At 68.9% G+C, this 56540-nt stretch carries 51 protein-coding genes (2 of these 51 cut by a window edge); 30 read left to right on the plus strand and 21 right to left on the minus strand.

Translation table 11 applies throughout. The annotated features are described in order from the left end of the window. On the plus strand, positions 1-1070 hold the 3' portion of the coding sequence (locus tag V5F63_RS01290; protein ID WP_394101340.1) for a CobW family GTP-binding protein. It extends 100 nt beyond the left edge of the window; the window shows 1070 of its 1170 coding nt (coding positions 101-1170); the start codon falls outside the window, past its left edge; the stop codon is at positions 1068-1070. Further along, entirely contained in the window at positions 1067-1624 is a 558-nt protein-coding gene (locus tag V5F63_RS01295) for a DUF924 family protein (protein ID WP_394101341.1), read from the plus strand. Before V5F63_RS01290 ends, V5F63_RS01295 begins: the two co-directional genes overlap by 4 nt. Here the strand turns inward: V5F63_RS01295 and V5F63_RS01300 are convergent. Further along, a complete protein-coding gene (locus V5F63_RS01300) occupies positions 1614-2837 on the minus strand; it encodes a TIGR03862 family flavoprotein (protein ID WP_394101342.1) in 1224 nt (407 codons plus the stop codon). The genes V5F63_RS01295 and V5F63_RS01300 overlap by 11 nt on opposite strands. Before the next feature lie 180 nt (positions 2838-3017). On the opposite strand from V5F63_RS01300, the gene V5F63_RS01305 reads away from it, so the two are divergent. Together V5F63_RS01305 and V5F63_RS01310 are read left to right on the plus strand one after the other, a co-directional pair. Further along, positions 3018-4892, plus strand: a complete 1875-nt coding sequence (locus V5F63_RS01305; protein WP_394101414.1) for a DNA polymerase III subunit gamma/tau — start codon at positions 3018-3020, stop codon at positions 4890-4892. A 101-nt stretch (positions 4893-4993) separates the two neighbouring features. Then, positions 4994-5314, plus strand: a complete 321-nt coding sequence (locus V5F63_RS01310) for a YbaB/EbfC family nucleoid-associated protein (RefSeq protein ID WP_209487370.1) — start codon at positions 4994-4996, stop codon at positions 5312-5314. A gap of 110 nt (positions 5315-5424) precedes the next feature. Here V5F63_RS01310 and V5F63_RS01315 read toward each other — a convergent pair whose 3' ends face one another. The 5 genes from V5F63_RS01315 to V5F63_RS01335 form a co-directional block, all read right to left on the minus strand. Next, positions 5425-5901: a ferritin-like domain-containing protein gene (locus V5F63_RS01315; RefSeq protein WP_394101343.1), complete on the minus strand. Its 477-nt coding sequence runs from the start codon at positions 5899-5901 to the stop codon at positions 5425-5427. A gap of 71 nt (positions 5902-5972) precedes the next feature. Continuing rightward, positions 5973-6338 carry a 2Fe-2S iron-sulfur cluster-binding protein gene (locus V5F63_RS01320; RefSeq protein ID WP_394101344.1) on the minus strand — a complete coding sequence of 122 codons (366 nt, stop codon included), beginning with the start codon at positions 6336-6338 and terminating at the stop codon, positions 5973-5975. Between the two features lie 311 nt (positions 6339-6649). Then, on the minus strand, positions 6650-8830 hold the full coding sequence (gene pnp / locus V5F63_RS01325) for a polyribonucleotide nucleotidyltransferase (protein WP_209487371.1): 2181 nt from the start codon (positions 8828-8830) through the stop codon (positions 6650-6652). Positions 8831-9063: 233 nt separating this feature from the next. Then, entirely contained in the window at positions 9064-9333 is a 270-nt protein-coding gene (gene rpsO / locus V5F63_RS01330) for a 30S ribosomal protein S15 (protein ID WP_024281319.1), read from the minus strand. Between the two features lie 326 nt (positions 9334-9659). Continuing rightward, the gene (locus V5F63_RS01335; protein ID WP_209487372.1) at positions 9660-10097 is read right to left on the minus strand and encodes a GlcG/HbpS family heme-binding protein; all 438 of its coding nucleotides are present in this window, start codon (positions 10095-10097) and stop codon (positions 9660-9662) included. A 181-nt stretch (positions 10098-10278) separates the two neighbouring features. Here V5F63_RS01335 and V5F63_RS01340 point away from each other — a divergent pair, with 181 nt between their 5' ends. From V5F63_RS01340 to V5F63_RS01375, 8 genes are all read left to right on the plus strand, one after another. Further along, complete coding sequence (locus V5F63_RS01340) at positions 10279-10776, plus strand: universal stress protein (RefSeq protein ID WP_209487373.1); 498 nt, start codon at positions 10279-10281, stop codon at positions 10774-10776. A gap of 605 nt (positions 10777-11381) precedes the next feature. Next, positions 11382-12254, plus strand: coding sequence for a ribosome maturation factor RimP (gene rimP, locus V5F63_RS01345; protein WP_394101345.1), 873 nt, complete (start codon positions 11382-11384; stop codon positions 12252-12254). Continuing rightward, positions 12254-13846, plus strand: a complete 1593-nt coding sequence (gene nusA / locus V5F63_RS01350; RefSeq protein WP_209487375.1) for a transcription termination factor NusA — start codon at positions 12254-12256, stop codon at positions 13844-13846. The genes rimP and nusA overlap by 1 nt, the downstream gene beginning before the upstream one ends. A 19-nt stretch (positions 13847-13865) precedes the next feature. Then, complete coding sequence (locus V5F63_RS01355) at positions 13866-14630, plus strand: RNA-binding protein (protein ID WP_394101346.1); 765 nt, start codon at positions 13866-13868, stop codon at positions 14628-14630. Further along, positions 14627-17830 carry a translation initiation factor IF-2 gene (infB, locus tag V5F63_RS01360; RefSeq protein ID WP_394101347.1) on the plus strand — a complete coding sequence of 1068 codons (3204 nt, stop codon included), beginning with the start codon at positions 14627-14629 and terminating at the stop codon, positions 17828-17830. Before V5F63_RS01355 ends, infB begins: the two co-directional genes overlap by 4 nt. Before the next feature lie 171 nt (positions 17831-18001). Beyond that, entirely contained in the window at positions 18002-18457 is a 456-nt protein-coding gene (gene rbfA, locus V5F63_RS01365) for a 30S ribosome-binding factor RbfA (RefSeq protein ID WP_209487377.1), read from the plus strand. Then, a complete protein-coding gene (truB, locus tag V5F63_RS01370; RefSeq protein WP_394101348.1) occupies positions 18454-19560 on the plus strand; it encodes a tRNA pseudouridine(55) synthase TruB in 1107 nt (368 codons plus the stop codon). Before rbfA ends, truB begins: the two co-directional genes overlap by 4 nt. 78 nt (positions 19561-19638) lie before the next feature. Next, positions 19639-21246 carry an ABC transporter substrate-binding protein gene (locus V5F63_RS01375; RefSeq protein WP_394101349.1) on the plus strand — a complete coding sequence of 536 codons (1608 nt, stop codon included), beginning with the start codon at positions 19639-19641 and terminating at the stop codon, positions 21244-21246. Between the two features lie 62 nt (positions 21247-21308). On the opposite strand, the gene V5F63_RS01380 is transcribed toward V5F63_RS01375, so the two are convergent. After that, on the minus strand, positions 21309-21911 hold the full coding sequence (locus V5F63_RS01380; protein ID WP_209487380.1) for a malonic semialdehyde reductase: 603 nt from the start codon (positions 21909-21911) through the stop codon (positions 21309-21311). A 271-nt stretch (positions 21912-22182) separates the two neighbouring features. On the opposite strand from V5F63_RS01380, the gene V5F63_RS01385 reads away from it, so the two are divergent. From V5F63_RS01385 to V5F63_RS01395, 3 genes are all read left to right on the plus strand, one after another. Then, a complete protein-coding gene (locus V5F63_RS01385) occupies positions 22183-23418 on the plus strand; it encodes a pyridoxal phosphate-dependent aminotransferase (protein WP_394101350.1) in 1236 nt (411 codons plus the stop codon). Between the two features lie 17 nt (positions 23419-23435). Continuing rightward, entirely contained in the window at positions 23436-24488 is a 1053-nt protein-coding gene (locus tag V5F63_RS01390) for an AbrB family protein (RefSeq protein WP_394101351.1), read from the plus strand. A 99-nt stretch (positions 24489-24587) separates the two neighbouring features. Then, the gene (locus V5F63_RS01395; RefSeq protein ID WP_209487382.1) at positions 24588-24998 is read left to right on the plus strand and encodes a DoxX family protein; all 411 of its coding nucleotides are present in this window, start codon (positions 24588-24590) and stop codon (positions 24996-24998) included. Between the two features lie 27 nt (positions 24999-25025). On the opposite strand, the gene V5F63_RS01400 is transcribed toward V5F63_RS01395, so the two are convergent. Together V5F63_RS01400 and V5F63_RS01405 are read right to left on the minus strand one after the other, a co-directional pair. Further along, positions 25026-25793, minus strand: coding sequence for a M48 family metallopeptidase (locus V5F63_RS01400; RefSeq protein ID WP_394028322.1), 768 nt, complete (start codon positions 25791-25793; stop codon positions 25026-25028). Between the two features lie 61 nt (positions 25794-25854). Continuing rightward, entirely contained in the window at positions 25855-27279 is a 1425-nt protein-coding gene (locus V5F63_RS01405) for a polyhydroxyalkanoate depolymerase (RefSeq protein WP_209487384.1), read from the minus strand. Positions 27280-27467: 188 nt separating this feature from the next. Here V5F63_RS01405 and V5F63_RS01410 point away from each other — a divergent pair, with 188 nt between their 5' ends. Together V5F63_RS01410 and V5F63_RS01415 are read left to right on the plus strand one after the other, a co-directional pair. Further along, the gene (locus V5F63_RS01410; RefSeq protein WP_209487385.1) at positions 27468-28808 is read left to right on the plus strand and encodes an ActS/PrrB/RegB family redox-sensitive histidine kinase; all 1341 of its coding nucleotides are present in this window, start codon (positions 27468-27470) and stop codon (positions 28806-28808) included. Between the two features lie 82 nt (positions 28809-28890). Next, the gene (locus V5F63_RS01415; RefSeq protein ID WP_281066338.1) at positions 28891-29439 is read left to right on the plus strand and encodes an ActR/PrrA/RegA family redox response regulator transcription factor; all 549 of its coding nucleotides are present in this window, start codon (positions 28891-28893) and stop codon (positions 29437-29439) included. A gap of 102 nt (positions 29440-29541) precedes the next feature. Here V5F63_RS01415 and V5F63_RS01420 read toward each other — a convergent pair whose 3' ends face one another. Together V5F63_RS01420 and V5F63_RS01425 are read right to left on the minus strand one after the other, a co-directional pair. Continuing rightward, complete coding sequence (locus tag V5F63_RS01420; protein ID WP_209487386.1) at positions 29542-30018, minus strand: MmcB family DNA repair protein; 477 nt, start codon at positions 30016-30018, stop codon at positions 29542-29544. Positions 30019-30025: 7 nt separating this feature from the next. After that, the gene (locus tag V5F63_RS01425) at positions 30026-30898 is read right to left on the minus strand and encodes a YihY/virulence factor BrkB family protein (RefSeq protein ID WP_209487387.1); all 873 of its coding nucleotides are present in this window, start codon (positions 30896-30898) and stop codon (positions 30026-30028) included. A gap of 298 nt (positions 30899-31196) precedes the next feature. Between V5F63_RS01425 and V5F63_RS01430 the strand changes: the two genes are divergently transcribed. Beyond that, positions 31197-32270 (plus strand): FUSC family protein, encoded by a 1074-nt coding sequence (locus V5F63_RS01430; protein ID WP_394101352.1) that lies wholly within the window; start codon positions 31197-31199, stop codon positions 32268-32270. Positions 32271-32474: 204 nt separating this feature from the next. Continuing rightward, positions 32475-34166: an acyl-CoA dehydrogenase family protein gene (locus V5F63_RS01435; RefSeq protein WP_394101353.1), complete on the plus strand. Its 1692-nt coding sequence runs from the start codon at positions 32475-32477 to the stop codon at positions 34164-34166. Between the two features lie 116 nt (positions 34167-34282). Here V5F63_RS01435 and V5F63_RS01440 read toward each other — a convergent pair whose 3' ends face one another. Beyond that, the gene (locus V5F63_RS01440; RefSeq protein ID WP_394101354.1) at positions 34283-35119 is read right to left on the minus strand and encodes an SDR family oxidoreductase; all 837 of its coding nucleotides are present in this window, start codon (positions 35117-35119) and stop codon (positions 34283-34285) included. A 160-nt stretch (positions 35120-35279) separates the two neighbouring features. Here V5F63_RS01440 and V5F63_RS01445 point away from each other — a divergent pair, with 160 nt between their 5' ends. After that, positions 35280-35684 carry a winged helix-turn-helix transcriptional regulator gene (locus V5F63_RS01445; protein WP_394028317.1) on the plus strand — a complete coding sequence of 135 codons (405 nt, stop codon included), beginning with the start codon at positions 35280-35282 and terminating at the stop codon, positions 35682-35684. Here the strand turns inward: V5F63_RS01445 and V5F63_RS01450 are convergent. Both V5F63_RS01450 and V5F63_RS01455 read right to left on the minus strand, forming a co-directional pair. After that, positions 35681-35917 (minus strand): helix-turn-helix domain-containing protein, encoded by a 237-nt coding sequence (locus V5F63_RS01450; protein ID WP_394101355.1) that lies wholly within the window; start codon positions 35915-35917, stop codon positions 35681-35683. The genes V5F63_RS01445 and V5F63_RS01450 overlap by 4 nt on opposite strands. A gap of 22 nt (positions 35918-35939) precedes the next feature. Further along, a complete protein-coding gene (locus V5F63_RS01455; RefSeq protein WP_209487393.1) occupies positions 35940-36494 on the minus strand; it encodes a DUF2975 domain-containing protein in 555 nt (184 codons plus the stop codon). A 72-nt stretch (positions 36495-36566) separates the two neighbouring features. On the opposite strand from V5F63_RS01455, the gene V5F63_RS01460 reads away from it, so the two are divergent. Beyond that, positions 36567-37193 (plus strand): hypothetical protein, encoded by a 627-nt coding sequence (locus tag V5F63_RS01460; protein WP_394101356.1) that lies wholly within the window; start codon positions 36567-36569, stop codon positions 37191-37193. Between the two features lie 41 nt (positions 37194-37234). On the opposite strand, the gene V5F63_RS01465 is transcribed toward V5F63_RS01460, so the two are convergent. From V5F63_RS01465 to V5F63_RS01475, 3 genes are all read right to left on the minus strand, one after another. After that, complete coding sequence (locus tag V5F63_RS01465) at positions 37235-37762, minus strand: prolyl-tRNA synthetase associated domain-containing protein (protein WP_394101357.1); 528 nt, start codon at positions 37760-37762, stop codon at positions 37235-37237. 127 nt (positions 37763-37889) lie between these two features. Beyond that, positions 37890-38162: a hypothetical protein gene (locus tag V5F63_RS01470; protein ID WP_209487396.1), complete on the minus strand. Its 273-nt coding sequence runs from the start codon at positions 38160-38162 to the stop codon at positions 37890-37892. A 37-nt stretch (positions 38163-38199) separates the two neighbouring features. Beyond that, entirely contained in the window at positions 38200-38544 is a 345-nt protein-coding gene (locus V5F63_RS01475; RefSeq protein ID WP_245327308.1) for a hypothetical protein, read from the minus strand. Between the two features lie 162 nt (positions 38545-38706). Here V5F63_RS01475 and V5F63_RS01480 point away from each other — a divergent pair, with 162 nt between their 5' ends. The 3 genes from V5F63_RS01480 to otnK all read left to right on the plus strand — a co-directional run bounded on the left by V5F63_RS01480 (position 38707) and on the right by otnK (position 43972). Continuing rightward, positions 38707-39597, plus strand: a complete 891-nt coding sequence (locus tag V5F63_RS01480) for a hypothetical protein (RefSeq protein ID WP_209487397.1) — start codon at positions 38707-38709, stop codon at positions 39595-39597. 102 nt (positions 39598-39699) lie between these two features. After that, positions 39700-42477, plus strand: a complete 2778-nt coding sequence (gene ppc / locus V5F63_RS01485; protein ID WP_394101358.1) for a phosphoenolpyruvate carboxylase — start codon at positions 39700-39702, stop codon at positions 42475-42477. Between the two features lie 202 nt (positions 42478-42679). Then, positions 42680-43972 carry a 3-oxo-tetronate kinase gene (gene otnK / locus V5F63_RS01490; protein WP_394101359.1) on the plus strand — a complete coding sequence of 431 codons (1293 nt, stop codon included), beginning with the start codon at positions 42680-42682 and terminating at the stop codon, positions 43970-43972. Between the two features lie 176 nt (positions 43973-44148). Here the strand turns inward: otnK and V5F63_RS01495 are convergent, their stop codons facing one another. The 3 genes from V5F63_RS01495 to V5F63_RS01505 all read right to left on the minus strand — a co-directional run bounded on the left by V5F63_RS01495 (position 44149) and on the right by V5F63_RS01505 (position 49755). Further along, positions 44149-47349 carry an efflux RND transporter permease subunit gene (locus V5F63_RS01495; RefSeq protein ID WP_394101360.1) on the minus strand — a complete coding sequence of 1067 codons (3201 nt, stop codon included), beginning with the start codon at positions 47347-47349 and terminating at the stop codon, positions 44149-44151. Positions 47350-47606: 257 nt separating this feature from the next. Beyond that, positions 47607-48884 carry an efflux RND transporter periplasmic adaptor subunit gene (locus V5F63_RS01500; RefSeq protein ID WP_394101361.1) on the minus strand — a complete coding sequence of 426 codons (1278 nt, stop codon included), beginning with the start codon at positions 48882-48884 and terminating at the stop codon, positions 47607-47609. 28 nt (positions 48885-48912) lie between these two features. Then, positions 48913-49755: an alpha/beta hydrolase fold domain-containing protein gene (locus tag V5F63_RS01505; RefSeq protein ID WP_394101362.1), complete on the minus strand. Its 843-nt coding sequence runs from the start codon at positions 49753-49755 to the stop codon at positions 48913-48915. A gap of 151 nt (positions 49756-49906) precedes the next feature. On the opposite strand from V5F63_RS01505, the gene V5F63_RS01510 reads away from it, so the two are divergent. Continuing rightward, positions 49907-50827, plus strand: a complete 921-nt coding sequence (locus V5F63_RS01510; RefSeq protein WP_209487403.1) for a LysR family transcriptional regulator — start codon at positions 49907-49909, stop codon at positions 50825-50827. 187 nt (positions 50828-51014) lie between these two features. Here V5F63_RS01510 and V5F63_RS01515 read toward each other — a convergent pair whose 3' ends face one another. Next, positions 51015-51677, minus strand: coding sequence for a sulfite oxidase-like oxidoreductase (locus V5F63_RS01515; protein WP_394101363.1), 663 nt, complete (start codon positions 51675-51677; stop codon positions 51015-51017). Between the two features lie 120 nt (positions 51678-51797). Here V5F63_RS01515 and murB point away from each other — a divergent pair, with 120 nt between their 5' ends. From murB to ftsZ, 5 genes are all read left to right on the plus strand, one after another. Beyond that, positions 51798-52757 carry a UDP-N-acetylmuramate dehydrogenase gene (gene murB / locus V5F63_RS01520; RefSeq protein WP_394101364.1) on the plus strand — a complete coding sequence of 320 codons (960 nt, stop codon included), beginning with the start codon at positions 51798-51800 and terminating at the stop codon, positions 52755-52757. Positions 52758-52854: 97 nt separating this feature from the next. Further along, positions 52855-53784 carry a D-alanine--D-alanine ligase gene (locus tag V5F63_RS01525; RefSeq protein ID WP_209490122.1) on the plus strand — a complete coding sequence of 310 codons (930 nt, stop codon included), beginning with the start codon at positions 52855-52857 and terminating at the stop codon, positions 53782-53784. Between the two features lie 188 nt (positions 53785-53972). Beyond that, a complete protein-coding gene (locus V5F63_RS01530) occupies positions 53973-54791 on the plus strand; it encodes a cell division protein FtsQ/DivIB (RefSeq protein WP_245327310.1) in 819 nt (272 codons plus the stop codon). Next, entirely contained in the window at positions 54788-56113 is a 1326-nt protein-coding gene (gene ftsA / locus V5F63_RS01535) for a cell division protein FtsA (RefSeq protein WP_394028307.1), read from the plus strand. The genes V5F63_RS01530 and ftsA overlap by 4 nt, the downstream gene beginning before the upstream one ends. A gap of 85 nt (positions 56114-56198) precedes the next feature. After that, positions 56199-56540: the start of a cell division protein FtsZ gene (gene ftsZ / locus V5F63_RS01540; protein ID WP_394101365.1), read on the plus strand. It continues 1461 nt past the right edge of the window; the window shows 342 of its 1803 coding nt (coding positions 1-342); the start codon lies at positions 56199-56201; its stop codon lies beyond the right edge, outside the window.

Consider the following 56540-nt stretch of genomic DNA (forward strand, 5'->3'; position numbering starts at 1 on the left):
TCACCGGCTTTCTCGGCGCCGGCAAGACCACCCTGCTCAACGCCCTCCTGGCCGATCCCGCGCTGGCCGACACCGCCGTCCTCATCAACGAGTTCGGCGAGGTGGGGCTAGACCATCTGTTCGTGCGGTCGGTGGAGGAGGGCATCGTGATGCTGTCCTCCGGCTGCCTGTGCTGCACCGTGCGGGGCGATCTCGTCGCCGCGCTGGAGGATCTGCTGCGCGGCCGCGACAACGATCGCCTGCCGCCCTTCTCCCGCGTCGTCATCGAAACCACCGGCCTTGCCGATCCGGCGCCGGTGATCCACACGCTGATGACCCATCCCTATCTCGGCCTGCGCTACCGGCTCGACGGCATCGTCTGCGTGGTCGACGCGGTGAACGGCGACGCTACCCTCGACGCCCATGCCGAGGCGGTGAAGCAGGCGGCGGTGGCCGACCGCATCGTCCTCACCAAGACCGATCTCGTCACGGACACCGAAGCCCTCGACGCGCTGAGGACGCGGCTCCATCGGCTCGCCCCGGGGGCGAAGATCGTCGATGCGGCGGCGGGGGAAGCGACGGCGGCCGCGTTGCTCGGCGCCGGCCTGTTCGATGCGCAGACGCGGATCCCGGATGTCGCCCGCTGGCTCGCCGCCGAGGACGTGGCGGCGGCGCAGGCCGAGGTCGATCCCTCGGGTCTCGACCCCAACCGGCACGACAGCCGCATCCGCGCCTTCACCCTTGCCACCGACGCCGCCATTCCGGCCGCGACGCTGGACCTGTTCCTCGAATTGCTGCGGGCGACCCATGGCGCCAGCCTGCTGCGCATGAAGGGCATCGTGAAGCTTGCCGAGGAACCGGAGACGCCCGTGGTGCTTCATGCCGTGCAGCATGTGATGCACCCGCCCGCCCGCCTTCCCGGCTGGCCCGACGACGACCACAGGAGCCGCCTCGTGATGATCGTGCGCGACCTCGACCCGCAGGTGATCGCCCGCCTGTTCAACGCCTTCCTTGGTATCCCGCAGGTGGACATGCCGGATCGTGCCGCGCTCACCGACAACCCGCTGGCGCCTCCGGGGATGGCCCGATGAGCGCCCGCGTCCCCACATCCGAAGCGGTGCTCTCCTTCTGGCAGGCCGCCGGCCGCGAGAAGTGGTTCGGCGGCGGCCCGGCCTTCGACGCCGAGGTCCGCGACGCCCTGCTGCCAGCCCATGAGGCGGCGGCGGCAAGCGCTCTCGACGGCTGGCAGGGCACTGCGCCCGGCGCGCTCGCCCGCATCATCCTGCTGGATCAGGTGCCGCGGAACGTTTTCCGGGGCACGCCGCAGGCCTTCGCCACGGATGCCATGGCGCTGGCGGCGGCTCAGAAGGCGCTGGATCGGGGGTTCGACAAGGACCCGTCCATTCCCGATGCGCTGCGCAGCTTCTTCTATCTGCCCTTCATGCATGCCGAGGACCGGGCGGCGCAGGCGAGATGCGTCGCGCTCTACCAAGGGCTGGGGCAGGAGGACGGGCTGCGTTATGCGCTCATCCACCAGGAGTGCATCGACCGGTTCGGCCGCTTCCCCCATCGCAATGTCATCCTCGGCCGCGCGACCACGCCGGAAGAGGCAGACTATCTCGCGAACGGCGGCTTCAGCGGCTGAGGCGCGCCAGTGTGCCGGCACCGGCGGCCCGGCCCGTGGCGATGACGGCCTGAAGGAGATACCCGCCCGTGGGCGCTTCCCAATCCAGCATCTCGCCGGCAACAAACACCGGCGGCAGATGGGGCGGCAGTCCGAGCAGCGAAAAGTCCGGGCCGATGCAATCCCAGGCGATGCCGCCGGCGGACGAGATGGCCCGCTCCAGCCCGGCATGCCCGATGACGGTCAGCGGCAGCGCCTTGATGAGGCGGGCCAGCATTGCCGGATCAGGCCGCGCGGGGCCGGTCGCCTCGCGGATGAGACCTACCGCCACCGGCGCGAGCCCCGCCGCCTTGCGCAGGAAGGTGGAGAGCGAGGCGCTGCCCGGCCCGCCGCCGAGCCGCTTCGCCAGCTCTGCGCCGTCGAGGTCGGGCCGTAGATCCACGTGCAGGATCACGGGGCCGTCCGCCAACGCCCGCCGGAGCGGCGCAGAGAGGGCGTAGACGGCCCCGCCTTCCAGCCCGGACGCGCTCACCATGGCCTCGCCCTTCACCGTCACGCCGTTGAAGGTGAGGGCGATGCGCTTCAGCGGCGTGCCGGCGAACTTCTGCCGGAAGACCTCGGACCATGGGACGAGAACGCCCATATTGGCCGGCACGAAATCCTTCACCGCCACGCCGAGGGTGCGCAGCGCCGGAACGAACCCGCCATCCGATCCCAGCCGCGGCCAGGAGGCGCCGCCGAGGGCGAGGATGACGGCATCCGCCTTCACCTCGGCCAGGCCGTCCGGCGTCTCGAACAGCAGGGCACCGGCGGCGTCGAAGCCCCGCCAGTCATGGCGGGGATGGAAGGTGACGCCGTTTGCCGCCAGCCGGCCCAGCCAGGCGCGCAGCAAAGGTGAGGCCTTGAAACTCTTGGGGAAGACGCGGCCGCTGGAGCCGACGAACGTCTCCTCGCCCAGCCCGGCCGCCCAGTCTCGCAGGGCCTGCGGCGGGAACGCGGCCAGCGCGGGGGCGAGGCGTTCCGCCGCCGTGCCGTAGCGGGCGAGGAAGGCGTCGGCCGGCTCGGAATGGGTGAGGTTGAGCCCGCCGCGCCCCGCCATCAGGAATTTCCGCGCGGCGGATGGCATGCGGTCGTAGAGCGCCACCCGCATCCCCGCCGCTGACAACACCTCCGCGGCCGCGAGCCCGGCGGGGCCGGCGCCGACGATGGCGATGTAGGGGGAAGGCTGGGTCACGATCTGGTCCAAGGTTTGGGGGCGACCGGGTGTAAGCACGGCCGGGCTCCGGACGCCAGCATTCTCGGCTCTGCGGCCTGCAAAGCCGTGGACGGCGGGGATTTGGCGCAGCGGCCATCGACGTGCGGGCGCGCGATGCTATGTATGGGACAGGCCAGCGACGGCCCCGAAGGCAGCCAGATGAGCGACGAGCAGCAGATCGACGACCAGCAGGACGGACCGGGCTTCGACCTCGGCCTGCCCGAGGCTGCGCCGACGCCTGCCGCCCCAGCGCCCGCCCAGACCGCACCCACCGAGGCTTCCCCCGGCGCCTACCGGGTGCTGGCGCGCAAATACCGCCCGCAGAATTTCGCGGACCTCATCGGCCAGGAGGCCATGGTCCGCACCCTACGCAATGCCTTCTCCTCGGGGCGGATCGCGCAGGCCTATATCCTCACCGGCGTGCGCGGCGTGGGCAAGACCACCACCGCCCGCATCCTTGCCCGCGCTTTGAACTACGAGCCGGCGGACGGCGCCGCCGGCGGGCCGAGCCTCGATCTGGCGGTGATGGGCAAGCACTGCCGCGATATCATCGAATCCCGCCATGTGGACGTGATGGAGATGGACGCCGCGTCCAACACCTCCATCAACGACATCCGCGAGATCATCGAGAGCGCGCGCTACCGCCCGGTAATGGCGCGCTACAAGGTCTACATCATCGACGAAGTGCACATGCTCTCCACGGCGGCCTTCAACGGGCTGCTGAAGACGCTGGAAGAGCCGCCGGAGCATGTGAAGTTCATCTTCGCCACCACCGAGATCCGCAAGGTGCCCGTCACCGTGCTGTCCCGCTGCCAGCGGTTCGACCTGCGCCGGGTGGAGGCGGGCACGCTGGCCGCGCACCTCTCCGGCATCTGCGCGCGCGAGGGCGTCACCATCGAGCCGGAGGCGCTCTCCATCGTCGCCCGCGCGGCCGAGGGCTCGGTGCGCGACAGCCTGTCCCTGCTGGATCAGGCCATCGCCCACGGCGGCGGCACGGTCGGCGCGGACGAGGTGCGGCGCCTCCTCGGCCTCGCCGACAAGGGGCGCGTGATCGACCTGTTCGAGGCGCTGATGAAGGGCGAGATCGCCCGTGCGCTGGCGGAATTCCGCGACCAGTACGATTCCGGCGCCGACCCCGCCGTCATTCTCACAGACCTCGCCGATTTCACCCATCTCGTCACCCGCCTGAAGATCGTGCCCGATGCGGCCGACGACGCCGCGCTGGTGGAGGCCGAGCGGGTGCGTGGCTCCGAGATGGCCCAGGGCCTCTCCATGCGGGTGCTGGCCCGCGCCTGGCAGATGCTCTCGAAGGGCATCGGCGAGGTGCAGCAGGCGCCGAAGCCCGCCCAGGCGGCGGAGATGGTGCTGGTGCGCCTCGCCTATGCCGCCGACCTGCCGACCCCGGACGAGGCGCTTCGGCGGCTGAAGGACCAGCCGGTCCCCGCGCCCGCCGCGCCGTCCTTGCCCTCCGGCGGCGGGGGTGGTGGTGGCGGTCCGCGCCTCTCCCTCGCGCCCCGCCCGGCGGAAGCCCGGCCGCAGCCGCGCGAAGAGATTCGCACCGATGCCCGCGCGGCGCTGCCGGCCGAGGGGCCGCGCCTCGGCAGCCTCGCCGACGTGGCGGCCCTTGCCGCGGCCCGTCGCGACCTTGCCCTGAAGCACGGCATCGAGACGCAGTTGCGCCCCGTGCATGTGGAGGACGGGCGCATCGAGGTGGCGCTGGTGCCCGGCGCGCCGGGCAGCCTCATTCAGGATCTTTCCCGCAAGCTCAACGACTGGACCGGCCGGCGCTGGATGGTCTCCGTCTCCTCCCAGTCCGGCGGGCCGACGCTGGCGGAGGAGAATGCGGCGGTGAAGGCCGAGCGGGAGGAGGGCATCAAGGCCCATCCGCTGGTGGCCGCCGTGCTCGCCCGCTTCCCCGGCGCCGAAGTGGTGGACGTGCGCACCCGCGAGGAGCCCCCCGCCGACGAGGGCCTCGCACCCTCGGAGGAGGATTACCTCGCCGGCCCGGGCGCCGACGACGAGATCGAATTCTAGAGCACACCGGGTGTGCTCTATTTGTTTGTTTTTACGCAATTCCGGACGCGAAACCGGTTCGCACTTTCGCTGGAATTGCTCAAGCAAGGGATAGGAGTACCATGCGCGACCTCATGGGCATGATGAAGCAGGCCAAGGAGCTTCAGGACCGCATGCAGCAGATGCAGGCGGAGCTGGAGACGGTCGAGGTGGAAGGCAGCTCCGGCGGCGGCCTCGTCTCGGTGCGCGTCACGGCCAAGGGCGAATGCAAGGCGGTGCGCATCGACCCCTCGCTGGTGAAACCGGAGGAGGTGGAGATCCTCGAAGACCTCATCGTCGCCGCTTTGGCCGATGCGCGGGGCAAGGCCGAGCGGGTGATGCAGGAAAAGATGCAGTCCCTCACCGGCGGGTTGGCGCTGCCGCCGGGGCTGAAGCTGTTCTGAGGGCCTGCTTCGCGTAAACACGCGATCGGGAAACGGGCAGTCCGGTTTCGGACCGTACATGCCTGATCCCCGGCCGGGGCCGCTATAGCCCGCAGCCCGCCGGGACCGCATCAGTCGATCGGCAAGCTCTGGCCGTCCGCGTGCGCCGCGATCCATTTGTTGATTTCGCGGACGTGCTCGGATTCCTCCTCGAAGAACTCCTTCGCGAGCACCCGGATTTCAGGATCCTGCGTCGTCTCGAAGACAGACTTGTAGTAATCGAGGCTGGCCTGTTCGGCCTCGCGCGCAATCTCCAGCGCCTGCCCACGCCCGATGAGGGGATCTGCCGCCCAGATCCCCGCCGTTTCCGGACTTTCGAGGTCCGGCCAAGCATATTCCTCGGCCTTCAGCTCCGGCAGGTCGCGGAAACTTGCCCTGGCCCGCGCATCGGCGAGGTGCAGGCGGGAATAGTCCGACAGGCGCCGGAAGAGCTTGGCGACGTCGCCATTGCCGCAGGTCTGCATCACGTCGGACAGCTCGCCAAAGCGCAGCGCAGCTTCCTCCTCAAGCTTGACGGCGTAGGCGAGGAACTCTTCAACGGTGTCCATGTCGTCCCTCCGATCGTAGGAGCCGCGTCTGCCGGCTGCGCGTGCGCGAAACGCGCATGCTGCGCTGCGGCTCAGGCTTCGGCTGGGCAATGCTCGTAATGGATGATGACCTCTTCCTCGCGGGCGATGAACTGACAGGCGAGGCGGTAGGGCGGAGCGACGTCATTGACTTCAGCGTCCTTGATCTGAGCTTCGGTGATCTTGCCCAGTTCCTTCAGCTTGGTCTTTTCGCGCTCGGTCAGGGAAATGGCCATGCGCGGCTTGCCCTCGACATATTCCACCCGGATGAGGCAGGAGCCGCACTCGCCCTCCTGGCATTCGAAGGGAATCTTCACACCGGCCGCGCGGGCGACGGTCAGAATGGTCCCCGTGTCACCGGCGGTCGCGTAGGCGCGCTTGTCCTTGGTCGTGGTCGACCGAAAGGTGATGATAGGCATTGCAGTTTTCCAATTGTCGAAGGATCAATCGCCGTCAAGAAAATACGCAGCGCCAAAGTTGCTTGACGATGAAATAAAAATTTGCCCGAGATTTCATAAATAAAATGGGCAAGTAGATAATTACCATGCCCGACACCACATTTATTGATAGAGATCAAAATTGAAATTATAATTGCGCAGATTCCAAGATCGAATTGAAACGTCAGCTGCGGTTTTGGGTGTTCTTCCGTCTCGGCCTCCCGCAGGGGCGGAACGAAAACGGGGCGGCCCTTCGGCCGCCCCGTCACGCAAACATCGCTGGTTAGGCCGGATTACTCCGCCGCGCCGGCCTCGCCTTCGGAGGCGGTGCGGCCGGCTTCGCGCTCGGCCTTGGCCTTGGCTTCCAGATCCTCGCCGGTGGCCTGGTCGACCACCTTCATGGACAGGCGGGTCTTGCCGCGCTCGTCGAAGCCCATGAGCTTCACCTTCACCTTGTCGCCTTCCTTGACGACGTCGGAGGGCTTGGCCACGCGCTCGTTGGCCATCTGCGACACGTGGACGAGGCCGTCCTTGGAGCCGAAGAAGTTCACGAAGGCGCCGAAGTCCACCACCTTCACGACGGTGCCCTCATAGATCTGGCCCACTTCCGGCTCGGAAGCGATGGACTTGATCCAGTTGATGGCGGCCTTGATCGCCTCGCCATTGGCGGACGCGATCTTGATGGTGCCGTCGTCCTCGATGTTGATCTTGGCGCCGGTCTTCTCGACGATCTCGCGGATCACCTTGCCGCCGGAGCCGATCACTTCGCGGATCTTGTCCACGGCGATCTTCATCACCTCGATGCGCGGGGCGTGCTCGCCGAGTTCCGCGCGGGCGGTGGTGAGGGCCTTCGCCATCTCGCCGAGGATGTGGACGCGGCCGTCCTTCGCCTGGGTGAGGGCGACCTTCATGATCTCCTCGGTGATGCCGGCGATCTTGATGTCCATCTGGAGCGAGGTCACGCCCTGCTCCGTGCCGGCCACCTTGAAGTCCATGTCGCCGAGGTGATCCTCGTCGCCGAGGATGTCGGAGAGCACCGCGAACTTCTCATCCTCGAGGATGAGGCCCATGGCGATGCCCGCCACCGGACGGCGCAGCGGGACGCCCGCATCCATCAGCGCCAGCGAGGTGCCGCAGACGGTGGCCATGGAGGACGAGCCGTTGGACTCGAGGATCTCCGACACCACGCGCAGGGTGTAGGGGAACTCGTGCTTGGCGGGCAGCATGGGGTGGATGGCGCGCCAGGCGAGCTTGCCGTGGCCGATCTCGCGGCGGCCGGGCGAGCCCATGCGGCCGGTCTCGCCCACGGAGAAGGGCGGGAAGTTGTAGTGCAGCAGGAAGTGCTCCTTGTAGGTGCCTTCCAGGCTGTCGATGAACTGCTCGTCCTCGCCGGTGCCGAGGGTGGCGACCACGAGGGCCTGCGTCTCGCCGCGGGTGAACAGCGCGGAGCCATGGGCGCGCGGCAGGATGCCGACCTCGGAGACGATCGGGCGCACGGTGCGCACGTCGCGGCCGTCGATGCGGATGCCGTCGTCGAGGATGTTCCAGCGCACGATCTTGGCTTCGAGCGCCTTGAACACCTCGGAGACCACCTGCGGGTTCGGCACGGACGTGCCGCCGATGGCGAGCTCCTCGTAATACTTCTTCACCTTGGACTTGGCGGCGCCGACGGCGGCGTAGCGGTCCTGCTTCTGCTTGATCTTGTAGGCGGCGCGCAGATCGTGCTCGGCGATCTCCTTCACCTTGGCCTCGATCTCCGAGACGTCGAGCGGCGCGAAGGTGCGGGGCTCCTTGGCGGCCTTCTCGGCGAGCTTGATGATGGCCTGGATCACCGGCTGGAAGTGGCGATGGCCGAACATCACGGCGCCGAGCATGATCTCCTCGGGCAGCTCTTTGGCTTCCGATTCCACCATCAGCACCGCGTCACCCGTGCCGGCGACCACGAGGTCGAGGGAGCTTTCCTTCACCTCGTCGACGGTGGGGTTGAGCACGTATTCATTGTCGATGAAGCCGACGCGGGCGGCGCCCACCGGACCCATGAAGGGGATGCCGGAGAGGGTCAGCGCGGCGGAGGCGGCGACCAGGGCGACCACGTCCGGATCGTTCTCGAGGTCATGCGCCAGCACGGTGACGACCACCTGGGTGTCGCACTTGTAGCCCTCGGGGAACAGGGGGCGGATCGGGCGGTCGATGAGGCGGGAGACCAGCGTCTCCTTCTCGGACGGACGACCTTCGCGCTTGAAATAGCCGCCGGGGATGCGGCCGGCCGCGTAGGTCTTTTCCTGATAGTTCACGGTCAGCGGGAAGAAATCCTGGCCGGGCTTCGGCTCCTTGGCCGAAACCACGGTGGCGAGAACCTTGGTGTCGCCGTAGGTGGCGAGCACGGAGCCGTCGGCCTGGCGGGCCATCTTGCCCGTCTCGAGGGTGAGGGTGGTTCCGCCCCAGTCCAGCTCTTCGCGGTGGATGTCGAACATGTCTTGCTCTTTCAGTTCAGGCGCGAACGAAAAAAGCCATGAGCAAGACGGCCGGACGCGCCGCGCGAAGCCAAACCCTCATACGGGGGCTCCGACGGTTGCGTCCGGCGATCCTGCCATGGCTTCTTCCATTCACGGACCCGCAGCAGGCCCCATGCCCGCTGCGTATATGCGCCCCCGTGGCGGGGGCGCGCGGCGCCAGCCTGTCGCCCGGCCGGCACCGGAAACCGGCGTCAGCGGCGGATGCCCAGACGCCCGATGAGGGACTTGTAGCGGCCCTCGTCCTTCTTCTTCAGATAGTCGAGCAGGCTGCGCCGCTGCGAGACGAGCTTGAGAAGCCCGCGACGCGAGTGGTTGTCCTTGTTGTGGGACTTGAAGTGCTCGGTGAGGTTGGTGATGCGCTCGGTGAGGATCGCAACCTGCACCTCGGGCGAACCCGTGTCGCCGTCCTTGGCACCAAAGTCCTTGATGAGCGCCTGCTTGCGCTCCGCCGTGATCGACATCGGTCAATCCTTTCAACAGAGAGTGGGGAGGAGGCGGAAGCCCTTGTGCCGGGTCCCTCGTAGAGGTAGCGGCGGGCTCTCGATCTCCGTTCGGCCGGGCCGGGATGTCGTCCAGCACGGTCGAAGCTGTGCGAAACGCGGGATCGGTCCAATGACCATCCGTTGCCGTTTCCGTATTGCCGTCAGCATATTAAGCTGCCAACGGGAAACGCGGCGCCCCGAGGGGCACCGTCCGCGCGGCGGACTATAGCTAAATTTCCGCGCCCGGCCAGCGGAATGTTTCGCCGCCTCCGGCGGCTCAGTCAGCGCCCTGGTCGGCCGGATTGTTAGTCTGCGCCCTGGTCGGCCGCATGGCCGGCGGCGGTGATGCCGGCGATGGCGCAGGCCTCGTCATTGTCGGAGGTGTCGCCGGAGATGCCGACCACGCCGATCACCTTGCCGTCGCCGGAGCGGATCAGCACGCCGCCCGGTACCGGGATGAGCGAGCCGCCGATGGCGGAGGTGGCGGCGGCGATGAAGAAGGGCTGGTCCTTCGCCCGCTTGAACAGGGAGCGCGAGCCCATGCCCAGCGCCAGCGCACCCTTGGCCTTGCCGAGGGCGATATCCATGCGGTTGAGGCTGGTGCCGTCCTCGGAGCCGGCCGCCTTGAGCGCGCCGCGCCCATCAAGAACGCAGATGGCGAGCGGGTTCATGCCGCCCGCCCGGGCATGGGCGAGAGCCGTCGTGACGATGGTCTGGGCCTGTTCGAGCTTGAGTTCCGACACGGCTTGGTCCTTTCCCCTTCGGACGCCGGGCGGCGTCGCGATTGCCTCTGACGCCTCCCTCTAAACTAAGCGGCGGTCAATGCGAACCGGGAGGGAGACGCCGAGAATCTTCTCCCCTGCGCCCCCGCCGCCGTGCCACCATGCGCCCCGCCCCAGAGAGCCGATCCGGGAGAGCGCCGACATGATCCCGACCCGACAGAGCCGCGAGCCCGGGCATCGCCGCAAGTTCCTGGTGGTGGTGGACGATACGCCCGAATGCGATCGCGCCGTCTATTACGCCGCCCGCCGCGCCGCCGGTACCGAGGGCGGGGTGGTGATGCTGGGCGTTCTGGAGCTTGAAGGCGTCAGCCAGCAATGGCTGGGCGTCGCCGATTTGATGCGGGCCGAGGCCCATGAGGAGATGGAGGCCCGGCTCGCCAAATATGTCGCACGGGCGCGGCAGGTGGCCGGAATCGCCCCGGAAACGGTGATCCGCGAAGGTGCGCTGGCCGAGGCCATCGGCGCGGTGATCCGCGAGGACCGCGACATCGCCATCCTGGTGCTCGCGGCCGGGACGGGGAAGGAAGGGCCGGGGCCGCTGGTCGCGTCGCTGGCCGCCGGCCATGCGGCGCGCTTTCCCATCCCGGTCACCATCGTGCCGGGGGCGCTGACCGATCAGGAGCTGGACGGGCTCGCCTGAAAAGATGCACCGCCGGGACGGATCGCTCCCTCCCGGCGGTCGCGCGGCCCGAACGAGAAACGCAAGGACTATATCCTCGCTCGGGACGGCGGTTCGAATGTCTGGTTGATCCGGCAGCTTTGGCGGATCGGGCGCGGACGCGTCATCGCGGCGATGACGAGCGCTTCAGCGCCGGGTGTCGCCATCGACGGGTCGAGGCGGAACGCGGTCGGCGGGCAGGAACACCCCCCGTGCGGCGCAATTGCGGCGATGCGGTTCGGGATCGGCGGACGTGCCATGCGCGAATCGCAGATCGTTGCCGGCAAAGCACGGACGCGAACGCCGGACTTGCGTGCGCGTCATTTCCGTCTATATTAGCGCCGTCCCCCATGGGGATGCCTCAGCGCCATCGCAGTCGAAGGTGATGAGAGTGGGCCCCGGTCGGGACCCGCTCCTTTTCTGCTTATCCGGTGTCCATCGACATCGGATGCGCCCTCGGGCGTCGGGCGGGCTGCTGGCTGAAGAAGAATTTCGGGCGCCGGTGCCAAGCCGCCGCGTCCGGCGCAAATGAACCAGCGGACGGCGCATGGTGGAAGCCGATGCGAACAGTCCGCGCCCGGAGTGACATGACCGAGATCAACGCCGTGCTGGACGATCCCAACGAGCCGCGCCTCATCACCGAGACCGGCGTGGCGGCCCGCGTCGCCGCCATCGCTTCCGGCGTGCTCGGCGGCCTCGGCTACCGGCTGGTGCGCGTGAAGGTGACGAACCGCGACGGCGGCACCGTGCAGATCATGGCCGAGCGTCCCGACGGCACCATGTCCATCGACGATTGCGAGGCCGCCTCCCGCGCCCTTTCGCCGGTGCTCGACGTGGAAGACCCCATCGCCAGCGCCTACCGCCTGGAAATGTCCTCGCCCGGCATCGACCGGCCGCTGGTGCGGCTGTCGGATTTCGTCCGTTGGGCGGGCCATGAGGTGAAGGTGGAGATGAGCGTGCCGGTGGACAGCCGCAAGCGCTTCCGCGGCATTCTCACCGGCGCCGAGGACGGCGATGCGCTGGTGCGCCGCACCGATGCGCGCGCCGACGAGGAGCCTACCGTCCGCCTGCCACTCCGCGACATCCACGATGCCCGCCTCGTGCTGACCGACGCGCTGGTCCGCGAGGCGCTGCGCGCGGCGAAGGCGGCCGGACAGGCGGTGGACGACGAGATCGACGAGGATGCCGAGGATTTCCTCGACACCGTCGATCCTCTGGAAGCCGACGACACGTTCGAGCCGGGCGATTTGGACGGCGATGAAGACGAGGCCCCCGCCGCTCCGGCGCGCGGCCCCGTCGCCAACAAGGGCGCCACTGGCAAGGTCGCCGGCAAGAAGGCCAAGAAATCCAAGGTCGCGGGCAAGAAACCCGTGTCCAAGAAATCCAATGCCAAGAAGAAGGCGGGCCTCGAGACGGCCGCCTCCTCGGCCAACGCCAGCAGCGTGAAGGAGAGGCACTGATGGTCGCCGTCAGCGCAAACCGGCTGGAACTCCTGCAGATCGCCGATGCGGTCGCGCGGGAGAAGTCCATCGACCGCAGCATCGTGATTGCCGCCATGGAGGACGCCATCGCCAAGGCCGCGCGCTCGCGCTACGGCCAGGAGACGGACATCCACGCCGACATCAACCCGCGCACCGGCGAGCTGCGCCTCGCGCGGCATCTGCTCGTGGTGGACGACGTGGAGAACACCGCCACCGAGATCACGCTGGACGGCGCCCGCCGCCACAATCCGGCGGCGCAGGTGGGCGACACCATCGCCGACACCCTGCCGCCCTTCGATTTCGGCCGCATCGCCGCGCAGAGCGCCAAGCAGGTCATCGTGCAGAAGGTGCGCGAGGCCGAGCGCGACCGGCAGTATGACGAATACAAGGACCGCATCGGCGACGTGCTGAACGGCCTCGTCAAGCGCGTCGAGTACGGCAACGTTGTCGTGGACCTCGGCCGTGGCGAAGGCATCCTGCGCCGCGACGAGCTGCTCCCGCGCGAGACCGTGAAGACCGGCGACCGCATCCGCGCCTACATCTACGACGTGCGCCGCGAGCCGCGCGGCCCGCAGATCTTCCTGTCCCGCACGCATCCCCAGTTCATGGCGAAGCTGTTCGCGCAGGAAGTGCCGGAGATCTACGACGGCATCGTCGAGATCAAGGCGGTGGCCCGCGATCCCGGCTCCCGCGCCAAGATCGCCGTCATCTCCCGCGACCAGTCCGTGGACCCGGTCGGCGCCTGCGTCGGCATGCGCGGCTCGCGCGTGCAGGCGGTGGTGAACGAGTTGCAGGGCGAGAAGATCGACATCATCCCCTGGAATCCGGACATCGCCACCTTCATCGTCAATGCCCTCGCCCCCGCCGAGGTGGTGAAGGTGGTGCTCGACGAGGACCGCGAGCGCATCGAGGTGGTGGTGCCCGACGCCCAGCTGTCGCTGGCCATCGGCCGCCGCGGCCAGAACGTGCGCCTCGCCACCCAGCTCACCGGCTGGGACATCGACATCATGACCGAGCAGGAGGAGAGCGAGCGGCGGCAGAAGGAATTCGCCGAGCGCACCAAGATGTTCTCCGAGGCCCTCGATCTCGACGAGATGATGGGCCAGCTGCTCACCTCCGAGGGCTTCACCTCGGTGGAGGAGATCGCCTACGTGCCGATCTCCGAGCTCGCCTCCATCGAAGGCTTCGACGAGGACACCGCCACCGAGCTGCAGTCCCGCGCCCTCAAGCACCTCGCCGAGGTGGAGGAGGCGCTCGATGCCCGCCGCAAGGAACTCGGCGTCGAGGACGAGGTGAAGGACGTGCCCGGCGTTACCTCCAAGATGCTGGTGGCCTTCGGCGAGAACGACATCAAGACCGTCGAGGATCTCGCCGGCTGCGCCACCGACGATCTCATCGGCTGGAGCGAGCGCAAGGACGGCGAGACCATCCGCCATGCCGGCGCGCTGGACGGCTTCGAGTTCTCCCGCGAGGAGGCCGAGGCCCTCATCATGCAGGCCCGCGTCGCCGCGGGCTGGATCGAGGCCGAGCCTGAAGCCGAGGGCGAAGACGCCCCGGCCGAAGACGCCTGAGCCAAGGAGATGACCACTGGTGCCCGCGATACTGGACGAGGACGAGACGGACGAGGGGCCGCGCAGCCTGGCTGCGGCGCGGGCACCCTTGTCGCGCCTGTGCCTCGCCACGCGGCGGGTGCTGCCGGTGGCCGACATGCTCCGCTTCGTGGTGGCGCCGGACGGCGCCATCATCCCGGATCTTTCGCGTAAGCTCCCCGGCCGTGGTGCCTGGGTGGGGGCCACGCGCGCCGATTTCGACGCGGCGCTGAAGAAGAAGGCCTTTGGCCGCGCCTTCAAGGGCCGTGGCAAGGCGGCGCCCGATCTCGCCGATCTGGTGGATCGGCTCATTTACAAGGATGCCCTCGCCGCCCTCTCCCTCGCCAACAAGGCGGGACGGGTCGTGACGGGGTTCACCAAGGTCGAGGCGGCCCTGGGCACCGGCGATGTGCTGGTCGTCCTCAACGCCAATGACGCGCGCCCGGACGGGGTGCGCAAGCTCAATGCCCTCCTGCGACAGGTCGAGGCCGCCGGTTTCCGTGCGGTACACACGGTCGATTGCTTTCCCGGCATCGATTTGGACTTGGCGTTGGGGCGGTCAAATGTGGTACATGCGGCGCTACTCGCGCATCCGACGGCCAAAGGGTTTCTGGAGCGCTGCCACAGGCTCTCGCGCTGGCGGACGGGTACGTCCCTCGGCGAGACGCCCGGGCAGGGTCCAAACCCCAGCCATGGCAATGATTTGAGCCATGGTGCTGATCTCCCGCATGACCCCGGCCGGATGCAAGGAACGGATACGGAATGAACGACACCAAGACCCCAGGCGACAAGACGCTGCATCCCGCCCCCGGCAAGACGCTCACGCTGAAGCGCCCGGTGGAGCAGGGAACGGTGCGCCAAAGCTTCAGCCATGGCCGCTCGAAGGCGGTCGTGGTGGAGAAGGTGAAGCGCCGCGTCATCGCCCCAGGTGAGGCTGGCCATGGGAGCGCGCCCGCGGCGCCGGCTCCGGCGGCCCCGCCTGCGCAGGCGAAGGCGCCTGCCGCTCCGGCCGCGCCCGCCCGTCCTGCCGCACCCGCACCGATTACGCCCGCTCCGGTTGTTCCCGCCGCTGCCGCTCCGGCCCCGGCTGCGCCAGCGCCTTCTCCCGCGCCCGCCGCTCCGGTGGAGGCCAAGGCTCCGGCGGCCCCGGCTGCGCCTCCGGCCCCTCCGGCTGCGCCCGCTCCGGCTTCCGAGGCTCCGGCTCCCGCCGCTCCGGTGGAGGCCAAGGCCCCGGCTGCGCCTGCTGCTGCTCCGGCGCCTGCCGCCGCCGAGCCGGCTCCCGCCAAGCCCGAGGCTGCTCCCGCCCCGGTCGCTGCTGCTCCTGCCGCGCCGAAGCCGGCCGCTCCGTCGGCGCCCGCTCCGTCCGCGTCCCGGCCGTCGGCGCCTGCCGGCGCGCGTCCCTCCGAGGGACCGCGCTCCGCCTCCGGCCAGACGTCCCGTCCCGGTTCCGCGGGCCAGTCCTCGTCGCGCCCTGGCGCGCCGTCGCGTCCCGGACAGCCGCCGCGTTCCGGCGGGCCCGGATCGGATCGTGACCGTCGCCCCGGTGGCGGTGGCGCCCCGTCGCGTCCCGGCCAGCAGCGTCCCGGCGGTTCCGGCGTGGTGCTGCGCACCCTGACCGAGGAAGAGCGCAACGCCCGCGCCAGCGCGCTCGCCGACGCCCGCGTCCGTGCGGTCGAAGAGCAGCGCATGGCCGAGGAGCGCCGCGCCGCCGAGGAGGAGGCCCGTCGCCGCGCCGAGCGTGAGCGCACCGAGCGCGCCGAGCGCGAGGCCGCCGAGGCCCGCAAGCGCGAGGACGAGGCCCGCCGCGCCCAGGAAGAAGACAAGAAGCGCAAGGCCGAGCAGGAAGCGCGCAAGCGCTTCGGCGGCGAGGACCAGGGCGCGAGCGCCCGTCCTGCCGGTGCCGGTGCCGGCGCCACCAGCGCCCGCCCGCTCACCCCGCGTCCCGCCGGCACCACCGCCCCGGCCCCGGGCGGTACCGAGGAAGAGGAGCGCCGTGGCGGCGCGGTCCGCCGTGGACCGGGCGCGCGCCCGGTCGCCCCGGTCAAGGTGCCCCGTGCGCCCGCCGGCCAGGAGAAGCAGCGCGGCCGCCTGACGCTCGTCACCGCCCAGTCGGGCGAGGAGGAGCGCCAGCGCTCGCTGGCGTCGTTCCGCCGCCGCACCCAGCGCATGACCGGTCACCGGCAGCAGGAGAGCAAGGAAAAGATCCTGCGCGAGGTGATCCTGCCGGAGACCATCACCATCCAGGAACTCGCCAACCGCATGTCGGAGCGGGCCGTGGACGTGATCCGGATGCTGATGAAGCAGGGCCAGATGCTGAAGATCACGGATGTGGTCGACGCGGACACGGCCGAGCTGATCGCCACCGATCTCGGCCACACGGTGCGCCGCGTCTCGGAAAGCGACGTCGAGGAAGGCCTGTTCGATACCCCGGACGCCCCCGAGACCCTGCTGCCGCGCCCGGCCGTCGTGACCATCATGGGCCACGTCGACCACGGCAAGACCTCGCTGCTGGACGCCCTGCGCAAGGCCAACGTGGTGTCCGGCGAGGCCGGCGGCATCACCCAGCACATCGGTGCTTATCAGGTGACCGCGCCTTCGGGCTCGAAGATCACCTTCATCGATACCCCCGGCCATGCCGCCTTCACCGCCATGCGTGCCCGCGGCGCCAAGGTGACGGACATCGTGGTGCTGGTGGTGGCGGCGGACGACGGCGTGATGCCCCAGACCGTGGAAGCCATCAACCACGCCCGTGCCGCCAAGGTGCCGCTGATCGTGGCGATCAACAAGATCGACAAGCCCGGCGCCAAGCCCGAGCGCGTGCGCTCCGAGCTGCTTCAGTATGAAGTGCAGGTGGAGAGCATGGGCGGCGAGACGCTCGAGGTGGAGGTCTCCGCCAAGGAGCACCTCAACCTCGACAAGCTGCTGGAGGCCATCGCCCTCCAGTCGGAACTGCTCGACCTGCGCGCGAATCCGAACCGCGAGGCCGAGGGCACCGTGGTGGAAGCCAAGCTCGATCGCGGCCGTGGCCCTGTGGCCACCGTCCTGGTCCAGCGCGGCACGCTGAAGGTCGGCGACATCGTGGTGGCCGGCGCCGAATGGGGCCGCGCACGCGCCCTCATCTCCGACACCGGCGCCAATGTGGACACCGCCGGCCCGTCCCTTCCGGTGGAAGTGCTGGGCTTCGGTGGCACCCCGGAGGCGGGCGACCGCCTCGCCGTGGTGGAAAACGAGGCCCGCGCCCGCGAGATCACCGACTACCGTCAGCGCCAGAAGCGCGAGAAGGCGGCGGCCCGGTCCGCGACCGTGCGTGGCTCGCTCGAGCAGATGATGAGCCAGGTCAAGGCGACCGGGCGGAAGGAATTCCCCCTCATCATCAAGGGCGACGTGTCGGGCTCGGTGGAAGCCATCATCGGCGCGCTGGAGAAGGTCGGCAACGACGAGGTGCAGGCGCGCATCATCCACGCGGGCGCGGGCGGCATCAACGAGAGCGACGTGACGCTGGCGGAGACCTCCGGCGCCGCGATCATCGCCTTCAACGTGCGCGCCAACAAGGAAGCGCGTGACGCGGCCGACCGGGCGGGTATCGAGATTCGCTACTACAACATCATCTACGACCTCGTGGATGACGTGAAGAAGGCCATGAGCGGCCTGCTCGCGCCCATCAACCGCGAGACCATGCTCGGCAACGCCCTCATCAAGGAGATCTTCCTGGTCTCCAAGGTGGGCAAGGTGGCGGGCTGCCAGGTCACCGACGGCGTCGTGGAGAAGGGCCAGCACGTGCGCCTCATTCGCGACAACGTGGTGATCCACGAAGGCAAGCTGGCGACGCTCAACCGCTTCAAGGATGCGGTGAACACCGTCCATGCGGGCCAGGACTGCGGCATGTCCTTCGAGAACTACCAGGACATGCGTGCTGGCGACGTGATCGAGTGCTTCCGCGTCGAGGTGATCCAGCGCTCGCTGTGACCTGACGACGAGCCCATCGCTCGGCGTTTCCGCCTCCGATCCTTTTTCCCTGAACGGAAGAGGGCCGGAGGCGCCGGCGCTTAACCGGAACGGAACGGTCCAAGCCCGTCCGCTCCATAATCGAGGAGAGGCGCCACGGCCTTGCCGGCGCCGAATGAAGCAGAAGACACCATGAAACCCGACACCCGCACGGGAGGCGGCCCCTCCCAGCGCATGCTGCGCGTGGGCGAGCTTGTCCGCCATGCCCTGGCCGACGTGCTGTCCCGCGGCGACCATATCGATCCGGTGCTCGCCGGGCACATCATCACGGTGCCCGAGGTGCGCATGTCGCCGGACCTCAAGATCGCGACCTGTTATGTCATGCCGCTCGGCGGCAAGGACATCACGCCCGTCATCAAGGCGCTGGCCGACAACGCCCGCCGCATTCGCGGCGAGCTGGCACGGCGCGTGGAGCTGAAGAGCGTCCCCGAGCTGCGCTTCCGCAAGGATACCTCCTTCGATGAAGGCGCGCGCATGGATGCGCTCCTGCGTTCGCCCGTGGTGCAGCGCGACCTCGATGCCCTTGAGAGCGGCTCCGAGGACGCGACCGACCCGACTTCGACCGACAAAGAGACCGACGCCGAATGACCGTCCGAGCCATTGCCGAAGCCGCGGCTGAAGCCGCCGCCGAGCCCATCGTTGAAGCCATTGCCGAGACCGCCATCGCTCCTGACGCGGCCGCCGCGCCCCAAACGGACGAACGGCCCCGCCCCAGCCGCGAGCAGGACAACCGCCCCCGCGCGCCCAAGCGCGACCTCGACGGCTGGGTGCTGCTGGACAAGCCCACCGGCATGACCTCCACCCAGGCGGTGGCGGTGGTGAAGCGCATCTTCGGCGCCAAGAAGGCCGGCCATGCGGGCACCCTTGATCCGCTCGCCTCGGGCTGCCTGCCCATCGCCTTCGGCGAAGCCACCAAGACCGTTCCCTATGTGATGGACGGCCGCAAGACCTACCGCTTCACCGTGCGCTTCGGCGTCGAAACGGACACGGACGATTCCGAGGGCAAGGCGGTGGAGACCTCGGAGCTGCGCCCCTCGGACGAGGAGATCATCGCGGCCCTGCCCACCTTCCGGGGCGAGATCATGCAGGTGCCGCCGGCCTATTCGGCGCTGAAGATCGGCGGCGAACGCGCCTATGACCTCGCCCGCGAGGGCGAGGAAGTGAAGCTGGAGGCGCGCCCCGTCACCATCTTCCGCATCGAGCTGATGGAGCGCCCGGACGCCGACCACGCAGTGCTGGAAGCCGAGTGCGGCAAGGGCACCTATGTGCGCGCCATCGCCCGCGACCTCGGCCGGATGCTCGGGTCGCGCGGCCACATCTGCCAGCTGCGCCGCGCCTGCGTCGGGCCGTTCCTGGAGGAGCGCCTCGTTCCCCTCGACGAACTGCGCGACCGCGCCGAGGCGAGCGAAGAGGCGCTGATGGACGCCCTCGATCCGGTGGCCGTGGCGCTGGAGGAAATCCCCCAGCTGAGCGTCACGCCCCAGGATGCCCATCGCCTGCGCTGCGGCCAGAGCATCATCCTGCGTGGCCGCGACGCGCCCATCGTCGAGGGCCATGTGGCCGTGTCCTGCCAGGGCGCGCTCATCGCCATCGGCGACGGCGAGAATGGCGAGGTGTTCCCGCACCGCGTGTTCAACTGGGGCAAGTCCGCTGGCAAGTCTTCCGGCCGTCCGCCCCGGCGCAGCCGCTGACGCCCGTTTCGCAAAAGCGAAGCATACGGCATATCTCTTGCCTTCCTTCCGTGGGGCTTACTCACGGAAGGACGATAGATGCTGCGTTTCCGCGCGCTTCGAACCACTCTCGCCACCGCGCTTTTCCTCGGTCTTGCCGGAGCGGCGCCCGCCGGGGCGGAGAGCGTGGTCCGCTATGGCATCTCCATGGCGGACATTCCGCAGACCACCGGTCAGCCTGATCGTGGGGCAGGTGCCTATCAATTCACCGGCTACACCCTGTACGATCCGCTGGTCGCCTGGGAAATGAACGTGGCCGATCGGCCCGGCAAGCTGGTGCCCGGCCTTGCCACCGAGTGGAAGGTGGATCCGGCCGATCCCAAGAAGTGGCTGTTCACCCTGCGCAAGGGCGTGAAGTTCCACGACGGTTCGGACTTAAACGCCGATGCGGTGGTCTGGAACCTCGACAAGGTGCTGGACGAGAAGGCACCCCACTTCGACAAGCGCCAGTCCGCCCAGGTGAAGACCCGACTGCCGTCCATCGCCTCCTGGCGCAAGGTGGACGACATGACGGTGGAGATCACCACCAAGGACGTGGATAGCTTCTTCCCGTACCAGATGCTGTGGTTCCTGGTGTCGAGCCCGGCCCAGTACGAGAAGCTCGGCAAGGACTGGGACAAGTTCGCCCAGAACCCCTCCGGCACCGGCCCCTTCAAGCAGGACAAGCTGGTACCCCGCGAGCGGCTGGAGCTGGTGAAGAACCCGGACTACTGGGACAAGTCCCGCCTGCCCAAGACCGACCGGATGATCCTCATCCCCATGCCGGAGGCGCTGACCCGCACCAATGCGCTGCTCGCCGGACAGGTGGACCTGATCGAGACCCCCGCGCCGGACGCCGTGCCGCAACTGAAGTCGGCCGGAATGAAGATCGTGACCAACGTCACGCCGCATGTCTGGAACTACCACCTCTCCGTGCTGCCCGGCTCGCCGTGGACGGATGTCCGCCTGCGCAAGGCGCTGAACCTCGCGGTGGACCGTGACGGGGTGGTCGAACTGATGAACGGCCTAGCCCAGCCGGCCAAGGGGCAGGTGGACAAGACGAGCCCGTGGTTCGGCAAGCCCAGCTTCGACCTGAAGTATGATCCAGCGGCCGCCAAGAAGCTGGTGCAGGAGGCGGGCTACTCCAAGGAAAAGCCGCTCAAGACCACCTTCATCATCGCCGCCGGCGGCACCGGCCAGATGCTCTCCCTGCCCATGAACGAGTTCCTGCAGGCGAGCTTCAAGGAGATCGGCATCGACGTGGAGTTCAAGGTGGTGGAGCTGGAGGCGCTCTACACCGCCTGGCGCAAGGGGGCGAAGGACCCGATGAACGAGGGCATCACCTCCAACAACATCGCCTATGTCACCTCCGACCCGCTCTACGCCCTCATCCGCTTCTTCGATTCGCGGCAGGTGGCGCCGGTGGGCGTGAACTGGGGTTATTATTCCAACCCCAAGGTGGACGCCCTCATCGACGAGGCAAAGCGCACCTTCGACACCAAGAAGCAGGACGAACTGCTCGCCCAGGTCCATCAGCAGGTGGTGGACGACGCCGTTCTGGTCTGGGTGGTGCACGACGTGAACCCGCACGCCCTCTCCCCCAAGGTGAAGAGCTTCGTGCAGGCCCAGCACTGGTTCCAGGACCTCACCACCATCGGCCTCAACTGAGGCCTTCTCCCCAAACGCAAAGGGCGCCCCGTGGGGCGCCCTTTTTCGTTCCGGGAGCGCGATCAGAGGATCTGCGCGGCGTCCTCGAAGGCGAGGCGCGGCAGGCGGGGCATCACCTTGGAGGCATCGCCATGGCCGATGGCGGCGATGAAATTGGTCTTGGTGGTGCCACCGGGGAAGAATTCCGCATCCACCTTGGCGGCGTCGAAGCCGGAGATGGGGCCGACATCGAGGCCGAGCGCACGGGCGGCGAGGATGAGATAGGCGCCCTGCAGCGAGGAATTGCGGAAGGCGTGGGGCTCGATCATCCCGGGATTGTTGATGAACAGGTCGCGGAACTGCGGATAGTGCGGGAACAGCTCGGGGATCTTGTCGTGGAAGTCGAGGGCGTAGCCGATGATGGCCACCACCGGCGCGGCGAGGATCTTGTGGTTGCTCTCCGGCAGGGCAGGGCGCAGGCGCTCCTTGGCTTCCGGGGTGGTGAGGAACACATAGCGGGCGGGCGCGGTGTTGGCGGAGGTCGGGCCGTACTTCACCAGATCATAGAGCGCGCGCACTTCCGCCTCGCTGACGGGGGCATCGGTCCAGGCGTTCTGGGTCCGGGCGGCGAGGAAGAGGCGGTCGATAGCGGCGGCATCAATGGCCGGAGTGACGGTCTGCGACATGGGGGGCATCCAATTTGAACCGGCGGGCGCACGGAGGTGCGTTGGTGATGCAAAGGACGTAGGACCGCGCGTCCCCGCCGGCAACGGCCTCGCTTCGCAAGAGGCCATTGCGTTTGTGCAATGCCGCAACGGGAGGCGGGATTCATCATCGATGCTGATGCGCCTGCCACGTCATTTGATGGCGCACGGGCGCGCCGAGGCTCTATAAGTCGCGCCGGCGCAGGGCCTGTCTCGCCGCGCCGCCACCCCGCTTCATGCCCGCGAGCAAGCCATGATGTCCCCTGCTGCGCCCGTCCCCGCCTTGCCCGTTGAGGATCCCTATCTGGAGCGCGTGCGCGAGCATGTGCGCGCTTTGCCCGAGAGCGGGATCGTGGAGGTGATGAATTACGGCCGCGACCGGCCCGGCATGATCCCGCTCTGGGCCGGCGAGGGCGACGTGCCCACCCCGCCCTTCATCTGCGAGGCGGCGGCGACGGCCCTCCACGCGGGCGAGACCTTCTACACCTGGCAGCGCGGCCTGCCGGAGCTGCGCGCCGCCATCGCCCGCTACATGGGCGGGCTCTACGGCGTGCCGGAAGCGCCGGAGCGCTATTTCGTCACCGGATCGGGCATGCAGGCCATCCATGTGGCCATGGCGCTGGTGGCCGGGGCGGGGGACGAGGTGCTCATTCCCTCCCCCACCTGGCCCAACGCCGCGGCGGCAGCACAGAAGGCCGGCGCGCGCGCCGTCTATGTGCCCTTCAACTATGGCCCCCAAGGCTTCACCCTCGACCATGACCGCCTCGCCGCGGCCGTGACACCCGCGACCCGCGCCATCTTCCTCAACACCCCGGCCAATCCCACCGGCTTCGTGGCGACGCTGGATGACCTCAGGGCGGTGCTCTCGCTCGCCCGCCGCCATGGCCTGTGGATCATCGCCGACGAGATCTACGGCCGCTTCTATTATGGCGAGGCGGGGCGGGCGCCGTCCTTCCACGACATCATGGACGAGGAGGACCACATCCTTTTCGTCCAGACCTTCTCCAAGAACTGGGCCATGACCGGCTGGCGCATCGGCTGGCTGGAAGCGCATCCGCGCCTCGGCCAGATCATCGAGAATCTCATCCAGTATTCCACCTCCGGCGTCGCCGCCTTCATGCAGCGCGGTGCCATCGCGGCGCTCGAGCAGGGCGAGCCGTTCGTCGCCGAGCAGATCGCCCGCGCCCGGCGCGGCCGTGATCTCGTAGGCGATGCGCTGCTCGCCACCGGCCGGGTGGATCTCGTGAAGCCGCCCGGCGCCTTCTACCTGTTCTTCGGCATCGAGGGCCGGCGCGACGTGCGCAGCCTGGGCCTCACGCTGGTGGACGAGGCCAACGTGGGCCTTGCCCCCGGCACGGCTTTCGGTCTCGGGGGCGAGGGCTTCATGCGCCTGTGCTTCGCGCGTGGCGATGCGCAGCTCGCCGAGGCGAGCCGGCGGCTCGTGAACTGGCTGGAGCGGACCCGGCCGCCGGGATCGGACGCCGCGTGAGGGGCTTGCCCTTCCGGATGCGGTCTGCCGCCTCGGCGGCGGTGACGCTGGGGGCCGGCGCTCTTGGCGGCGGCGCCTTCGCGCTGCTCGGCCTGCCGGCGGCATGGATCTCGGGCTCGCTCGTCGCCTGCATCGGCCTCGCGCTGGCCGGCGTGCGGATCGTGTTGCCGGAATGGCTGCGCTTCCTCGCCTTCGTGGTGCTCGGTACCTCCATGGGAACCATGCTGACGCCGGAGACCTTCGCCCGCGCCGCCACCTGGCCGGTGAGCATGGCGTGCCTCGGGGCCAGCGTGCTCGGTACCATGGCGGGTGCAACGCTGTTTCTCACCCGTATCGCGGGCTGGAGCCGGGAGACCGCCTTCTGGGCCTCCGCGCCTGGCGCCTTCGGTACGGTCGTGGCCATGGCGGCGGATACCAGCGCGGACCTGCGGCAGGTGGCCTTCGCCCAGACGCTGCGCCTGTTCCTGCTGGTGGCGGCCCTTCCCAACGTTCTGGCCGCGCTCGGCCTGACGGCGGGTGGCGTGCCGCCGCCACCCCATATCTCGACCCTGGGCGAGATCGTCGTCCTCATCGTCGTCTGTACCGGCGCGGCGCTGCTCGCGGCGCGGCTCAAGCTCCCGGGCGGGCTGATCCTCGGGGCGCTGGCCGGCAGTGCCGTACTGCATGCCACGAGCCTGTCCACCGCCGTGCTGCCCTCGGGCCTGCTCATCCCGGCATTCGTCGTGCTGGGCGCCAGCGTGGGCGTGCGCTTCATCGGCACGTCGCTCACCACCATCCGGGCCTATGTGCTCGCCTCGCTGGGGGCCTTCCTGGTGGCGGTGGCGATCTCCACCCTGTTCGCCGTGCTCGCCGCCTGGCTGACGGGGGACGATCTCGGCAAGCTCGTTACTGCCTTCGCGCCCGGCGCGCTTGAAGCCATGACGGCCCTCGGCTTCGCCATGGGCTACGACCCGGCCTTCATGAGCGCGCACCACCTGTTCCGCTTCGCCGGCCTGTCGGTGGCCCTGCCGGTGGCGGCCCGGCCGATGTTCGCCGCCGCCGAGGAGGCAGGGCGGGACCACACGCAATAGTGTCCTGAAACCTCCCTCTGCGGGGTTGCGGCGCCCCGTTACCGACAGCACACACTCGCCACGCTTCCGCATGGTGAAGTGCGTGTTGGAGATGACGCCTTGCGTATCCTTGATGATCTCGCCCTGCTCGTGGGCCGGCTTTTTCTCGCCGCCCTGTTCCTGCCCTCGGGCATCAGCAAGCTGAGCAATCTCTCCGGCTTCACCGGTTTCCTGGCCGGCAAGGGCGTTCCCGTACCGCAGGTGCTTGCGCCGATCGCCGCCGCGACCGAGGTGGTCGGGCCGCTGCTGCTGATCGTCGGGCTCTTTCCGCGGGCGACCGCCATCTGGATGGCCGGCTTCACCGTTGTCGCGACGATGGTCTCGCACCTGTTCTGGACGTTCCCCGACGCCGCTGCCCAGGCGGCCCAGCAGACCCAGTTCCTCAAGAACGTGGGCATCATCGGCGGATTGCTGATCTATTTCGCGGCCGGCCCCGGCGCGATCGCCATCGGCGGCAAGAAGGTCGGCTGAAGAGGCGATGCGGCCTGGACGGGCCGCTCAGCCTTCCCCGTAGCGGTGAAGTTCGGAGCCGTGGCGCCTCAGCCACGCCTCCGCTTCCTTCCGGTTGGGGCAGACCTGCTCCACCAGCCGCCAGAAGCGCACCCCGTGGTTCATCTCCAGGCGATGCGCCACTTCGTGCGCCGCGAGATAGTCCAGCACGAACGCGGGCGCGAGGATCAGCCGCCAGGAGAAGGAGAGGTCGCCGCGCGCCGAGCACGAGCCCCAGCGGCTCGCCGTGTCGCGCAGCGTCAGCCGGCCGACCTCGACCCGAAGCGCACCGGTATAATGCCTGACCGCGGCGGCGAGATCGCGCCGCGCCTCCTTCTTCAGGAAGTCCTGCACGCGCCGGGCGATGTGCGGCGCTTCCCCCGCGACGCAGAGCGTGGGCATGCCGCGGCCGGGCTCGATCCACACCGTGCCGCGCGCATCGGGGCGATGGACGATGCGATGCGGCTCGCCGCGGAGGGGAATGACGGCACCGTCCACGAACGGCACCGCCTCCGGCAGGCGCACGAGGCGCACCCGGACCCATTCGCGATGCCGCTCCACGAAAGCGCGGGCGAAGGACAGCGCGACGTGCGGCGGCGCCGTCAGGGTCACGTCGCGGGAGGTGGCGCGGACCCTCAGCGTCAGCCGGCGCGCCTGCGGATGGCGCCGAACCATGACGCGCAGCAACTCGTCATCGAGCTCAAGCTCGATGGTCTCGGCGCCGGTGGAAAGCGGCGTCTTGCGGTCCTCATTGCGAGTCTGGCGACGAAACAGCATTGGACAGCCGGAGCGAAGTTACCTCCGGCATCTTCACAAGATTTGCGCCCCCCCGCCAGTACTAAGTCGGCGCAATCCGGGGATAAAGCGCGGTCACTTTCTTGTTGAGCGCGAACACGTCCGGCTCTTCCTCTCCGGCGGCTTCCGGGGCCGGGCGGTCCGGCATGGGGCGAGCGCGACCGTCGCGGCGGAATTCCTGGGAGAGGATGAAATCGGAGATGCGGGGGGCGATCTCCGAGCGGAAGCGCGAGCCGTTGAAGACGCCGTAATGGCCGACGCCGGGCTGCTCCCAATGGGCGCGCATATCCTCCGGAATCCGCGGGCACAGCTTGTGCGCGGCCTTGGTCTGGCCGATGCCGGAGATGTCGTCCTTCTCGCCTTCCACCGTCATCAGCGCGACGCGGTGAATGGCCTCCGGCTTCACCACCTGCGAATGATGCATGATCTCGCCCTTGGGCAGGGCATGGGTGATGAAGACATTCTCCACGGTTTCCAGGTAGAAATCCGCGGTGAGGTCCATGACGGCGAGGTACTCGTCGTAGAAGTCGCGGTGCTTCTCCGCCGAATCGCCGTCGCCCTTCACCAGGTGCCGGAACAGGTCCCAGTGGGCCTGAAGGTGCCGGTCGAGGTTCATGGACATGAACCCGTTCAGCTGCAGGAAGCCCGGATAGACCTCGCGCAGCGCGCCGGGATGCGGCCACGGCACCGTGGTGATGACATTGCGGCGGAACCAGTCGATGCCACGGTCCTTGGCGAGGGCGTTCACCGCCGTCGGCGCCTCGCGCGTATCGATGGGACCGCCCATGAGCACCATGGACCTCGGCACGAAGGGGTCTTCCTCCGCTTCCATGCGGGCGATGGCCATCATCACAGGCACCGCGGGCTGGCACACGGCCATCACGTGGCAGTTGCCGCCCATGCGGTGGAAGATGGAGATGAGGTAGTCCACATAATCGGACAGGTTGAAGCGGCCTTCCGACATGGGCACCAGCTTGGCGTCGATCCAGTCGGTCACGTAGACGTCGTGGGTCGGCAGCATGGCCTCCACCGTGCCGCGCAGCAGCGTGGCGTGGTGGCCGGACACCGGGGCGACGATGAGCAGGCGCGGCTGCGGACGGCGCGGCGGATATTCGAACGCGCGCTCGAAATGCAGCAGCCGGCAGAAGGGGCGCTCCCACACGGTGTTGACGTGGATCGGCACATTCTGGCCGCCGGCCGAGGTATGGGTGATGCCCCAGTCCGGCTTGCCGTAGCGGCGCGTGGTGCGCTCGAACAGCTCGCAGGCGGCCGCCATGGACTTGCCGATGGTGGTATGCGAGACGGGGTTGATCGGGTTCTTCAGGAACATACGGCTGGCGTCAGCCATCGCCCGGGACGGGTTGAGCGCGGCATAGCCCATCTCGTACATCCAGTAGAGCGGCGTCGAGAGCCCGACGTCGCCTTGGCGCGGCAGCCGGGTGGCACTTGCGAACTCGCCGATTGCCATGAGTGGTCCTCACCGTTACTGCCTGCCTAGAAAGGCGGCACGTTGACGCAAGCGTGAGCCGACTTCCAGGGTTGGTCAATGCCGACAAAAGACATAGGCCGCTATTGTTCGGCTGCTATGGCACTAGGGTCACTATTCCCTTTCCAGAGGCTTGCTCACCTGCATCGGGACACCGGAATCGCTACCCCATGACCACAGCCTTTATAACGCCGCCCAACGGCAGATCGTTCGGCCTGCGCCTCGACACACTCATTCGCCTGCGGTGGCTGGCCATTTCGGGCCAGATTGCGGCGCTGATCGTGGTCAATCTCGGCCTCGGCTTCCCATTGCCGCTGACCTCCTGCCTTGCGGTGGTCGGCCTCTCCGCGCTGGTGAATGTCCTGCTGCGAGTGAAATATCCCGTGGCCCGCCGGCTCGGGGACGCAGCGGCAGGACCGCTGCTCGCCTATGACGTGCTCCAGCTTACGGCTCTGCTTTATCTGACGGGCGGACTGAAAAACCCGTTCGTCCTGCTCTATCTGGCGCCGGTGATGATCTCCGCCACCGCCCTCGCCTGGAGCACGACCGTGCTGCTCGGCATCCTCGCGGTCGCCTGCGCCGGCGCGGTGGGGCTGTGGACCCGCCCGCTGCCATGGGCCGGTGCCGATGTGCCGGTGCTGCCGGACCTGTATCTCGCCGGTATATGGGTGTCTCTGTCCGTGGCGGTCGGCTTCATCGGCATGCATGCGTGGCGCGTGGCGGAGGAGGCGCGGGAGCTTGCCGACGCACTGGCGGCGACCGAACTGGTGCTGGCCCGCGAACAGCACCTCACCGCCATCGACGGCCTCGCCGCCGCCGCCGCCCATGAATTGGGCACGCCGCTTTCCACCATCGCCTTGGTGGTGAAGGAGATGCATCGCTCCATCGGCAACGACAGCCCCTACAGCGAGGATGTGGCGCTGTTGCGCGATCAGGTGGCACGCTGCCGTGACATCCTGCAGACGCTCACCTCACTCAGGTCCGGCGATGCGCCGTTCGACCGCATGCCCCTTGCCCTGCTGCTGGAGGAGGTGGTGGAGCCGCACCGCAATTTCGGCATCACCATCGCCGTCTCGGTGAAGGACGATCCGGACGCGCCGGTCATCGCCCGCAATCCGGGGCTGCTCTACGGCCTCGGCAATCTCGTGGAGAATGCGGTCGATTTCGCCGCGACCCGGGTGGACATCAGCGCCCAGTGGACCCCGTCGGGCCTCGACATCGTCGTCGCCGATGACGGCCCCGGATTCTCGCCGGAGATTTCCGGCCGCATCGGCCAGCCCTACGTCACCTCCCGCGCCCGCGAGCGGCAGGATGCGGACCTTGAGGCCGAGAGCGGCCTCGGCCTCGGCTTCTTCATCGCCAAGACGCTTCTGGAGCGCACCGGGGCCAATTTGACCTTTGAAAATCGCCCTCCGCCGGCCACCGGCGCGGTCATCGGCATTCACTGGCCGCGCAATGCGTTGGCGATCGAAGTGGATGGGGACGCGACAAAGGGACGCGGATCGGATTAATCTACGGGGATATCGGCGTAAAAGCCGCAGAGCCCCGAGCTTGTTTTGCCGGCATTGCCGATGAGGGATTGAGGAAGACGCGATGAACGAGATGCCTGAGGTGGGGGAAGACCGATCGGTTCTGATCGTCGATGATGATCGGTCCTTCCTCCAGCGCCTCGCGCGGGCCATGGAAGCCCGTGGCTTCGAGGTGGCCACCGCCGAGACGGTGGCGGACGGCCTCGCCCGCGTCGAAGCCTCGGCCCCGGCCTACGCCGTGGTGGACATGCGCCTCGGTGACGGCACCGGCCTCGACGTGATCTCGGCCCTGAAGAAGCACCGCCCCGGTGCCCGCGCCATAGTCCTCACCGGCTATGGCAACATCGCCACCGCAGTCACGGCGGTGAAACTGGGCGCGGTGGATTACCTCGCGAAGCCCGCCGATGCGGACGACGTGGTGGCGGCGCTCCTCGCCAATGCCGATCACAAGCCGACCCCGCCCGAGAATCCCATGTCGGCGGACCGGGTGCGCTGGGAGCACATCCAGCGGGTCTATGAATTGTGCGGCCGCAACGTGTCCGAGACCGCCCGCCGCCTGTCCATGCACCGCCGCACCCTGCAGCGGATTCTGGCCAAGCGGGCGCCGCGGTAGCGGCTCCCGCCAAGGCAAGGGCGTGGGCGCCGCGGTAGCGGCTCCCGCCAAGGCAAGGGCGTGGGCGCCGCGGTAGCGGTTTCCGTCGGCTGAGCGAGCGGGCTACAGGTCTGCCCGCAGCAGATCCGGGTCGTAGAGCACGGCAAGGCGGGTGGCGGCGGCGCGGGCGAAGCGCAGCGTCAGCGCCTTGCGGGTCGCAGCCGGCAGGGGATGGAGCGGGGCCGGCCTCAGGCATTCGGCCCCGAACGCATCGGCGACGAAGAGGCCGGTGTCCTCGGGCAGGATCTCCACCGGGAAATCCATCGGAACGGCGAACATCAGCCGGTCGCAGAAATCGCGGTATTCGTGCCACTTGGCGTCGGTGCGGAAATCCGTCACCGACGACTTGATCTCGATGATGGTGATCTCGCCCTTCGCACCCAAAGCGAGAATGTCGGCCCGCCGCCCGCTCACCAGCGAGAATTCCGGCAGCCCGGCCATGCCCGACAGCGCCAGATGGCGCAGCACGCCGCGCTGGACCGCCCGGGCGGTCTCCGACTGGCGGCCATCCGGCCGGGGGTCGGGCGGGAGCGCGCGCATGGCCGCCTCAGGACGCCGCCTTCAACGCCTCGGCCTCGTCATGCGTGGGCTCGGGGGCGAAGGCGCGCTTGATGGCGGCATTGAGTTCGCCGCCGAACACGAAGATGGAGGCGGTGAGGTAGAGGAAGACCAGCGCGATCATCACCGAGGCGAGGCCGGCATAGGTGGTGACGTAGTTGGCCGGGAATTCCGCCAGATAGAAGCCGAACGCCGACGCGCCGACCAGCCACATCACCAGCGTCACCAGAATGCCGGGCGCCACCTCCGCGAGCTTGCGCCGCCCGGCCGGCAGCCACAGATGCGCCACCAGCAGCGACACCACCAGGATGATGGACGTGGCGCCGAAGCGCAGCACGGTGATGGTGCCTGAGAAACGCTTGAGCGCCGGCACCTGCGCCACAGCCGTCTGCCACAAGAGCGGCCCCAGCACGACGAGGAAGGAGAGCGCCAGCATGGCGGCGGCGGCGATGAGCACGTATCCGATCGATTCCAGCCGCAGCCAGTACCAGGCCCGCATCTCCTTCATGCCGTAGGCACGGTTGAGGCCGATGCGCAGGCTCTCGATGCCGTTGGAGGAGAAATAGAGGGCCAGCACCACGCCATAGGTGAGCACGTCCGTGCGCACCTGGTTCACCACATTGTAGATCTCGCGGGAGATGGGGCCGGCCACCTGCTCCGGCCACGTCTCCAGAATGAGCTGGATGGTTTCCTGCGCCAGTGGCCGCAGGTCGAGGAAGCCGGCGAGCGCGGTGACGAAGATGAGAAACGGGAACAGGGACATGAGCGCCGACAGGGCGATATGGCTGGCAATGGCCCAGCCGTCGTCGGCGGAGAAGGTCCAGAACGCATCCAGAACGATATGGTAGATGCGCCGCAGCATGTGGTCTCCCGTTTCAAGTCACATCGGGCTTTCCGGGCGGAATGGCAAGCGCCCGGGCCGCCTGTCCACCGCCCGGCTGGTGGCGGCGGCGCCCTTCGGCTAAACAGCGAGGACAGGTCGCCCGCCCCTCCGGTGCCCGGACCCCGCCGAGATCCCCATGCCGCGCCAGCCCGAGTCCCCGGCTGATCCGCCCCCGGCCCCACCCCCGGCTGAAGCCCCCGGGGCCGCGCCTTCTCCGGCCGCGTCTTTGAATGCAACGCCGCTGGACGCCCCGCGCGTTCCCACGCTGCGGGAGCGAATGGGCACCCTCATCGCGCCGGGCCATCTCAAGCTCGCCCTGCGGGCCACCATCGCCGGCATCGTCACCTATCTGCTGGCGGAGCAGTTTTCCCTGCCCAACGGCTATTGGGCGGTCCTCACCGCCATCCTCGTCGTGCAGGCGACGCTGGGCGCCAGCCTGTCGGTGGCCATCGACCGGGCGCTGGGAACGCTGGCGGGCGGCGTCGTCGGCGTGGCCGGGGCGATGTTGGCGGGCGGGTCGCCGCTCGAAACGGTGCTCGTGCTCGCGGTGGCGGTGTTCATCGCGGCGGCGCTGGCGGCGCGCTCGACCAGCTTCAAGCTGGCCCCCGTGACGGTGGTCATCGTCATGCTCGCCCATCCCGGCGACGTGGCGCCTTGGATCTCCGGCCTGACGCGGGTGGCGGAGATCGCGCTCGGCGGCGTCGTGGGGCTGCTGTGCGCCATCCTCATCCTGCCCGAACGTGCGCTGGGGAAACTCTTTCCCCACTGCGCCAAGGCGCTGCGTCTCACTGCCCAGTTGCTGGACCTCGGGCGCGGCGGGCTTCTGGGGCAAGGGCTCGACCCCTCGGCCATCGACCGGCTCAACGCCGGGGCGCGCCTTGCCCTGCGCGCGGCCGACCTGCGGCTGGTGGAGGTGCGGGCCGAGCAGGCCGGTCGCCTGACCACCCAGACCGATCCCGCACCCGTGGTGCGCGGCGCCCGGCGGCTGTGGCATTCCGCCATCATCCTGCTGCGCAATGCGGACCGGCCGCTGGACGAGCCCCTCGCGGGCCTCGTCTCCGCCGCCCTCACCGCTGCGACGATGGCCCTCTCGGCCCACATGACGGCCATCGCGGACCGGCTCGACGGCCAGCCCGCGCCTGATCTCTCCACCCGCGCCGATGCGGCTGGGGCGGCGGTGGCGGCGCTGGAGGCGCGCATCGAGCAGCTCAACACGCAAGGCGCGTTGGGCGGGGTGAGTTCGGAGGCGTTGACCGCCCTCTTCTCGGCGGTCTCGGCCTGCGTCCACATGCGCGAGAACCTGGAGGACCTGTCCGCCCGCCTCGCCGAAGTGCAGGGCGAGGCCCCCTGACCGGGCGACCCCGCTTCGCCCGCTCACGGCGAAAGTCGGATCGACCGCGGCGGCGGATGCCGTATCTAGGCGCATGCGCCGCACCATTTGCGGCGCGGCACCTGATCCGGGCCGATCCCGGCTTTCGTAATCAGGCGTTGCCTTGGCCCGGTTCCGGGGCAAGGATAGGTCAATTGCGCAATGCACAATCAAGGGGGAGAGTTCATGTCCGCCAGCGCTGCCGTTCAGTCCGTCGCGACAGAAGAGTTTGACGCCGTTGCGCTCGGGCGGGCCGCCACCGACAGCCTGGAGAAGCTGCTGGCCGAGGCGACCTCCCTGGTGAAGGCCAAGGTGACGGACGGCGGGCGCATCTCCTCCGTCCTGCTGGAGAAGGAGCAGCGCGCCACCCACGGTCTCGCCTGGCTCGCGACCTATGTCTTCTCCGTGCGCGAGCTGGTGCACTATGCCGACCGCCTGACCGAGATGGGCAAGTTCGGCGACACCGAGAAGCTGATCGTGCAGATCGGCCTCGGCGAGTATCTCGCGCAGATCCTCGGCGGCATTCCCATGAGCCAGGGCGAGATCGTGCGGTTGCCCGATCTTTACGTCTCCGGCGCAACCATTGCGGCGCTGGCCGCCGAGCCGGCCATCGCGGCGCTGGTGGAGAACGGCAACACGGCGGCCAGCCGCGCCGCGCTCGCCGACATCATCCGCGACGCGCATCTCGCCGGCACCATCGGCGAAGCGGGCCTCGACGAGACCACCGAGGCGATGCGCACCGAGATGCACCGCTTCGTGGAGGCGGAGGTCGCCCCCCACGCCCATGAGTGGCACCTGAAGAACGATTACATCCCGCTGGAGATCATCGCCCAGCTCTCCGAGATGGGCGTGTTCGGCCTCACCATCCCTGAGGAATTCGGCGGCCTCGGCCTGCCGAAGGAGGCCATGTGCGTCGTCACCGAGGAGCTGTCGCGCGGCTATATCGGCGTCGGCTCGCTCGGCACCCGCTCGGAGATCGCGGCGGAGCTGATCCTCGCCGGCGGCACCGATGAACAGAAGGGCCACTTCCTGGCCAAGATCGCCTCGGGCGAGATCCTGCCCACGGCGGTGTTCACCGAGCCCAACACCGGCTCGGACCTTGCCTCGCTGCGCACCCGCGCGGTGAAGGAGGGTGACGTCTACAAGGTCAACGGCAACAAGACCTGGATCACCCATCCGGTCCGCGCCGACATCATGACCCTTTTGGTGCGCACCAATCCGGCGGAGCCCGGCTACAAGGGCCTGTCCATCCTGCTCGCCGAAAAGCCGCGCGGCTCGGACGAGAACCCGTTCCCGGCCGAGGGCATGACCGGCGGCGAGATCGAGGTGCTCGGCTATCGCGGCATGAAGGAATACGAAATCGGCTTCGACGGCTTCACCGTGCCGGCGAAGAACTTGCTCGGCGGCGAGGAGGGGCAGGGCTTCAAGCAGCTCATGACCACCTTCGAGAGCGCCCGCATCCAGACCGCCGCCCGCGCCGTGGGCGTGGCCCAGGCGGCCATGGAAGTCGGCCTGAAATATGCCCAGGAGCGCATCCAGTTCGGCAAGGCGCTCATCAACTTCCCCCGCGTTGCCGACAAGATCGTGATGATGGCGGTGGAGACCATGATCGCCCGCCAGATCACCTATTTCGCCGCCCGCGCCAAGGACGAGGGGCGCCGCACGGACCTCGAGGCCGGCATGTCCAAGCTGCTCGGCGCGCGCGTCGCCTGGGCGGCGGCGGACAACGCCTTGCAGATCCACGGCGGCAACGGCTTCGCGCTGGAATATCCGGTGTCGCGCATCCTGTGCGACGCGCGCATCCTCAACATCTTCGAGGGCGCTGCGGAGATCCAGGCGCAGGTCATCGCCCGCCGCCTGCTGGACGGGGGCAACTGAGCGCGGCGGGCGACGAAGGTCCCTTCAATCGAGCTGGGAGCGGACGCTTTCGTCCGCTCCCGCTTTCGTCCGCTCCCGCTTTCGTCCGCTCCCGCATGGAGCCGTGACCCGGCGCTTCAGGCGAGCCGGGCGGCGTTGTCCTGCGCGTAGGTCGCGAGTGACCGAGGTGCGTGGCCCGTCAGGGTCTCCACATCGCCGGTGACGCGCGCCGTCCATCCCTCGCGGACGGGATGGAAGAGCGTGGCGAGGAAGCGCGCATAGGCCTCCGGAACGCCTGCGCCCGTGAGGATGCCGACGAAACCGTCGTCGTCCACCGGCGTATAGGCGATGGCCTTGCCCGTCACCCGCGAGAGGACGGCCGCCGCCTCGCCATAGCTCAGCGCCTCGGGGCCGGTGAGGTTGAAGGCGCGCCCATCGAAGCGGTCCGTGGTGAGGGCCGCGGCGGCGCTTTCGGCGATATCGCGGGTGTCGATGAAGCTCGTCTTGCCGTCGCCCGCGGGCACCGCGATCACGCCATGGTCGATGCCGGGCTTCCAGAAGGTGTGGAAATTGTCCGCGAACCAGTTCGGCCGCACGATCACGAACGGCGTACCGGAGCGCTCCAGCGCCAGCTCCACCTGCCGGTAGGGGATGGCCTCGTCCGCATCGACGCCGAGCGCGGTCATCAGCACCACCTTCGCCTTGCGGGCGGCGGCGGCCTCGATCACCGGCAGGAGCCGGTCGGTGATGTCGAGGGAGCCGGTGGGGGCGAGAAGAAACACCCGGTCCGCGCCCTCGAAGGCAGTCGCGAAGGTGGACGGGTTGTCCATATCGACCGCCACGCCCAGCGCTCCGCCAACGGCCGTGCCCGTACGGGAAGCGGCCTTCACCTGCTCACCCTTCGCGAGGAGGGCCGCCACCAGCGGCTGGCCCACATTGCCATTGGCGGCGAAAACCAGAATCTGACCGGACATGATGGCTCTCCTGCTGGCCGGCCAGCGGTGGCGCGGCGCCCAAGGTTAGGTTTCAATTTGAAACCAGCTTCCGATCGGATACATACTCTTGTGTGACAGAGCCCAAAAGAGAGCACTTCGAACTCACATGGTCACTTCCGGGAAACCGCAGGACATCCAGATGCGGGGCGACGACAGCTGCCGCCTTGCCTGGCCGTTCGACGTCTACGAGGCGCAATGCCCCACGCGCATGGTGCTGGACCGGATCGCCGACAAATGGGCGGTCCTGATCCTCGACCGTCTGCGCGAGGGGCCGGTGCGGTTCAACCACCTGAGGCGGGACATCAAGGGCATCTCGCAGAAGGTGCTGTCGCAGACGCTGAAGAAGCTGGAGCGTGACGGCCTCCTCTCGCGGGCGGTCTTCCCCACGGTGCCGGTCACGGTGGAATATGCGCTCACGCCCCTCGGTCGCACGCTGACCGACGCGGTGGCAGCCATCGCCCATTGGGCCGAGCACAACATGGATGCGGTGCTGGCCGCCCAGGCCGCCTATGACGCCCGGGCGGGGGGCGAAGCGGGGCTCTAATCCCCCTCGCTTTCCTCCGCCGCATCCGGTCCGGGCACGAATTCCAGAATGTCGCCGGGCTGGCAGCCGAGGGTTTCGCAGATGCGGGCGAGCGTATCGAAACGCACGCCGCGAACCTTGCCGGACTTGAGCAATGAGACGTTCTGCTCGGTGATGCCGATGCGCTCGGCAAGCTCGCGCGAGCGCATCTTGCGGCGCGCCAGCATCACGTCGAGATTGACGATGATGGGCATGGTGCTCCCATAGCCTCCCCGCTCAGATGAAGCTCGCGTTTTCTTCGGCGATCCGCGCCGCCTCGCGCATGACCGCGCCCACCCCGATGACGAGCAGCCCGACGATCACCGCCACCACGTCATGGCTGGAGATCGAGATGGCGATGGCCCGCGCGCCCGGCGGGTTGCCGAGGGTGAGGGCGATGCTCAGCGCCACCCCGATGAAGGGCGCGATCAGCCCCTGAAGCGCCACGGCAGCGCCGAAGCGTTCCAGCCGGACCGCCAGCACGGCGGAGATGAGTTCGCCGCGCCCGAAATCCCGGAAGATCTGGCGCACCTGAAGCAGGCCGTAGGCGAGGATGCCGAGCGGGATCGCGGAAATCGCGAGGCCGGCGGCGAGGCTCGCGCCATCGAGCGCCACCGGATGCCCGGCGAGGCCGACGCGCGGGACGATCACCCGCTCCACCAGCCCCGGCGACAGCCAGATGCCGAGGCCGAACGCCACCAGCAGCAGCAGGACCACAAGGGTGGCGACGGACAGAGCGCGGCCGAGGCGCACGACGCGGTGGAGTCTGGGATCGAGGGGCGGAGGTGACATGCGTGGCCTTTCCTTGACGCATTCATTTTTTATCGTAAAACAGTAATTATTCAACCCAAAATGAGAGATCGAATGCGTTTCTTTCCCGCCCTTGCGCGCTCCTTGCGGCCGCTCGCCTTGTTGATGTCTGTTCTCTCGGTGGCGGCCTGCTCCCATGTGCCGATCAGTTCCCTGCCGCAGCTAGCCACGCTCGATCTCGAGACGGCGGACCTCACCGTCCTGCGTGCGGCCGTGCGCGCGCCGAAGGAGATCGCCCCGGTGCCCGGCGGGGCGTTCGTCGTCATGTCTTACTGGCGACAGGGCGAGGAGGCCGGCAAGACCGTCGTGCAGGCAACGCTGGAGGTGGAGACGGACCCGAAGGCCCTCGCGGCGCTGAAGGAGGAGGAGCGGGCGGGCATGCGCATCACCGTCTTCCGGCTGACGGACGAGGGCCGGCGCAAGCTGGAGGCGGCGCGCAGCGCGGCGCTGGCGCTGAAATCGGACGAGCTGGCGAAGGGGCGGCGCGCCAGCGGGTCGCTCGCGGTGTCAGCGGAGGGCTGCGTGCGCGGCGCCCTGCCGGCCGGGCCGCTGCTGCTCAGCACCTATCTCCGCCTGAAGCCGGGCGGGAATTTCGTGACGCTGATCCAGGACATCGACCTTCGCGGGCTGCTCGCCCAGGCCGGCTCGGACGAGAGCGCCATGAAGCCTTGCGAAAATTGAAACCCTGCCAAAACTGAGACCCTGCGCCCGTCAGGCGGGGCTCAGGCCTCCTCGGCCGTTGGAATCTCCACCTCCATCGCCTCGTGGCCGGTGAGGCGGAAGAAGGCGCGCAGGGCGTCCGGTGTGAGCACGGTGGTGCGGGCATTGGTGAGCGGGTGGCAGCCCACGAGATCGGCGCGCATGAGCGCGGCGTCGATGGCGAAGCGGACCCGGCCGTCGGTGTCGTTGACGAGCGCGAGCAGGCTCACCGAGCCGGGCAGGATGCCGAGATGCTCCATGAGCGCCTCGGGCGAGGCGAAGGACAGCGAGCCTTTTGCCCCGAGCGGCCCGCGCAGCGCCTTGAGGTTCACCGGGGTGTCCTCGGCCAGCGTCAGCAGGAAATAGGTTTTCTTCCCGTCGCGCAGAAACAGGTTCTTGGTGTGGGCGCCGGGAATGTCGCCGCGCAGCGCCTGCGATTCGGCCACCGTATGCACGGGCGGGTGATCATAGGTGGTGCCGGGGATGTCGTTCTGCGCGAGGAAAGCGAGAAGGGTATCGGGCGTGTGGGGCGTGTCGGACTTTTGGGTCATGGGCCGGTCGGGGCGGGAGGCAGGGGAAGCCAGCCTTAGACCCGTCCCGCCGCCTCGGGCAAGCCGACTACCGGCTTAAGGACCCCTGATCGGCCGCCCGCTCCAGCGGAGCCGGCGGCCTGTTGGATCAGCGGAGCTGGGTGAGGCAGGCGCCGGCCGCCTCGGCGGCGGGGCGGGCGTTGCTCATGGAGACGGCGCCGGACTGGACCAGGGCCTTGGTCTTCTCGGTCACGAGCGCGCGGGGGTCGGAAGCGCCGGCAAAGCCCGGCGCAGCGGCGGCATAGATCGCCTTGGCGTCGGCACCGAGGCCGGCGGCGCACTGGTCGGCGGCCGCCTTGTCGGCGAGCGCCGGGGCGGCGCAGGCGAGGGTGAGGGCAGCGGCGCAGAGCAGGGACTTCATGGGGTGTTGCCTCCAGTGGATTTCAGAACACGCGCGATCAGCGCACGCCGACGCGGTTCACCGGGCCGCCGGCATTCACGCCGGCTCCGGGCGCGACGCCGACACCGCGCGCACCGACGCCGACGCCGGGGGTGACGCCCACGCCGGGTGCACCTGCACCGGGCACGCAGCCGGCAGGATAGCCGGGCCGGGTGCAATAGACAGCAGCGCGCGCCGCGGGGGCCGCCGGACGGGCGACGCAGCCCTTCGGCACACCAACCGCCCTGCAATAGACCACGGCACCGGCCGGGGCGGTCGTCGCAAGCGTGACGACGGCGGCCGGAGGCAGCGCGGCGAGAGTTGCGGCAAGGAAAGCGGAACGTGTCAGCAGGCGCAGTCGCATGGGCGGCCTCGGCATCCTCAGAAGACACCTGTGCGTGACGCCCGGGGTGACATCGCGCCGAGGTGACTCCCGGTGACCTAGACGCCATCCTGTCATACCGCAATGGCGATTCTTGGCCTGACTGACGTCGGGTCGCCGCGGAACGACGAAGCGGAGGCGCGGGTGCCGGAACGGTTGGTGGTGCGGGTAGATCCGGCGGTGGATTGGATCGATGACGCGTGCGGACCGGAGGCGCGGGCTGCGCTCGCCGCCCATCCCGCCTTCCGGCCGGCGGTGGCGCGCCTCGTCGGCGAGATCAGCGCGCTATACAGCGGCAACCGCCTGCTCAATCGCCTGCTCAGCGATCGCGGCCGCAACATGCTGGGCCTGCTGGTGCTCTATCTCGATGCCCTGCCGCCAGCGGAGGGCGGCGGGCTCACCGCCGCGCGAATCGTCGCCCTGTGTACCGCCACCGGCGTCTGCAGCCGGGGCCGGGCGAAGGCGATGCTCGCCCTCATGCGCTGGGGCGGCTATCTGGCGTCGGCGGCGCCGACCGAGGACCGCCGGGTGAAGCCGCTGATGCCGCAGGCCAAGCTCGTCGCGCTCCAGCACAAGCGCTGGCGTCTCGTCTTCGAGGCCGGCAGCGCGCTCGATCCCGAACTCGCCCGGCTCGCTCCCCGGCTGGATGAGGAAACCTTCACGCGGTGTCTCGCGATCCTGTTGGGCGAGGCCTTCATCGCCGGCTTCCGGCCCGTCTCGGCCGCGATGGAGCTGGAGGATCTGGTGGATCGCGACGGCGGACTGATGGTGCTGATCGCCCTGCTGACCGCCGAGGGCTCCGGCACCGAGCCGCCCTCCATCGCCGATCTCTCGCGTCGTTTCCACCTGTCGCGGGCGCATGTGCTCGATCTGCTGCGGCTCAGCGAGGAGCGCGGACTGGTGGAGCGGGGCGCGCGCGGCACCGGCCGGCTCTCGCCCCTCGGTCGCGACGCGCTGGAGCGCTTCTTCGCCTGCATCTTCGCGGTGATGGGCGGGGCCGCCCGCGCCGCCGAGGCCCGTCTTCGCGTCTCGTGAAATCACCTTCGCCCGGAACGAGCTTTCGCTCCTGCACAATTTCCTTAAGACTAAGGTCGAAAGAGATGTGCGCCGCAGCGCGGCCGGTTTCGGGGGAAGACCATGACGGGTTTGGCACGATCAAGCGGCGTCGCGCCGCGCGCTGAGGATGTGAAGGACCAGCCGCTGCGTGACGATATCCGGCTGCTCGGCCGCATCCTCGGCGACACCGTGCGCGACCAGGAGGGCGGCGAGGTGTTCGACCTCGTGGAGCGCATCCGGCAATTGTCCATCCGCTTCCACCGCGACGACGACCAGGCGGCCCGCGACGAACTGGGCGCCCTGCTGGGCGCCCTGCCGGCGGACCGATCCCTCGATACCATTCGCGCCTTCAGCTATTTCTCCCACCTCGCGAACATCGCCGAGGACCAGCACCACATCCGCCGCAACCGCGCCCATGCCATCGCCGGCTCGGCGCCGCGCGCGGGCAGCCTCGCCAATGCCTTCTCCCGCGCCGAGCAGATGGGGATCGGCCGCGCGGCGTTGGCGGACTTCTTCTCCGGGGCGCTCATGAGCCCTGTGCTCACCGCTCACCCTACCGAGGTGCGGCGCAAGAGCACGCTCAACCGGGAGATGGAGATCGCCGCCGAGCTCGACCGCCGCGAGCGCGTGGTGCCCACCCCCCAGGAGCGGGAGGAGGGCGAGGAGATCCTGCGCCGCGCGGTGCTGACCCTGTGGCAGACGGCGCTGCTCCGCCGCATCAAGCTGACCGTGCTGGACGAGGTGGCGAACGGCCTCTCCTATTATGACTACACCTTCCTCACCGAGGTGCCGCGCCTCTACTGCGCCATCGAGGATCGCCTCGCGGAAGAGGGCGGCGAATTGGATTTGCCCTCCTTCCTGCGCATCGGCAGCTGGATCGGCGGGGACCGCGACGGCAATCCCTTCGTCACCGCCCATGTGCTGAAGGAGACGGTGCGGCTGCACCGCGACCGCATCCTCGCCCATTACGAGGAGGAGCTGGTCGCGCTCGGGGCGGAACTGTCCCTCGCCCAGCGCCTCGTCAGCGTTTCCGAGGCCCTCACCGAACTCGCGTCCCGCTCCCCGGACCGCTCCCAGGAGCACCGGGAGGAGCCTTATCGCCTCGCCCTCGCCTATGTGCTGGAGCGCCTGCGCCAGACCGCTCGCAAACTGCGCGGCGAGCCCCTGTCGGCCGAAGGGCTCGCGCCCTATGTGACGGCGCAGGAGTTCCGCGCCGATCTCGACGTGATCGACGAGTCGCTCGTCGCCAACGGTTCGAAGGTGCTGGCGCGCGGGCGGCTGCGCCTGCTGCGGCGGGCGGCGGACTGCTTCGGCTTCCATCTCGCCTGCATCGACCTCCGGCAGAATTCGGACGTGCATGAGCGCGTCATCGCCGAGCTCTTGGAAAAGGCTGTGCCCGGCACGAACTATGCGGGCCTCGACGAGGAGGCCCGCATCGCCGTGCTCCTCCGGGAGCTGGCGACACCGCGCCCGCTTGCCTCACCCTTCATCGCCTATTCGGAAGAGACCTGCTCGGAGCTCGACATCCTGCGCGAGGCGGCTGCCGCGCACCGAGCGCTGGGGCGCGAGGTAATCCCCAACGCCATCATCTCCAAGGCCGAGGGCGTTTCAGACCTCCTCGAACTGGCGCTGCTGCTGAAGGAAGTCGGCCTCGTCTCCAGCGACGGGGCGGGCGGTCTCGCCAGCGCGGTGAACATCATCCCCCTGTTCGAGACCATTTCGGACCTGAAGGCCTGCGCCGGCGTGATGGACCGCGCCTTCGCCATTCCCGCCTATCGCAAGCTGGTGGAAAGCCGCGGCGCCGAGCAGGAGGTGATGCTCGGCTATTCGGATTCGAACAAGGACGGCGGCTTCGTCACCTCCGGCTGGGAATTGTACAAGGCGGAGATCGGCCTCATCGAGGTGTTCGGGGCGCACAAGGTCCGGCTTCGCCTGTTCCACGGGCGCGGCGGCTCGGTGGGGCGCGGCGGCGGGCCGAGCTATGACGCCATCCTCGCCCAGCCGGGCGGGGCGGTGAACGGGCAGATCCGCATCACCGAGCAGGGCGAGATCATCGCCTCCAAATATTCAAACCCGGACGTGGGGCGGCGCAACCTGGAAATCCTGGTCTCGGCGACGCTGGAGGCGTCCCTGCTCCAGCCGCAATACAAGGCGCCGCGCACCGAATTCCTCACCGCCATGGAGGACATCTCGGACACGGCCTTCGCCGCCTATCGCAATCTCGTCTACGAGACCGAGGGCTTCGAGGACTATTTCTGGTCCTCCACCGTCATCAACGAGATCGCGACGCTGAACATCGGCTCGCGCCCGGCCTCGCGCGCCAAGACGCGCTCCATCGAGAAGCTGCGCGCCATTCCGTGGGTGTTCTCCTGGGCCCAGTGCCGGCTGATGCTGCCGGCCTGGTACGGCTTCGGCACGGCGGTGGAGGCCTTCGTGGCGCGGCGGCCGGATTATGGCCTCTCCTTCCTCAAGGCCATGCAACACGAATGGCCCTTCTTCCGCACGCTCCTGTCCAACATGGACATGGTGCTGGCCAAAAGCTCGCTCGCCATCGCCTCGCGCTATGCGGAACTTGTGCCGGACGTGGAGCTGCGCACCGCCATCTTCGGCCGCATCCGCGCCGAATACGAGCTGACGCTGAAGCACCTGCTCGCCATCATGGACCAGCAGAAGCTGCTGGAGGGCAATCCGCTGCTGGACCGCTCCATCCGCAACCGCTTCCCCTATCTCGACCCCCTGAACCACCTGCAGGTGGAACTGCTGCGCCAGCACCGCGCCAGCCCCGGCGACGACCAGGTGCTGCACGGCATCCAGCTCTCCATCAACGGCATCTCGGCCGGCCTGCGCAACTCGGGGTGAAGGCGGCCGAGGGCTGTCCCGTTCCGGCACACATCGGCGGGGAGGCGGGGTCGGGAGGGGGAACGGGGCGTGACCGAATCGCTTCGCGCCCGATTTTCCCGCTCCGTTCTCTTCCGATGCCCCTTTCGCCGGGACGGGCGTGGCGCTCTAATCGAAACGATTAGGGCTCAGGCCCCAACACCAAGAGCCCAAGGGATTTCCCATGCCCCTCACCCTCGGCGTCATCGCCGACGACTATACCGGCGCCTCCGACCTCGCGAACACCCTGTCGAAGGAGGGCGTGCGCACGGTCCAGACCATCGGCGTGCCCGATGCCGCGCTGGCGCTGCCCGATGCGGATGCCGTGGTCGTCTCACTCAAGAGCCGCTCCATCCCGGCGGATGAGGCGGTGGCGGTGTCGCTGGCGGCTTATGAGTGGCTGAAATCGCGGGGGGCCTCGCACATCCTGTTCAAGGTCTGCTCCACCTTCGATTCCACCGACGCGGGCAATATCGGGCCGGTCACCGATGCCCTGCGCCTCGCCACCGGCGCGGCCATCGTGCCGGTGACCCCGGCGTTCCCGGAGACCGGGCGCACCGTCTACATGGGCCATCTCTTCGTCGGCGACGTGCCGCTGAACGAGAGCCCACTGAAGGACCATCCCCTCAACCCCATGACCGATTCGGACCTGAAGCGCGTGCTCGCCCGCCAGAGCGCGGGCCGGGTCGGACTGGTGCCGCTGAAGGATGTGGCGGCGGGCGCAGATGCGGTGTCCGCGCGGCTGGAGCATCTGGCGCTGGATGGACGCACGGCGGCCATCGTGGATGCCGTGTTCGACCGGGATCTGGAGGCGGTTGGCGTCGCGGCGGCGGCCCTGCCGCTCTCCACCGGCGCGTCGGGCCTCGGCCTCGGACTGGCGCGGGCGCTGATCGCGGACGGGCGGGTGCTGCGGCAGGCGAGCGACGGCGCGGCGCTGGCGGCGGGCATCGGCGGGTATGCGGCCGTGGTCGCGGGAAGCTGCTCGAAGGCGACGCTGGAGCAGATTGCCATTGCGGAAGGACAGATGCCGGTGCTGCGGCTCTCCGCCGAGCGCCTCGTCACCCATCCCGAGGCGGAGGTCGCCGCCGCTCTGGACTGGGCGAAGGCGCGCCTCGCGTCCGGGCCGGTGCTCATCGCCGCGAGCGGAGCGCCGGAGCAGGTGGCGGAGGTGCAGGCCCGCTTCGGCCGCCATGCGGCGGGCGTCGCCATCGAGCACGGCACGGCGGCGATTTCCGAAGGGCTGGTGGCGGCCGGCGTGCGCCGCCTCGTGCTGGCCGGCGGGGAGACCTCCGGCGCGAGCGTGGACCGGCTGAAAATCCCCGCCTTCCTTGTCGGCCCGGAGATCGCCCCCGGCGTGCCGCTGCTGCGCACCGAGGGCCAACCGGGCGAACCCATGGTGCTGGCGCTGAAATCCGGCAATTTCGGCGGGCCGGACTTCTTCGCGAAGGCGTTGGCGATGATGGGTGTGGCCGTCTGAGGCGGACGCCCAGGGGGGCGCCTCACATCCTCTTGCTTGGCTGCGGCTCCCCTCTCCCCTCGCGGGAGAGGGGTTGGGGGTGAGGGGGCTGGCGCCGCAGTTCCGGCCGTTGTGCCAACGGCAGAAAATACCCCTCACCCCGGCCCTCTCCCGCAAGGGGAGAGGGGGATCTCATCTCACTCCCCCGGCTGGAGCGCGTGTGCGGCCGGCTCCTCGCCCGCCGGGGCGTGCCCGTGCTGCGTGAGCGGCCGGTTCCCCGCCAGCCCGCGCAGCATCACGTAGAACACTGGCGTCAGGAAGATGCCGAACACCGTCACGCCGATCATGCCGGCGAACACCGCCGTGCCCATGGCCTGCCGCATCTCCGCACCCGCGCCGATGGAGGTAACGAGCGGCACCACGCCCATGATGAAGGCCAGCGAGGTCATCAGGATGGGCCGCAGCCGGAGCCGGCTTGCCTCGATGGCGGCCTGGACCGGCGTGCGGCCCTCGAATTCCAGCTCGCGGGCGAATTCCACGATCAGGATCGCATTCTTCGCCGAGAGCCCCACCAGCACCACGAGGCCGATCTGGGTGAAGACATTGTTGTCCCCGCCCGCGAGCCACACGCCGGTCATGGCGGCGAAGAGGCCCGTCGGCACGATCATGATGATGGCGAGCGGCAGGACGAGGCTTTCGTATTGCGCCGCCAGCACCAGGAACACGAGGAAGATGGCGAGCGGGAAGACGAACACCGCCGAATTGCCGGCCAGGATGTCCTGGTAGGTCAGTTCGGTCCACTCGAAGGAGAAGCCCTTGGGCAGGGTCTCCTTGGCGATGCGCTCCACCACCTGCTGCGCCTCGCCCGAGGAGAAGCCCGGGGCGGCGCCGCCGTTCACGTCGGCGGAGAGGAAGCCGTTGTAGCGCATGGCCCGCTCCGGTCCCGCCGACGAACGCACCTTGAGCAGCGCGGAGAGCGGGATCATCTCGCCCGTGGCCGAGCGCACCTTCAGCGTGCCCACGTCCTCGGCGCGGGCGCGGAAGGGGGCGTCGGCCTGGACCCGCACGGTGTAGGTGCGGCCGAACTTGTTGAAGTCGTTCACATAGGACGAGCCGAGATAGATCTGCATGGTCTCGAACACATCGGTGACGGCGACGTTCAGCTGGCGCGCCTTCACCCGGTCGATGTCGGCGAAGAGCTGCGGCACGTTCACCTGATAGGACGAGAACAGGCCGGCCAGCTCGGGCGCCTGCCGGGCGGCGCCAAGGAAGGCCTTGGTCGCCGCGTCGAGGGCGGCATAGCCGAGGCCGGCGCGATCCTCGATCTGCAGCTTGAAGCCGCCGATGGTGCCGAGCCCCTGCACCGGCGGCGGCGGGAACATGGCGATCATCGCGTCCGGGATGCCGGCGAACTTGCCGTTCAGCTTCATGGCGATGGCATTGCCGTTCAGCCCCGGGTCGCGCCGCGCCTCGAACTCGTCGAGGCCGACGAAGACGATGCCGGAGTTGGACGAGTTGGTGAAGCCGTTGATGGAGAGGCCGGGGAAGGCGATGGCCGACTTCACGCCCGGCTCCTTCAGGGCGATGTCGCTCATCTTGCGGATCACCTCCTCGGTGCGGTCGAGGGTGGCACCGTCGGGGAGCTGGGCGAAGCCCACCAGATACTGCTTGTCCTGCCCCGGCACGAAGCCGGGCGGTACCGCCTTGAACAGCACGCCGGTCAGCGCCACCAGCACGATATAGAGGCCGAGCATCAGCACCTTGTGGCCGATGGTCCGGCGCACCACCGAGCCATAGGCGCTCGACCCGCGCACGAAGGCCTTGTTGAAGCCGCGGAAGAACCAGCCGAACGCGAAGTCCATGACCCGCGTGAGCCGGTCCTTGGGCGCGTCGTGACCCTTCAGCAGCAGCGCCGAGAGCGCGGGCGAGAGGGTCAGCGAGTTGACGGCCGAGATCACTGTCGAGATGGCGATGGTGAGGGCGAACTGCTTGTAGAACTGGCCCGTGAGGCCGGTGATGAAGGCCAGCGGCACGAACACCGCGATCAGCACGAGGGCGATGGCGATGATGGGCCCGGACACCTCCCGCATGGCCTTGTAGGTGGCCTCGCGTGGGGAGAGGCCGCCCTCGATGTTGCGCTCCACATTCTCCACCACGACGATGGCGTCATCCACCACGATGCCGATGGCGAGCACCAGGCCGAACAGCGTCAAGGCATTGATGGAGAAGCCGAACACGTACATCACCGCGAACGTGCCGACGATGGACACCGGCACCGCGAGCAGCGGGATGATGGAGGCCCGCCAGGTCTGGAGGAATACGATCACCACCAGCACCACCAGCGCCACGGCTTCCAGCAGCGTGTGGACCACGGCGTCGATGGAGGCGCGCACGAACTGGGTGGTGTCGTAGACGATGGAATAGTCCACGCCCTCCGGCATGTTCTGCTTGATCTCCTCCATCACCCGCCGCGTGTCGTCGGCGATGCGGATGGCGTTGGAGCCCGGCGCCTGGAAGATCGGCACCGCCACCGCCTGGGTGTTGTTGAGGAGCGAGCGCAGGGCATATTCGGATGCGCCGAGCTCAATGCGCGCCACGTCCTTCAGCAGCACGATCTCGCCGTTGGTGCCGCTCTTCACCACGATGTTGGCGAACTCCTCCTCGTTGGCGAGGCGGCCTTGTGCGTTGATGGAAAGCTGAAGGTCGAGCCCCGGCGCGCCGGGTGATGCGCCGACCACGCCGGCCGCCGCCTGCACGTTCTGGGCGCGGATCTCGCGCACCACATCGGCGGCGGAAAGGCCGTGCTCGGCCACCTTCTGCGGATCGAGCCAGATGCGCATGGAATAGTCGCCCGCGCCGAACAATTGCACCTGCCCGACGCCCTCGATGCGGGCGAGGCGGTCCTTCACGTTCAGCACCGCGTAGTTGCGCAGGTAGGTGGTGTCGTAGCGGTTGTTGGGGGAGATGAGGTGCACCACCATGGTGAGGTCGGGCGAGGACTTCACCGTGGTCACGCCGAGGCGCCGCACCTCCTCCGGCAGCCGCGGCTCGGCCTGGGAGATGCGGTTCTGCACCAGTTGCTGGGCCTTGTCCGGGTCGGTGCCGAGCTTGAATGTGACGGTCAGCGTCATGATGCCGTCGGTGGTCGCCTGGCTCGACATGTAGAGCATGTCCTCGACGCCGTTGATGGATTCCTCCAGCGGGGTCGAGACCGTCTCGGCGATCACCTTGGGGTTGGCGCCGGGATAGGTGGCGCGCACCACCACCTGCGGCGGCACCACCTCGGGATATTCCGAGATGGGCATGGCCCGCATGGCGATGAGGCCGGCGAGGAAGATGAGGACGGAGAGCACGCCGGCGAAGATCGGGCGGTCGATGAAGAATCTGGACAGGTTCATGGAACCCTCCCGCCACGCGGCGGCTGGATGAAAACGGGCGAAACGCGGAACGCAGCCGGTACCCCCGCTGCGGTGCGCGCGGGAATATGTCCGGCAATGGGGGTGAGGGGCTGCACCGGGCGAGGGGGCGTTTACGCCCGGCGCAGCCCTCTCCCGACCCCCTCCGTGCGGGGAGGGGGCGAGGGGGAATTTTCAGCCGTCATCCCCCGGCGTGTCCGGGGGATGACCCGGGCAAGCCGGGCCATGACGGGCCAGGGTTAGCGGACGGTCGAGGTTGCAGCCTCGCTCACCCGCATGGGGACGGGCTCCGGCGTCACCGCCGCGCCGGGGCGCACGCGGTGCAGGCCGTTGACAACGACGCGCTCACCGGCCGAGAGGCCGTTGGTGACGACGCGCAGGCCGTCAACCGGGGCGCCGAGGGTCACCTCGCGCCACACTGCGGTGTTCGAGCCGTCGACCACGAAGACGAACTTCTTGTCCTGGTCCGTGCCCACGGCGCGCTCGCTGACGAGCACGGCGGGCGCGGCCTTGGGCTGGCCCATCTCCAGCCGCACGAACTGGCCGGGCAGGAGCCGCCCGTCCGGATTGGCGAAGCGGGCGCGGACACGCACGGTGCCGGTGCGCGGATCGACCTGATTGTCCACCAGCTGCATGACGCCTTCCACCGGCGGCGTGCCGGCGGCGACGGTCATCAGGACAGGGAGCTGGTCGAGCCGGTCGGCCACGTCACCGCCGCCGCCGAGGCCGGCGAGGGCGCGGGCGACGGTGCCCTCGTCGGCGCTGAAGCTGGCGTAGATGGGATCGACCGAGACCAGCGTGGTCAGCACCGGCGCGCCGGGGCCTGCGGCAACGAGATTGCCCACTGTGATCTCCGACTTGCCGACGCGGCCCGAAACCGGGGCGCGGACCTTGGTGTAGGAGAGATTGAGCTTCGCCGCCGCGAGCTTCGCCTGCGCGGCCCTCAGGCCGGCCTCGGCGGCGCGCTGGCCGTTGAGGCGTTCGTCCAGGGTGCTCTGGGAGAGCGTCTTGGTGGTGAACAGCTTCTCGCCGCGCTCCAGCTCGCTGCGGGCGAGGTCCAGCCGGGCCTGCACGGAGGCAACCTGCGCTTCGGCCTCGGCCACGTCCGCCTCATAGGTTTCGGAATCGATGGAGACGAGGAGTTCGCCTTCCCGCACCAGCGCGCCCTCGCGGAAATGCACGGCCTTGATGGCGCCGGCGACGCGGGAGCGCACCTCCACCCGCTCCACCGCCTCCAGGCGGCCGGAGAAGGTGTCGAACAGGCGCGCCTCGCGCTGCTCGACCGTGGCCACCGAGACCGGAACGGCCGGCGGGGCGGCTGTCGCGGCGGCGGGCTTGTCGGCGTGGGCGCCGCCTTCCTTGGGCAGCCCATAGAGGACGCCGAACACCGCGAGGAGCGCGGCGGTGCCCAGCAGCAGGGCCTCCCGGAGGCGGGACTTCTTCGCGGCAGCGGGCTTGTCGGCGGCCGACACGGGGGTGGGGGGCGTAACGTTCGGAGCGGAGTTCGGAGCGGTCATGGCGGGGCAGTCCTTGGCGGTCGGTCTGTCAGAGGACGGCCGGATCGGCCTTGAGCCGACCGGTCCGTGAAGCGGGACGCGTGGAAACGAAGAAATCGCGGAACAGGTCGCGCATCGCGCCCGTCCAGGCGGCCGGTTTCGGCGCCGGACACGAGATGCTGTCGGGCCATTCGGTCGGCCCCGGCAGGATGTGCACGCAGGTCGGAACGCCGGCCGAGGCGAGCGCGCCGGCATAGCGCCGGCTCTCGTCGCACATGGGGCAGTCCTCGGCGCTCACCACCAGGGCCGGCGGCAGAGCGCCGAGGCGGGAGGAGGCGAGGGGCGCCGCATAGGGATGGGCCGCCTTCTCGGGCGAACCGAGATAGGTCTGCCAGCCGTCCGCCCACTTGCAGCCGCAACTGCCGGCGTCGGCGCGGCGGATGGAGGCGGTGGCGAGGCTGGGGTCGAGCATGGGCGAGACGAGGATCTGCCCGGCGATGGGAGGGGAGCGCTGGTCACGCGCCATCATGGCGAGGCCGGCGGCGAGGTTGCCACCCGATTCCTCCCCCGCCAGATAGAGCGGTGCGCCGCGCCCGGCGAGTTCGGCCCGGCGGCGATAGACCTCTGTGACGGCGGCAAACAGCGCGGTCAGCGCGAAGGGAAACGGGTGCTCGCAGGCCAGCGGATAGTCCGCCGAGACCACCACCGCCCCGGCCGCCGCGAGAATGCCGGAGATATAGGCTCCGCACTCCAGCGTCCCGCCGGTGAAGGCGCCGCCGTGCAGGTGGAAGACGAGCGGTGCGGACCCCTTCGCCGGACGCGACCCGTAGAGCCGCGCCGGCAGCGTGCCGGTCCCGGTCTCGAGGGTTATGGTCTGGCTGGTGGGAGTCATCTGCCTCGTCCTTTCGGGCGGTAAGCCATTCTTCGGCCGTCACGCCCTTGTGCGATGCGGAAACCATATTGGCGATCTAGAAGGGGATAAACCGCCAGTTCATGAGTTCATTGTTCACTTATGGGAATAATGATGCATTTGAGGGCTTCGGATGGACCAGCTTGCTGCAATGCGCGCATTCACCCGTGTTGTGGAGACGGGGAGCTTCACGCGCTCCGCCGATCTCCTGCGGATGCCCAAGGCGACGCTCACCAAGCATATCCAGACGCTTGAGGCGCACCTGCAGACCCGCCTCCTCAACCGCACCACGCGGCGGGTGACGGTGACGCCGGACGGGGCGGCCTATTACGAGCGGGCGCTCGCCATCCTCCACGACATCGATGAGCTCGACGGTTCGCTCTCCTCGGCGCAGGCCGTGCCGCGCGGAAAGCTGCGCATCGACATCTCGCCCTCGCTCGCGACGCAACTGCTGATGCCGGCGTTGCCGGATTTCGTCGACCGCTATCCCGACATCGCCGTGGACGTGGGCTGCACCGACCGGCCGGTCGACCTTCTAAGCGAGAATGTGGACTGCGTTATCCGCGTTGGCGAAATTCGGGATCCGAACCTCGTGGCGCGGCGCATTGGCGTGCTGCGCTTCGTCCTGGCCGCGTCGCCCGGCTATCTCGCGCGTTACGGCGTCCCGAAGCATCCGCTCGACTTCGAGGAGACGCACAAGCTCGTCCGCTATTTCAGCCAGCAGAGCGGGCGCTACCACCCCTTCGATTTCACCCGTGGCGACGAGGTGGTGGAACTGACCGGGCGCTACAACGTCGCTACCAATGACGGCAACGCCTATATCGCGGCGGCGTTGGCCGGCATGGGCGCGATCATGTCGCCCACCTTCCAGGTGGAGGAGCACCTCGCCTCCGGGGCGCTGGTGCCCATCCTGCCGGACTGGGAGGCGGGCGAGATGCCCATCCATGTGGTCTATCCGCCCAGCCGCCACCTCACCAGCCGGCTGCGCGTGTTCGTGGACTGGGTGGCCGAACTCTTCGCCCGCTCCGAGGTCACGCGCCGCCGCGCGGCGTGAGGGCGACCTCAATCGCTCCTCTTTCCCGCTTCCTCTCACCCCGTCATCGCCCGCCTTGTGCGGGCGATCCACGTTTCGGCCAGAGCGGTCAACGGCTTGCGGGCACGTGTCCCGCGGCGGGGTGGATGGCCCGGACAAGCCGGGCCATGACGGTGCTCGGGGAGGGGCGCCTCAGGGTGGCGCGCCCTCAATCGTCCGAATAGCGCTGCTCGGCCCATGGGTCGCCGCGCATGTGGTAGCCGCGCTCTTCCCAGAAGCCGGCCTTGTCGCGGGCGATGAACTCGATCGCCTTGATCCACTTGGCGCTTTTCCAGAAGTAGAGGTGCGGCACCACGAGGCGCGCGGGCGCGCCGTGCTCCTGCGTCAGCGGGCGGCCGTCCCAGCTGTGAGCGATGAGGGCGTCCTCGGCGGCGAAGTCGGCCAGCAGCAGGTTGGTGGTGTAGCCGTCATAGCTGTGCAGCATCACCGCCGCCGCGTGGGGGGCGGGACGCACGGCTTCCAGCAGGTCGCGGGTGAGCACGCCCTCCCAGGTATTGTCATAGCGCGACCAGGTGGTGACGCAGTGGATGTCGCTGAGGCTGCGGCTCTGCGGCAGCGCCGAGAAGGCGGCCCAGTCGAGGGAGAGGGTGGTCTCCACCGCGCCGGTGACGTCGAGGCGGAAGGATTCGCGCGTCACCACCGGCTGGAGCCCGAGGTCGAGCACCGGCCAGTCGCGCACCAGATGCTGGCCGGGCGGCAGGCGCTCGGCGTCGGGGCGGGCGACGCGGCCGGTGAGGAAGCGGCCTTCCTCGGCCCAGCGTTGCTTGGTGGTGGTGAGCTTGGTGTCGGGCGGAAGCGCGTCTTCGCTCATGGTGGGCAGCTCCAGGCGAACGGAGCCGCATGATGCCACGTCGGAGGCCATGGGGAAATCGCCCGGCTTGCCCTGCCGCCGCATGTGTGGGAGAGGCACGCCCGAAGGACCGGTGACACCATGAGCATGGCCGAGACCAGCGGGGCGGCCCCCGCCGCATTCCCTGATCTTCTGCCCGCCTTGCGGCCGCTCCTGCCGGAGCTGCGCGGCACGCTCACGGCCAATGCGCCGCTGGCCGATTTCACCTGGTTCCGCGTCGGCGGCCCGGCCCAGCTCCTGTTCCTGCCGGCCGATGCCGACGACCTCGCCTATCTCCTGGCTCATATCCCGGCCGATCTTCCGGTGACGGTGATCGGCCTCGGCTCCAACCTCATCGTGCGTGACGGCGGCGTGCCCGGCGTGGTGATCCGCCTCGGCCGCGGCTTCACCGATGTCGCGGTCGAAGGCACGCGCATCGTCGCGGGCGCTGGCGTGCCGGACGTGAAGGTCGCCCGCGCGGCGGCGGATGCGGGACTTGCCGGCTTCTCCTTCCTGCGCGGCATCCCGGGCGCCATCGGCGGCGCGCTGCACATGAACGGCGGCGCCTACGGCGGCGAGACCAAGGACGTGCTGGTGGAGGCCGAGGGCGTCACCCGCGCCGGCGCTAAGGTGCGCTTCACCAACGCCGAGATGGGCTTCACCTACCGCCATTGCGGCGTGCCGGACGACGTGATCTTCACCCGCGCCACCTTCGAAGGCCGCCCTGGCGACCCGGCCGAGATCGCGGCCGAGATGGCCAAGATCACCGAGAGCCGGGAGGCGACCCAGCCCATCAAGAGCCGCACCGGCGGCTCCACCTTCAAGAACCCGCCCGGCACCAGCGCCTGGAAGCTGGTGGACGCCGCCGGCTGCCGGGGCCTCACCATCGGCCGCGCGCAGGTGTCGGAGCTGCACACCAATTTCCTCATCAACCTCGGCGGCGCCACGGCGTCCGAGATCGAGGGGCTGGGCGAGGAGGTGCGGCGGCGGGTGAAGGAGACGTCCGGCGTGACGCTGGAGTGGGAGATCAAGAGGATCGGGCTTCCCCTCTCTCCCGCCTGAGCCGTTAGCAAAACCTAAAACCGGACCGCGCCATGGTGCTGGCGCAAAGCTGCTCTCTTCAGGGCGGGTGCCGGCGCGCGCCGGATTCGGAACGGGAATGACGTCGATGGCGAAACACGTCGCGGTGCTGATGGGCGGCTGGTCCTCCGAGCGGGAAGTCTCGCTCAATTCGGGCGCCGCCTGCGCCGCCGCGCTGGAAGGGGCCGGCTACCGCGTGACGCCGGTGGACGTGGGCCGCGATGTCGCCGAGGTACTGGCCCGCCTCAAGCCGGACGTGGTGTTCAACGTGCTGCACGGCGCGCCGGGCGAGGACGGCACCATTCAGGGCATCCTCGAAATCCTGCGCATCCCCTACAGCCATTCCGGCGTGCTCGCCTCGGCGCTGGCCATGGACAAGGCGCAGGCGCGCATCATGCTGGCCGCGGCCGGCGTGCCGGTGGCGAAGGGCGGAATCGTCAGCCGCGCCGAGGCGGCGAAGGCGCATGTGATGGCGCCGCCCTATGTGCTGAAGCCCAATGCGGGCGGCTCCAGCGTCGGCGTGTTCATCGTGCGCGAGGATCAGGCCCACCCGCCGCAGGAACTCACGCGCGAGGACTGGCCCCACGGAGAAAATCTTCTTGTGGAGGAATTCATTGCCGGGCTCGAGCTGACCTGCGCCGTGATGGGCGACAAGGTCTTTGATGTCATTGAAATTGAATCGACCCAGGCGTTTTACGATTACGAAAGCAAGTATGCACCGGGAGGATCACGCCACATCCTTCCCGCGCGTATTTTACCCGAAATTTACCAACGGGTGCAGATGTTAAGCCTCATGGCACACCGAGCTCTCGGGTGCCGGGGGGTGTCGCGGAGCGATTTTCGCTTCGATCCATCGAAGGGCGATGCCTCCGGCCTCGTCTGTCTCGAGGTCAACACCCAGCCTGGCATGACGCAGACGTCTCTGGTGCCGGAACTGGCCGCTCACGCGGGCATCTCATTCGGCGAGCTTGTGACATGGATGGTGGAGGACGCGTCGCTGGATCGCTAGGACCCCGCCCCGGCGCGGGCAGGCGACCCCCGCAGCGCCCAGGCGAGCGCCAAGGAGCGGGCTACGGCGCACGGCCGGACACCGCGCCCCGCGCCGCTGCGCCGCCGCCCGGGCGGCACAAGCGCCTCGCCATCGATACAAGGCCGGCCAGCCGCCTCGCGCTTCTCCTGCGTCGTCTTTCGGTGCGCATGTCCACCTCGCGCCTCGGCCGGCGCAGCGCCAGCCTGCTCGCCATCGCGGTGATCGGCGGCTTCTCCGCCTACGGCACCGTGCTCGGCGGCCATGTGGAGGAGGCGAAGACCATCGCCCTCGACGTGGCCGACGCGGCGGGCAACGTGGCCGGCTTCAAGGTGAAGGAAGTCAACATCTCCGGGCACAATCACGTCACGCCGGCGCAGATCCTGGAGACGGCGGGCATCAAGTCCTCCACCTCCATCCTCTTCCTGAACGCGGATGAGATGCGCACGCGCCTCGAGGCGATGCCCTGGATCGCCAGCGCCAGCGTGCGCAAATTCTATCCCGACCGGATCGAGATCGCGGTCTCCGAGCGCCAGGCCTATGCGCTGTGGCAGATCAACGGCGAGCTCAAGGTGATCGCCCGCGACGGCATCCCCATCGCGCCCTATTCGGACGATCCGCGCTACGTGCAACTGCCTATCGTGGTGGGCGAGGGGGCGCAGAACCATGTGGGCGAGATCGTCGACGTGCTTGCGCGCCTGCCGGCGCTGAAGGAGCAGGTGCGCGCTGCCATCTTCGTCGCCGAGCGGCGCTGGACGCTGAAGACGCGCAACGGCATCGACGTGCGCCTGCCGGAACAGAATCTGGAGGCGGCGCTCGTCTCGCTGATGGATCTCGACCGCGAGAAAAAACTGCTCAGCCGCGACATCACCATCGTGGATCTGCGCCTGCCGGATCGCGTGGTGGTGCGGCAGTCCGAAGCTGCTGCCGCCGCCCGCGCCGAAATGCTCAAGGCCCGCGCCAAGGCAAAGAAGGGAGGCCCCGCATGAGGGGACGGCTCGCCCAGGGCTTCGCACCGAAGATGCGCCCGCTGCCGCCGAAGAAGGGCGGCATCGTCGGGGTGCTGGACATCGGCACCAGCAAGGTGGTCTGCGCCATCGCCCGCCTGAAGCCGCGCGGCGCCTCCGACGTGCTGACGCGGCGCACCCACGCCATCGACGTGCTCGGCATCGGCCACACCCGCGCCCACGGCATCAAGGGCGGCGCGGTGGTGGACATGGCCAAGGCGGAACTTGCCATCCGCCAGGCGGTGGACATGGCCGAGCGCGCCTCGGGCGTGCAGATCGCCTCCGTGGTGGTCGGCGTCTCCGGCGGCCGGCTCGCCTCGCAGCATTACGAGGCGGCTGTGCGCCTCTCCGCCCCGGCGGTGGAGGAATTCGACATCCGCCGTGTGCTGGAGGCCGCCTCCACATATGCGGTGGGCGACGGCCGCGCCGTGATGCACGCGCTCCCCGTGGGCTATTCGCTGGACGGCCGCAGGGGCATCGGCGAGCCGTGCGGCATGCTCGGCCGCGAGCTTGGCGCCGACATGCACGTCATCACCGCCGACCTCACCGCGCTGAAGAATCTCGTCCTGTGCGTGGAACGTTGCCATCTCTCCATCGAGGCCATGGTGGCGGCGCCCTATGCGGCGGCGCTCTCCTCGCTGACCGACGACGAGATGGAGCTGGGCGTCACGCTCATCGACATGGGCGCCGGCACCACCACCTTCTCCATCGTCGCCGGCGGGCACTGCCTCTATGTGGACGGCGTGGCGCTGGGCGGCCAGCACATCACGAACGACGTCGCCCGCGGCATGCCCGCGCGCCTCGCCGATGCCGAGCGCCTGAAGGCCCTGCACGGTGCCGTGGTGGCGGTCTCCTCCGACGATCACGACATGCTGACCGTGCCGCCCCTGTCGGGTGATTCGCGCGACCAGCCGCACATGGTCCCGAAGTCCCGTCTGGTCACCATCGTGCGGCCACGGGCGGAGGAAATCGTCGAACTGTTGCGCGATCGCCTCAGGGCCTCCGGCCATGCCGGGGATGCCGGCCGGCGCATCGTGCTCACCGGCGGCGCGGCGCAGCTTCAGGGGCTTGCCGATCTCGTGGCGCGGGTCATCGGCCCGCAGGTGCGAATCGGCCGCCCGCTTGGGGTTTCCCGTCTTCCCGAGGCGGCGCGCGGCGCGGCCTTCGCGGTGACGGCAGGTCTTCTCGTCTATCCGCAGGTGGCAGGGCTCGAACACTTCGAGCCGCGTCGGCGGCAGGCGGCAGTGGGCGAGGGACCGGGCTATTTCGGTCGCGTCGGCCGCTGGCTGAAGGACAGCTTTTAGACATGGTTAACGAAAGCTGCCGTAACAAAGAGGTCATCAAGGATTCGCGAGCGGCGGACAGGGCCGATCGGGACGGAGCAATAGCATGACGATCAACCTTCAGATGCCCGACATTCGTGAGCTTCGTCCCCGGATCACGGTGTTCGGTGTGGGCGGCGCCGGTGGCAACGCCGTTAACAACATGATCACCTCCGGGCTCCACGGCGTGGAGTTCGTGGTGGCGAACACCGATGCCCAGGCCCTCGCCCTGACCAAGGCCGAGCGCGTGGTGCAGATGGGTGTCGCGGTGACCGAGGGTCTCGGTGCCGGCTCCCAGCCCGAGGTCGGCCGCGCCGCCGCCGAGGAAGTCATCGACGAGATCCGCGATCACCTGTCCGGCTCGCACATGGTCTTCATCACCGCCGGCATGGGCGGTGGGACCGGCACC

The sequence above is a fragment of the Xanthobacter wiegelii genome, assembly GCF_043193855.2.
GTDB lineage: Bacteria > Pseudomonadota > Alphaproteobacteria > Rhizobiales > Xanthobacteraceae > Xanthobacter > Xanthobacter flavus_A.

Excerpts from the sequence above, each read along its gene's own strand:
- V5F63_RS01450 (WP_394101355.1), bottom strand. The coding sequence starts at position 35,917 with ATGCCCATCATCGTCAATCTCGACGTGATGCTGGCGCGCCGCAAGATG.
- V5F63_RS01320 (WP_394101344.1), bottom strand. The coding sequence starts at position 6,338 with ATGCCTATCATCACCTTTCGGTCGACCACGACCAAGGACAAGCGCGCC.
- ppc (WP_394101358.1), top strand. The coding sequence starts at position 39,700 with ATGACGGGTTTGGCACGATCAAGCGGCGTCGCGCCGCGCGCTGAGGAT.
- V5F63_RS01475 (WP_245327308.1), bottom strand. The coding sequence starts at position 38,544 with ATGCGACTGCGCCTGCTGACACGTTCCGCTTTCCTTGCCGCAACTCTC.
- ftsA (WP_394028307.1), top strand. The coding sequence starts at position 54,788 with ATGAGGGGACGGCTCGCCCAGGGCTTCGCACCGAAGATGCGCCCGCTG.
- V5F63_RS01440 (WP_394101354.1), bottom strand. The coding sequence starts at position 35,119 with ATGTCCGGTCAGATTCTGGTTTTCGCCGCCAATGGCAATGTGGGCCAG.
- V5F63_RS01465 (WP_394101357.1), bottom strand. The coding sequence starts at position 37,762 with ATGACCCAAAAGTCCGACACGCCCCACACGCCCGATACCCTTCTCGCT.
- V5F63_RS01505 (WP_394101362.1), bottom strand. The coding sequence starts at position 49,755 with ATGACTCCCACCAGCCAGACCATAACCCTCGAGACCGGGACCGGCACG.
- V5F63_RS01435 (WP_394101353.1), top strand. The coding sequence starts at position 32,475 with ATGTCCGCCAGCGCTGCCGTTCAGTCCGTCGCGACAGAAGAGTTTGAC.
- V5F63_RS01530 (WP_245327310.1), top strand. The coding sequence starts at position 53,973 with ATGTCCACCTCGCGCCTCGGCCGGCGCAGCGCCAGCCTGCTCGCCATC.
- V5F63_RS01315 (WP_394101343.1), bottom strand. The coding sequence starts at position 5,901 with ATGGACACCGTTGAAGAGTTCCTCGCCTACGCCGTCAAGCTTGAGGAG.
- V5F63_RS01380 (WP_209487380.1), bottom strand. The coding sequence starts at position 21,911 with ATGTCGCAGACCGTCACTCCGGCCATTGATGCCGCCGCTATCGACCGC.
- V5F63_RS01445 (WP_394028317.1), top strand. The coding sequence starts at position 35,280 with ATGCGGGGCGACGACAGCTGCCGCCTTGCCTGGCCGTTCGACGTCTAC.
- V5F63_RS01375 (WP_394101349.1), top strand. The coding sequence starts at position 19,639 with ATGCTGCGTTTCCGCGCGCTTCGAACCACTCTCGCCACCGCGCTTTTC.
- V5F63_RS01390 (WP_394101351.1), top strand. The coding sequence starts at position 23,436 with ATGCGGTCTGCCGCCTCGGCGGCGGTGACGCTGGGGGCCGGCGCTCTT.
- V5F63_RS01510 (WP_209487403.1), top strand. The coding sequence starts at position 49,907 with ATGGACCAGCTTGCTGCAATGCGCGCATTCACCCGTGTTGTGGAGACG.
- truB (WP_394101348.1), top strand. The coding sequence starts at position 18,454 with ATGACCGTCCGAGCCATTGCCGAAGCCGCGGCTGAAGCCGCCGCCGAG.
- V5F63_RS01340 (WP_209487373.1), top strand. The coding sequence starts at position 10,279 with ATGATCCCGACCCGACAGAGCCGCGAGCCCGGGCATCGCCGCAAGTTC.
- V5F63_RS01470 (WP_209487396.1), bottom strand. The coding sequence starts at position 38,162 with ATGAAGTCCCTGCTCTGCGCCGCTGCCCTCACCCTCGCCTGCGCCGCC.
- V5F63_RS01415 (WP_281066338.1), top strand. The coding sequence starts at position 28,891 with ATGAACGAGATGCCTGAGGTGGGGGAAGACCGATCGGTTCTGATCGTC.
- V5F63_RS01410 (WP_209487385.1), top strand. The coding sequence starts at position 27,468 with ATGACCACAGCCTTTATAACGCCGCCCAACGGCAGATCGTTCGGCCTG.
- V5F63_RS01385 (WP_394101350.1), top strand. The coding sequence starts at position 22,183 with ATGATGTCCCCTGCTGCGCCCGTCCCCGCCTTGCCCGTTGAGGATCCC.
- rpsO (WP_024281319.1), bottom strand. The coding sequence starts at position 9,333 with ATGTCGATCACGGCGGAGCGCAAGCAGGCGCTCATCAAGGACTTTGGT.
- rimP (WP_394101345.1), top strand. The coding sequence starts at position 11,382 with ATGACCGAGATCAACGCCGTGCTGGACGATCCCAACGAGCCGCGCCTC.
- V5F63_RS01495 (WP_394101360.1), bottom strand. The coding sequence starts at position 47,349 with ATGAACCTGTCCAGATTCTTCATCGACCGCCCGATCTTCGCCGGCGTG.
- V5F63_RS01310 (WP_209487370.1), top strand. The coding sequence starts at position 4,994 with ATGCGCGACCTCATGGGCATGATGAAGCAGGCCAAGGAGCTTCAGGAC.
- murB (WP_394101364.1), top strand. The coding sequence starts at position 51,798 with ATGAGCATGGCCGAGACCAGCGGGGCGGCCCCCGCCGCATTCCCTGAT.
- nusA (WP_209487375.1), top strand. The coding sequence starts at position 12,254 with ATGGTCGCCGTCAGCGCAAACCGGCTGGAACTCCTGCAGATCGCCGAT.
- V5F63_RS01420 (WP_209487386.1), bottom strand. The coding sequence starts at position 30,018 with ATGCGCGCGCTCCCGCCCGACCCCCGGCCGGATGGCCGCCAGTCGGAG.
- pnp (WP_209487371.1), bottom strand. The coding sequence starts at position 8,830 with ATGTTCGACATCCACCGCGAAGAGCTGGACTGGGGCGGAACCACCCTC.
- V5F63_RS01455 (WP_209487393.1), bottom strand. The coding sequence starts at position 36,494 with ATGTCACCTCCGCCCCTCGATCCCAGACTCCACCGCGTCGTGCGCCTC.
- V5F63_RS01525 (WP_209490122.1), top strand. The coding sequence starts at position 52,855 with ATGACGTCGATGGCGAAACACGTCGCGGTGCTGATGGGCGGCTGGTCC.
- V5F63_RS01500 (WP_394101361.1), bottom strand. The coding sequence starts at position 48,884 with ATGACCGCTCCGAACTCCGCTCCGAACGTTACGCCCCCCACCCCCGTG.
- V5F63_RS01405 (WP_209487384.1), bottom strand. The coding sequence starts at position 27,279 with ATGGCAATCGGCGAGTTCGCAAGTGCCACCCGGCTGCCGCGCCAAGGC.
- V5F63_RS01460 (WP_394101356.1), top strand. The coding sequence starts at position 36,567 with ATGCGTTTCTTTCCCGCCCTTGCGCGCTCCTTGCGGCCGCTCGCCTTG.
- V5F63_RS01400 (WP_394028322.1), bottom strand. The coding sequence starts at position 25,793 with ATGCTGTTTCGTCGCCAGACTCGCAATGAGGACCGCAAGACGCCGCTT.
- V5F63_RS01515 (WP_394101363.1), bottom strand. The coding sequence starts at position 51,677 with ATGAGCGAAGACGCGCTTCCGCCCGACACCAAGCTCACCACCACCAAG.
- V5F63_RS01425 (WP_209487387.1), bottom strand. The coding sequence starts at position 30,898 with ATGCTGCGGCGCATCTACCATATCGTTCTGGATGCGTTCTGGACCTTC.
- infB (WP_394101347.1), top strand. The coding sequence starts at position 14,627 with ATGAACGACACCAAGACCCCAGGCGACAAGACGCTGCATCCCGCCCCC.
- V5F63_RS01430 (WP_394101352.1), top strand. The coding sequence starts at position 31,197 with ATGGGCACCCTCATCGCGCCGGGCCATCTCAAGCTCGCCCTGCGGGCC.
- otnK (WP_394101359.1), top strand. The coding sequence starts at position 42,680 with ATGCCCCTCACCCTCGGCGTCATCGCCGACGACTATACCGGCGCCTCC.
- rbfA (WP_209487377.1), top strand. The coding sequence starts at position 18,002 with ATGAAACCCGACACCCGCACGGGAGGCGGCCCCTCCCAGCGCATGCTG.
- V5F63_RS01305 (WP_394101414.1), top strand. The coding sequence starts at position 3,018 with ATGAGCGACGAGCAGCAGATCGACGACCAGCAGGACGGACCGGGCTTC.
- V5F63_RS01295 (WP_394101341.1), top strand. The coding sequence starts at position 1,067 with ATGAGCGCCCGCGTCCCCACATCCGAAGCGGTGCTCTCCTTCTGGCAG.